The sequence below is a fragment of the Mycobacterium sp. E3251 genome, from assembly GCF_001666835.1.
GTDB lineage: Bacteria > Actinomycetota > Actinomycetes > Mycobacteriales > Mycobacteriaceae > Mycobacterium.
The window spans coordinates 1-44,211 of record NZ_LZJF01000204.1; the positions used below are offsets into that span (position 1 = coordinate 1).

The 44,211-nt window shown below is 69.9% G+C and carries 45 protein-coding genes and 2 pseudogenes; 37 read left to right on the top strand and 10 right to left on the bottom strand.

All coding sequences use genetic code 11. The annotated features are described in order from the left end of the window. Positions 1–68, bottom strand: a pseudogene (locus A5697_RS28845) (hypothetical protein); the annotation flags it as partial. Between the two features lie 164 nt (positions 69–232). Between A5697_RS28845 and A5697_RS26530 the strand changes: the two are divergent. Beyond that, positions 233–1,594, top strand: coding sequence for a replication-associated recombination protein A (locus A5697_RS26530; RefSeq protein WP_068012717.1), 1,362 nt, complete (start codon positions 233–235; stop codon positions 1,592–1,594). Next, on the top strand, positions 1,594–1,929 hold the full coding sequence (locus A5697_RS26535; protein WP_068012719.1) for a hypothetical protein: 336 nt from the start codon (positions 1,594–1,596) through the stop codon (positions 1,927–1,929). The genes A5697_RS26530 and A5697_RS26535 overlap by 1 nt, the downstream gene beginning before the upstream one ends. Before the next feature lie 78 nt (positions 1,930–2,007). On the opposite strand, the gene A5697_RS26540 is transcribed toward A5697_RS26535, so the two are convergent. Continuing rightward, positions 2,008–2,631 (bottom strand): hypothetical protein, encoded by a 624-nt coding sequence (locus A5697_RS26540; RefSeq protein ID WP_068012721.1) that lies wholly within the window; start codon positions 2,629–2,631, stop codon positions 2,008–2,010. A 169-nt stretch (positions 2,632–2,800) separates the two neighbouring features. On the opposite strand from A5697_RS26540, the gene A5697_RS26545 reads away from it, so the two are divergent. The 10 genes from A5697_RS26545 to aroQ all read left to right on the top strand — a co-directional run bounded on the left by A5697_RS26545 (position 2,801) and on the right by aroQ (position 12,252). Further along, a complete protein-coding gene (locus A5697_RS26545) occupies positions 2,801–3,190 on the top strand; it encodes a secondary thiamine-phosphate synthase enzyme YjbQ (RefSeq protein WP_197501127.1) in 390 nt (129 codons plus the stop codon). Between the two features lie 83 nt (positions 3,191–3,273). Further along, positions 3,274–5,967 carry an alanine--tRNA ligase gene (gene alaS / locus A5697_RS26550; protein ID WP_068012723.1) on the top strand — a complete coding sequence of 898 codons (2,694 nt, stop codon included), beginning with the start codon at positions 3,274–3,276 and terminating at the stop codon, positions 5,965–5,967. After that, positions 5,968–6,465: a Holliday junction resolvase RuvX gene (gene ruvX, locus A5697_RS26555; RefSeq protein WP_068012725.1), complete on the top strand. Its 498-nt coding sequence runs from the start codon at positions 5,968–5,970 to the stop codon at positions 6,463–6,465. After that, entirely contained in the window at positions 6,458–7,699 is a 1,242-nt protein-coding gene (gene mltG / locus A5697_RS26560) for an endolytic transglycosylase MltG (protein ID WP_068012727.1), read from the top strand. The genes ruvX and mltG overlap by 8 nt, the downstream gene beginning before the upstream one ends. Further along, on the top strand, positions 7,686–8,504 hold the full coding sequence (locus tag A5697_RS26565) for a shikimate dehydrogenase (RefSeq protein WP_197501128.1): 819 nt from the start codon (positions 7,686–7,688) through the stop codon (positions 8,502–8,504). The genes mltG and A5697_RS26565 overlap by 14 nt, the downstream gene beginning before the upstream one ends. 11 nt (positions 8,505–8,515) lie before the next feature. Continuing rightward, complete coding sequence (locus tag A5697_RS26570; protein ID WP_067944686.1) at positions 8,516–8,953, top strand: A24 family peptidase; 438 nt, start codon at positions 8,516–8,518, stop codon at positions 8,951–8,953. 32 nt (positions 8,954–8,985) lie between these two features. Beyond that, entirely contained in the window at positions 8,986–10,191 is a 1,206-nt protein-coding gene (gene aroC / locus A5697_RS26575) for a chorismate synthase (protein ID WP_068012730.1), read from the top strand. Then, the gene (locus A5697_RS26580; RefSeq protein ID WP_068012731.1) at positions 10,191–10,727 is read left to right on the top strand and encodes a shikimate kinase; all 537 of its coding nucleotides are present in this window, start codon (positions 10,191–10,193) and stop codon (positions 10,725–10,727) included. Before aroC ends, A5697_RS26580 begins: the two co-directional genes overlap by 1 nt. Next, positions 10,724–11,806, top strand: a complete 1,083-nt coding sequence (gene aroB, locus A5697_RS26585; protein WP_068012733.1) for a 3-dehydroquinate synthase — start codon at positions 10,724–10,726, stop codon at positions 11,804–11,806. The genes A5697_RS26580 and aroB overlap by 4 nt, the downstream gene beginning before the upstream one ends. Beyond that, positions 11,806–12,252: a type II 3-dehydroquinate dehydratase gene (gene aroQ / locus A5697_RS26590; protein WP_068012735.1), complete on the top strand. Its 447-nt coding sequence runs from the start codon at positions 11,806–11,808 to the stop codon at positions 12,250–12,252. The genes aroB and aroQ overlap by 1 nt, the downstream gene beginning before the upstream one ends. Here aroQ and A5697_RS26595 read toward each other — a convergent pair. Beyond that, positions 12,249–12,962: a B-4DMT family transporter gene (locus tag A5697_RS26595; RefSeq protein WP_197501126.1), complete on the bottom strand. Its 714-nt coding sequence runs from the start codon at positions 12,960–12,962 to the stop codon at positions 12,249–12,251. The two genes, aroQ and A5697_RS26595, sit on opposite strands and share 4 nt — an antisense overlap. 33 nt (positions 12,963–12,995) lie before the next feature. Between A5697_RS26595 and A5697_RS26600 the strand changes: the two genes are divergently transcribed. The 8 genes from A5697_RS26600 to A5697_RS26630 all read left to right on the top strand — a co-directional run bounded on the left by A5697_RS26600 (position 12,996) and on the right by A5697_RS26630 (position 20,632). Then, a complete protein-coding gene (locus A5697_RS26600; protein ID WP_067944680.1) occupies positions 12,996–14,114 on the top strand; it encodes a Xaa-Pro peptidase family protein in 1,119 nt (372 codons plus the stop codon). A 50-nt stretch (positions 14,115–14,164) separates the two neighbouring features. Beyond that, the gene (locus tag A5697_RS26605; RefSeq protein WP_067944679.1) at positions 14,165–14,386 is read left to right on the top strand and encodes a hypothetical protein; all 222 of its coding nucleotides are present in this window, start codon (positions 14,165–14,167) and stop codon (positions 14,384–14,386) included. Positions 14,387–14,502: 116 nt separating this feature from the next. Continuing rightward, on the top strand, positions 14,503–15,066 hold the full coding sequence (gene efp / locus A5697_RS26610; RefSeq protein ID WP_007171952.1) for an elongation factor P: 564 nt from the start codon (positions 14,503–14,505) through the stop codon (positions 15,064–15,066). Then, on the top strand, positions 15,063–15,560 hold the full coding sequence (nusB, locus tag A5697_RS26615; RefSeq protein WP_067944678.1) for a transcription antitermination factor NusB: 498 nt from the start codon (positions 15,063–15,065) through the stop codon (positions 15,558–15,560). Before efp ends, nusB begins: the two co-directional genes overlap by 4 nt. After that, positions 15,557–15,955, top strand: coding sequence for an antitermination protein NusB (locus tag A5697_RS26620; protein WP_067944677.1), 399 nt, complete (start codon positions 15,557–15,559; stop codon positions 15,953–15,955). Before nusB ends, A5697_RS26620 begins: the two co-directional genes overlap by 4 nt. 78 nt (positions 15,956–16,033) lie before the next feature. Next, complete coding sequence (locus A5697_RS26625; protein WP_068012739.1) at positions 16,034–18,880, top strand: aminotransferase class I/II-fold pyridoxal phosphate-dependent enzyme; 2,847 nt, start codon at positions 16,034–16,036, stop codon at positions 18,878–18,880. A gap of 75 nt (positions 18,881–18,955) precedes the next feature. Next, positions 18,956–19,093: a hypothetical protein gene (locus A5697_RS27920; RefSeq protein ID WP_156673464.1), complete on the top strand. Its 138-nt coding sequence runs from the start codon at positions 18,956–18,958 to the stop codon at positions 19,091–19,093. A 117-nt stretch (positions 19,094–19,210) separates the two neighbouring features. Then, positions 19,211–20,632, top strand: a complete 1,422-nt coding sequence (locus A5697_RS26630) for a HAMP domain-containing sensor histidine kinase (protein WP_067944675.1) — start codon at positions 19,211–19,213, stop codon at positions 20,630–20,632. Here the strand turns inward: A5697_RS26630 and A5697_RS26635 are convergent. Next, entirely contained in the window at positions 20,614–21,282 is a 669-nt protein-coding gene (locus A5697_RS26635; protein ID WP_067944674.1) for a response regulator transcription factor, read from the bottom strand. The genes A5697_RS26630 and A5697_RS26635 overlap by 19 nt on opposite strands. Positions 21,283–21,286: 4 nt before the next feature. Continuing rightward, positions 21,287–22,063: a hypothetical protein gene (locus tag A5697_RS26640; protein WP_067944673.1), complete on the bottom strand. Its 777-nt coding sequence runs from the start codon at positions 22,061–22,063 to the stop codon at positions 21,287–21,289. Between the two features lie 287 nt (positions 22,064–22,350). On the opposite strand from A5697_RS26640, the gene A5697_RS26645 reads away from it, so the two are divergent. The 7 genes from A5697_RS26645 (at position 22,351) to A5697_RS26675 (ending at position 30,371) form a co-directional block, all read left to right on the top strand. Further along, positions 22,351–23,610, top strand: coding sequence for an MFS transporter (locus tag A5697_RS26645; RefSeq protein WP_156673465.1), 1,260 nt, complete (start codon positions 22,351–22,353; stop codon positions 23,608–23,610). 123 nt (positions 23,611–23,733) lie between these two features. Further along, the gene (locus A5697_RS26650; protein ID WP_067944672.1) at positions 23,734–24,468 is read left to right on the top strand and encodes a GntR family transcriptional regulator; all 735 of its coding nucleotides are present in this window, start codon (positions 23,734–23,736) and stop codon (positions 24,466–24,468) included. Beyond that, positions 24,465–24,695, top strand: a complete 231-nt coding sequence (locus A5697_RS26655) for a ferredoxin family protein (protein WP_067265113.1) — start codon at positions 24,465–24,467, stop codon at positions 24,693–24,695. Before A5697_RS26650 ends, A5697_RS26655 begins: the two co-directional genes overlap by 4 nt. Positions 24,696–24,710: 15 nt before the next feature. Next, positions 24,711–26,099, top strand: a complete 1,389-nt coding sequence (locus A5697_RS26660; protein WP_067944671.1) for an ABC transporter substrate-binding protein — start codon at positions 24,711–24,713, stop codon at positions 26,097–26,099. Continuing rightward, positions 26,096–26,953, top strand: a complete 858-nt coding sequence (locus A5697_RS26665; RefSeq protein ID WP_068012741.1) for an ABC transporter permease — start codon at positions 26,096–26,098, stop codon at positions 26,951–26,953. Before A5697_RS26660 ends, A5697_RS26665 begins: the two co-directional genes overlap by 4 nt. Further along, positions 26,950–27,687, top strand: coding sequence for an ABC transporter ATP-binding protein (locus tag A5697_RS26670; protein WP_067944670.1), 738 nt, complete (start codon positions 26,950–26,952; stop codon positions 27,685–27,687). The genes A5697_RS26665 and A5697_RS26670 overlap by 4 nt, the downstream gene beginning before the upstream one ends. Further along, entirely contained in the window at positions 27,684–30,371 is a 2,688-nt protein-coding gene (locus A5697_RS26675; RefSeq protein WP_156673466.1) for a fumarate reductase/succinate dehydrogenase flavoprotein subunit, read from the top strand. Before A5697_RS26670 ends, A5697_RS26675 begins: the two co-directional genes overlap by 4 nt. Positions 30,372–30,455: 84 nt before the next feature. Here the strand turns inward: A5697_RS26675 and A5697_RS26680 are convergent, their stop codons facing one another. From A5697_RS26680 to A5697_RS26695, 4 genes are all read right to left on the bottom strand, one after another. Further along, on the bottom strand, positions 30,456–30,995 hold the full coding sequence (locus A5697_RS26680; RefSeq protein ID WP_068012745.1) for a GNAT family N-acetyltransferase: 540 nt from the start codon (positions 30,993–30,995) through the stop codon (positions 30,456–30,458). A 4-nt stretch (positions 30,996–30,999) separates the two neighbouring features. Further along, the gene (locus tag A5697_RS26685; RefSeq protein ID WP_068012748.1) at positions 31,000–32,205 is read right to left on the bottom strand and encodes a serine hydrolase; all 1,206 of its coding nucleotides are present in this window, start codon (positions 32,203–32,205) and stop codon (positions 31,000–31,002) included. 5 nt (positions 32,206–32,210) lie between these two features. Next, the gene (locus A5697_RS26690) at positions 32,211–32,579 is read right to left on the bottom strand and encodes an STAS domain-containing protein (RefSeq protein WP_231972190.1); all 369 of its coding nucleotides are present in this window, start codon (positions 32,577–32,579) and stop codon (positions 32,211–32,213) included. A gap of 68 nt (positions 32,580–32,647) precedes the next feature. Next, on the bottom strand, positions 32,648–33,280 hold the full coding sequence (locus tag A5697_RS26695; protein WP_156673470.1) for a class I SAM-dependent methyltransferase: 633 nt from the start codon (positions 33,278–33,280) through the stop codon (positions 32,648–32,650). 160 nt (positions 33,281–33,440) lie between these two features. Between A5697_RS26695 and A5697_RS26700 the strand changes: the two genes are divergently transcribed. The 8 genes from A5697_RS26700 (at position 33,441) to pyrF (ending at position 42,728) form a co-directional block, all read left to right on the top strand. Next, complete coding sequence (locus A5697_RS26700) at positions 33,441–33,869, top strand: cellulose-binding domain-containing protein (protein ID WP_067950173.1); 429 nt, start codon at positions 33,441–33,443, stop codon at positions 33,867–33,869. Between the two features lie 231 nt (positions 33,870–34,100). Then, positions 34,101–34,673 (top strand): bifunctional pyr operon transcriptional regulator/uracil phosphoribosyltransferase PyrR, encoded by a 573-nt coding sequence (gene pyrR / locus A5697_RS26705; protein ID WP_067950176.1) that lies wholly within the window; start codon positions 34,101–34,103, stop codon positions 34,671–34,673. Then, positions 34,670–35,626 carry an aspartate carbamoyltransferase catalytic subunit gene (locus tag A5697_RS26710; RefSeq protein WP_067950177.1) on the top strand — a complete coding sequence of 319 codons (957 nt, stop codon included), beginning with the start codon at positions 34,670–34,672 and terminating at the stop codon, positions 35,624–35,626. Before pyrR ends, A5697_RS26710 begins: the two co-directional genes overlap by 4 nt. After that, a complete protein-coding gene (locus A5697_RS26715; protein WP_068012750.1) occupies positions 35,623–36,915 on the top strand; it encodes a dihydroorotase in 1,293 nt (430 codons plus the stop codon). Before A5697_RS26710 ends, A5697_RS26715 begins: the two co-directional genes overlap by 4 nt. Then, entirely contained in the window at positions 36,912–37,412 is a 501-nt protein-coding gene (locus tag A5697_RS26720) for a transporter (protein ID WP_068012758.1), read from the top strand. The genes A5697_RS26715 and A5697_RS26720 overlap by 4 nt, the downstream gene beginning before the upstream one ends. Further along, on the top strand, positions 37,409–38,545 hold the full coding sequence (gene carA / locus A5697_RS26725; RefSeq protein WP_068012752.1) for a glutamine-hydrolyzing carbamoyl-phosphate synthase small subunit: 1,137 nt from the start codon (positions 37,409–37,411) through the stop codon (positions 38,543–38,545). Before A5697_RS26720 ends, carA begins: the two co-directional genes overlap by 4 nt. Continuing rightward, positions 38,545–41,904, top strand: coding sequence for a carbamoyl-phosphate synthase large subunit (carB, locus tag A5697_RS26730; protein ID WP_068012754.1), 3,360 nt, complete (start codon positions 38,545–38,547; stop codon positions 41,902–41,904). The genes carA and carB overlap by 1 nt, the downstream gene beginning before the upstream one ends. Further along, complete coding sequence (pyrF, locus tag A5697_RS26735; RefSeq protein ID WP_068012756.1) at positions 41,901–42,728, top strand: orotidine-5'-phosphate decarboxylase; 828 nt, start codon at positions 41,901–41,903, stop codon at positions 42,726–42,728. Before carB ends, pyrF begins: the two co-directional genes overlap by 4 nt. A 76-nt stretch (positions 42,729–42,804) precedes the next feature. On the opposite strand, the gene A5697_RS26740 is transcribed toward pyrF, so the two are convergent. Beyond that, positions 42,805–43,227: a molybdopterin-binding protein gene (locus A5697_RS26740; protein WP_066945151.1), complete on the bottom strand. Its 423-nt coding sequence runs from the start codon at positions 43,225–43,227 to the stop codon at positions 42,805–42,807. Between the two features lie 466 nt (positions 43,228–43,693). Between A5697_RS26740 and mihF the strand changes: the two genes are divergently transcribed. Together mihF and A5697_RS27505 are read left to right on the top strand one after the other, a co-directional pair. After that, entirely contained in the window at positions 43,694–44,008 is a 315-nt protein-coding gene (mihF, locus tag A5697_RS26745; protein WP_007171927.1) for an integration host factor, actinobacterial type, read from the top strand. A 49-nt stretch (positions 44,009–44,057) separates the two neighbouring features. After that, a pseudogene (locus A5697_RS27505) lies at positions 44,058–44,211 on the top strand (guanylate kinase); the annotation flags it as partial.

A 44,211-nucleotide genomic window follows, 5' to 3' on the forward strand; every position in this document is an offset into this window, starting at 1 on the left:
GTCTTGCCGCTGCCGGGCGGGCCGTACAGGATGGCCGACGCCACGCCCGAGCCCTCGACCAGGCGGCGGGTAGCCCGGAGGGTTGTGCTCGCTGCCGTGGGGATCGGCCGGGGTGCCTGGATACTCGGGAGGCTGGCTCATGTCCGTCCTAGCTGTTGACTCAACCTGTGGGCACGCGCACACGGGAACTTAGCAAAGATGAGTGCCCGGCGCCCGGATTCGTTTTCGTGGTATGCCTGAAGCCGTGTCCGACGGTCTTTTTGACCTGCCCGGCGCGCCGCCGACAAGCGATCACGCACTGGGCGTGTCGGCCGGTGCACCGCTGGCGGTGCGCATGCGGCCGGCCTCGCTGGACGAGGTGGTCGGCCAGGAGCACCTGCTGGCGCCCGGATCGCCGCTGCGCCGCCTGGTCGAGGGCTCGGGCGTGGCGTCGGCCATCCTGTACGGCCCGCCCGGCAGCGGCAAGACGACGCTGGCCGCACTGATCTCCCAGGCCACCGGCCGCCGGTTCGAGGCGCTGTCGGCGCTGTCGGCCGGCGTCAAGGACGTGCGCGCCGTCATAGACACGGCACGGCACGCGCTCCTGCGCGGGGAGCAGACGGTGCTGTTCATCGACGAGGTGCACCGCTTCTCCAAGACCCAGCAGGACGCCCTGCTGTCCGCCGTGGAGAACCGGGTGGTGCTGCTGGTGGCGGCGACCACCGAGAACCCGTCGTTCTCGGTCGTCGCGCCGTTGCTGTCCCGGTCGCTGATCCTGCAGTTGCGCCCGCTGGGCGCCGGCGACATCCGCACCGTGGTGCAGCGGGCGATCGACGACCCCCGCGGGCTCGACGGTCGGGTCGCGGTCTCGCCCGAGGCCGTCGACCTGCTGGTGCAGCTGGCCGCCGGCGACGCCCGCCGGGCGCTGACCGCGCTGGAGGTCGCGGCCGAATCGGCTCAGGCGGCAGGCGACTCCGTCAGCGTCGAGACCATCGAGCAGTCGCTGGACAAGGCCGCGGTGCGCTACGACCGCGACGGCGACCAGCACTACGACGTCATCAGCGCCTTCATCAAGTCGGTGCGCGGTTCCGACGTCGACGCGGCGCTGCACTACCTGGCCCGCATGCTCGTCGCGGGCGAGGACCCGCGGTTCCTCGCGCGCCGGCTGATGATCCTGGCCAGCGAGGACATCGGCATGGCCGATCCGAGCGCGCTGCAGATCGCGGTGGCGGCCGCCCAGACCGTGCAGCTGATCGGCATGCCCGAGGCGCAGCTGACGCTGGCGCACGCCACCATCCACCTGGCCACCGCGCCCAAGTCGAACTCCGTTACCACCGCGCTGGCGGCCGCGATGGACGACGTCAGGGCGGGCAAAGCCGGCCTGGTGCCGCCCCATCTGCGCGATGGGCACTATTCGGGCGCGGCAGCGCTGGGACACGCGCAGGGCTACCAGTACTCGCACAACGATCCCGACGGCGTCGTCGCCCAGCAGTATCCGCCGGACGAGCTGGTGGGCGTGGACTACTACCGGCCGACCGGCCGCGGCGGCGAGCGGGAGATGGCCGGGCGGCTGGAACGGTTGCGGGCGATCATCCGCAGGAAGCGGGGACGGTGATGAAAACCTTCACTGACGAGGAAATGGGCCGACTGCTGGCCACCACCAAGCCCTACAGCGTCGTCATCCTCAAGCAGGGGCCGCGCTTCGGCGAGGACACCACCCCGGGGACCGTCTGGGAGCACGGGCGCCGCAATTTCGGGCTGCGCGACGCCGGCGTCATGCCGATCGTGTTGCCGGTCACCGACGGCTCCGACGTGTGCGGTGTCGCGGTGTTCGCGGCCACGGTCGACGACGCCGCCGCCATCATGGCCGACGACCCGGGTGTGGCGAGCGGCGTCTTCACCTTCGAGGTGCACCCCTGCCGCGGCTTCCCGGGCGACGCCCTGCCGTAGCGCGTCGAGCGTGCGGCGAGCCGCACACTCAGCGCTCGCTGTGCGGCTGGCCGCACACTCGGCGAGCAAAACCCCGCGCTAGACCAGCTCGGGCACCCGCAGGTGGGCGATCGCCAGCTCGAATTCGGCGACGTCAACGACCTCGGCGCCCAGCTCCCGCACCCGCCTGCTGCGCAGTTCGGTGGCGCGGTCGCGGTTGCGGCCCATGGCGTCCATCGAGTCGAACGTCGAGCAGGACACCGCCCGCCGGCACGCGGGATGGTCGACCAGCAGGCTGGCGCTGCAGAAGCCGTCGAGATCCTCCATCTCCGGCAGCACCGAGGACCGGTAGAAGTCCAGCGATCGGCTGAGCTGATCCGGCACCACCTTGAGCCAGGTGGCCCGCACGCATGCCCCCGGACGGGACGGATGGTCGCGGTGCAGCAAAGCGATGTCCCACTCCTCGACCCGCGCGCTCCCGTCGAACATCAGCGCGGCCTGATCGCGAATCGGCGCGACCCGTTCGGCGCTGGCGCGCATGGCGTCGATGCTGTCCCACGAGCTGGTGGCGATGCAGGTTCCGGACTGCCGGTCGACCAACAGCGACAGTCCGACACACCCGTCGATCTCCGTGAGGGCCGGCATGACGATGTCGCGAATTTGCGCGATGCCGATGTCTACCGATAAGGGTTGCGCCTGGATGGTGGTGGAGCGTGCGTACACGGCCGACCTCCTCAGTTGGGCTGGTACCAAGGGGCCCGGTGGGCCACCGGCCCCACCAGTTACCTTCCTCCTGCCCGTTGCGCGCCGCAATGCCTTGATGTGGTCGCGATCACAAACGATTGGCTGGTCGCAACAGGTGCGCCGTAGGCTGGTTCGGATGCATACCGATGTGCTCGACGTGGACACGACACGGCGCCGCATCGTCGATCTGACCGAGGCGGTACGGGGCTTCTGCTGGTCGCGGGGCGACGGCTTGTGCAACGTGTTCGTCCCGCACGCGACGGCGGGCGTCGCCATCATCGAGACCGGGGCCGGCTCCGACGACGACCTCGTCGACACGCTGGAGCGGCTGCTGCCGCGCGACGACCGCTACCGGCACTCGCATGGCTCCCCGGGCCACGGCGCCGACCACGTGATGCCGGCGCTGGTCGCGCCGTCGGTGACGGTGCCGGTCTCCGCCGGCGAGCCGATGCTGGGCACGTGGCAAAGCATCGTGCTGGTCGACCTGAACCGGGACAACCCGCACCGCTCGGTGCGGTTGAGCTTTCTGGAGGGTTAGCGGCCCGGTAGCCAGCTATTCCGGCGAATACGCTGGAATAGACGTCCACGCAGAAAAAGCAAACAGGAAGAAGCGGACCAGAAGTGCAGACACACGAGATCAGGAAGCGATTTCTTGATCACTTCGTGAAGGCGGGTCACACCGAGGTGCCCAGCGCATCGGTGATCCTCGACGACCCCAACCTGCTCTTCGTCAACGCCGGCATGGTCCAGTTCGTGCCGTACTTCCTGGGCGCGCGCACACCGCCGTACTCGACGGCCACCAGCATCCAGAAGTGCATCCGCACGCCCGACATCGACGAAGTCGGCATCACCACCCGGCACAACACCTTCTTCCAGATGGCCGGCAACTTCTCGTTCGGCGACTACTTCAAGCGCCACGCCATCGAGCTGGCGTGGACCCTGCTGACCAATCCGGTGTCCAAGGGCGGCTACGGGCTGGATCCCGAAAGAATCTGGACGACGGTCTATTTCGACGACGACGAGGCCGTGCAGCTGTGGCAGGAGATCGCCGGGCTGCCGGCCGAGCGGATCCAGCGCCGCGGCATGGAAGACAACTACTGGTCCATGGGAATCCCCGGTCCGTGTGGCCCGTCGTCGGAGATCTACTACGACCGCGGCGAGGAGTTCGGCATCGGCGGCGGCCCGGTGGCCAACGAAGACCGTTACATCGAGATCTGGAATCTCGTGTTCATGCAGAACGAACGCGGCGAGGGCACCGGCAAAACCGACTTCGAAATCCTGGGGCCGTTGCCGCGCAAAAACATTGACACCGGCATGGGCGTCGAGCGGGTCGCCTTCATCCTGCAGGGCGTGCACAACGTCTACGAGACCGATCTGCTGAGGCCCGTCATCGATGCCGTGGCCGCCCGCGCCCCGCGCGGGTACGACGCCGGCAACCACGAAGACGACGTGCGTTACCGGGTCATCGCCGACCACAGCCGCACCGCGGCGATCCTGATCGGCGACGGCGTCACTCCCGGCAACGACGGGCGCGGGTACGTGCTGCGCCGGCTGCTGCGCCGGGTGATCCGATCGGCCAAGCTGCTCGACATCGAAGGCCCGATCGTCGGCGAGCTGATGGCCACCGTGCGCGACGCGATGGGGCCGTCGTATCCCGAACTGGTCGCCGACTTCGACCGGATCAGGCGCATCGCCGTCGCCGAGGAGGCCGCGTTCAACCGCACGCTGGCGGCCGGCTCGAAGCTGTTCGACGACGTGGCCGGCACCACGAAAGCGTCTGGTAAGAAAGCGATTTCCGGCTCAGACGCCTTTACGTTGCACGACACCTACGGGTTCCCGATCGAGCTGACCCTGGAGATGGCCTCCGAGGCCGGCCTGCAGGTGGACGAGATCGGCTTCCGGGAGCTGATGGCCGAACAGCGCCGCCGGGCCAAGGCGGACGCCGCCGCGCGCAAGCACGCGCACGCGGACCTGAGCGCCTACCGCGAGCTGGTCGACGCCGGCCCCACCGAATTCACCGGCTTCGACGAACTGGCTTCCGAGGCAAGGATTCTGGGTATCTTCGTCGACGGGAAGCGGGTACCGGTGGTCACCCACGGCACCGATGGCTCCCATCAGGTCGAACTCGTGCTGGACCGCACGCCGCTCTACGCCGAATCCGGCGGGCAGATCGCCGACGAGGGCACCATCAGCGGGACGGGAGCCTCAGAGTGCGCCCGGGCGGCGGTCACCGACGTGCAGAAGATCGCCAAAACCCTTTGGGTGCACCGGGTCAACGTCGAATCCGGCGAATTCGTGGAGGGCGACACCGTCGTCGCGGCGGTCGACCCGGAATGGCGCCGGGGCGCCACCCAGGGGCACTCGGGCACCCACATGGTGCACGCCGCGCTGCGACAGGTGCTGGGGCCCAACGCCGTTCAGGCGGGATCGCTGAACCGCCCCGGTTACCTGCGTTTCGACTTCAACTGGCAGGGTTCGCTGTCCGACGAGCAGCGCACCCAGATCGAAGAGGTCACCAACGAGGCCGTCCAGGCCGACTTCGAGGTGCACACCTTCACCGAGCAACTCGAGAAGGCCAAGGCCATGGGGGCGGTCGCGCTATTCGGCGAGAGCTACCCGGAACAGGTGCGGGTGGTGGAGATCGGCGGCCCGTTCTCGCTCGAGCTCTGCGGTGGGACCCACGTGCACAACTCGGCGCAGATCGGGCCGGTGACCATCCTCGGCGAATCGTCGGTCGGTTCCGGGGTCCGCCGGGTCGAGGCCTACGTCGGGCTGGACTCGTTCCGCCACCTGGCCAAGGAACGCGCCCTGATGGCGGGACTGGCGTCGTCGCTGAAGGTGCCCTCCGACGAGGTGCCCGCGCGGGTGGCCGGCCTGGTGGAGCGGCTCAAGGCCGCCGAGAAGGAGCTCGAACGCGCTCGGCTGGCCGGTGCGCGCGCCGCCGCGACCAACGCCGCGGCCGGCGCGGAGCGTATCGGTAACGTCCGTGTGGTGGCGCAACGGATGTCCGCGGGGATGACGGCAGGCGACCTGCGTTCCCTGGTGGGCGACATCCGCGGCAAGCTGGGCAGCGACCCCGCCGTGGTGGCGCTGATCGCGGAGGGCGAGGGCGGCACCGTGCCGTACGCGATCGCCGCCAACCCGGCCGCCCAAGAGCTCGGCATCCGCGCCAACGACCTGATCAAGCAGCTGGCCGCGACCGTCGACGGCCGCGGCGGGGGCAAGCCCGATCTGGCGCAGGGTTCCGGAAAGGACCCGACCCGCATCGACGCCGCGCTCGAGGCCGTCCGCTCTGAGATAGCGCGGGTCGGCTGAGTGGTTTCCACAGAGCATCGCTTGCCCGACCGGCCCGGCGACCCTGGCCGGGGACGGCGTCTCGGCATCGACGTCGGCAGCGTGCGCATCGGCGTCGCCTGCAGCGACCCCGACGGCATCCTGGCCACCCCGGTGGAAACCGTGCGCCGCGACCGCTCCGGCAAACACGTGCGGCGGCTGGCCGAGCTGGCCGCGGAGCTCGGGGTGGTCGAGGTGGTCGTCGGGCTGCCGCGGACACTGGCCGACCGCACCGGCCCGTCGGCGGTCGACGCGATGGAGCTGGCCGGCGAACTGGCCCAGCGCATCGCCCCCACACCGGTGCGGCTGGCCGACGAGCGCCTGACCACCGTCAGCGCGCAGCGATCGCTGCGCGCGGCCGGCGTCCGCGCCAGGGAGCAACGGGCAGTGATCGACCAGGCGGCCGCGGTGGCCATCCTGCAGAGCTGGCTCGACCAACGCCGAGCCACCCTGACCGCGGGGGAGTCCACCGATGGTTGACAGCGCACGGCGTGAACGGGCCGAACCCGAAGCGGTCGGCCCGTCGCGCAAAGGCGGCCGCGTGGCCCGCAATCGGGCCGAGCGGGGGCGCCGCCGGCGGCGGCTCGCCGGCACGATCGTGGTCGCGGTCGTCGCCGTCGTCGTGCTGGTCGGGGTCTTCGTCGGCGCCAGGCTGTGGCACACGATGTTCGGGGTCGACGACGACTACACCGGAAACGGCAAGCGCGACATCGTGATTCAGATCAAGGACGGCGACTCGACCACCATGGTCGGGGAGACGCTGCAGCACGAGCAGGTGACCAAGACGGTCCGGGCATTCGTCAACGCCGCGCACGGCAACACCAAGATCTCGTCGATCCAGCCCGGCTTCTACCGGATGCGCACCGAGATCCCGGCGGCCAACGCCGTCGAGCGGCTGGCCGACCCCAACAGCCGGGTGGGCCGGCTGGTCATCCCGGAGGGCCGCCAACTCGACGACACCACCGACATGAAGACCAACAAGGTGACACCGGGCATCCTGACGCTGATCTCCCGCGCCACCTGCGTCACCCTGGACGGCAACCAGCACTGCGTCGCGGTGGAGGAGCTGCGGGCGGCGGCGACCAATAGCACACCCGCCGCGCTGGCGGTGCCGCCGTGGGCGCTCGAGCCGTTCACCGAGCTCGGCAAGGACCATCGCCGGATCGAGGGGCTGATCGCGCCGGGAACCTTCAACGTCGACCCCTCCACGTCGGCCGAGACGATCCTGTCCGGCCTGATCAGCACCGGCGCCGTGGAGTACATGAAGTCGGGGTTGGTGGACACCGCCCAGGCCATGGGCCTGTCGCCCTACGACATCCTGGTGGTGGCGTCGCTGGTGGAGCAGGAATCCAAGTCGCAGGACTTCGCGAAGGTCGCGCAGGTCATCTACAACCGCCTGCACGCACACCACACGCTGGAATTCGACTCGACGGTCAACTATCCGCTGGACCGCCGGGAAGTGGCCACCACCGACGCCGACCGGGCCCAGAAGACGCCGTGGAACACCTACGTGTCGCAGGGGTTGCCGGCGACCGCGATCTGTTCGCCCGGGGTCGACGCCCTGCACGCCGCCGAGCATCCCGAGCCCGGTGACTGGTTGTACTTCGTCACCATCGATGCCCAGGGAACGACGCTGTTCACCAAGGATTATCAGCAGCATCTGGCCAACATCGAGCTGGCTAAGCGCAACGGTGTCCTCGATAGCGCGCGCTGACGGCGCACCCCGAAAAGCGGCGGTGCTCGGCAAGCCGATCGCCCACTCGAAATCCCCGCAACTGCACCTGGCCGCCTACCGGGCGCTGGGGCTGCACGACTGGACCTACGAGCGCATCGAGTGCGACGCCGGGCAGCTGCCCGCGGTGGTGGGCGGGTTCGGGCCCGAGTGGGTCGGGGTGTCGGTGACCATGCCGGGCAAATTCGCCGCGTTGCGGTTCGCCGACGAGCGCACCGAACGCGCCGAGCGGGTGGGGTCGGCCAACACGCTCGTCCGCACGCCGGCGGGCTGGCGGGCCGACAACACTGACATCGACGGCGTAGCGGGAGCGCTGGCGGCAGAAGTGGAAGCGGCCGGGCCTGCGCTGGTGTGCGGGTCGGGTGGGACCGCGCCGGCGGCCGTGCTGGGGCTGGCCCAGCTGGGTGTCACCGCCATTACCGTCGTCGCGCGCGATCCGGACAAGGCCGCCCGGCTGGTGGATCTCGGCACGGAAATCGGGGTGCCGACGCGGTTCCTGGGGCTGGACAGCGACGAGCTGCCCGCCGCGGTGGCCGGCGCGGGGGTGCTGGTCAGCACGATCCCCGCGGAGGTCGGGGCGCGGTATGCGGACACCTTCGCGGCCATCCCGGTGCTGCTGGACGCCGTCTACGACCCGTGGCCCACGCCGCTGGCCGCCGCCGTGGCCGCCGCCGGCGGCCGCGTGATCAGCGGCCTGCAGATGCTGCTGCATCAGGCCTTCACCCAGGTCGAGCTATTCACAGGCCTGCCGGCGCCGCGAGAGGCCATGGCCGCCGCCTTGGGCTAGCGTCCCGCGGCATGGGGGTGACGGCGGCGGTCGCCGTGCTGGTCTGGCTGGCGGTGTTGAGCGGTTACGACATCCGCGAGCGCCGGTTGCCCAACCTGCTGACGCTGCCCGGGGCGGCGATGATCCTGCTGGCGGCCGCCGTGGCCGGGCGCGGCTGGCCCGCCGTCGCGGGGGCGACGGCGTTGACCGCGGTCTATCTGCTGGTGCACTCCCTGGCCCCGGCGGGAATGGGAGCGGGAGACGTCAAGCTCGCGATCGGCCTGGGCGCGCTGGCCGGCTGCTTCGGCGCCGGGGTGTGGTTCTTGGCGGCGCTCGCGGCGCCGCTGCTGACCGTGTCGTGGGGCCTGCTCGGCCGGCTTCTCGGCCGCGCGTGCTCCGCGCGTGTGCCGCACGGCCCGTCGATGTGCGCGGCCACCGCCGCCGCAATCGGCCTGGCCCTCGGGATTTAAGCCCGCCCGGGCGCACATGGGAAGATGATCGGGTGTTGCGTTGGATCACCGCCGGGGAGTCGCATGGTCGTGCGTTGGTGGCCATGCTCGAGGGCATGGTCGCCGGCGTCGAGGTCAACTCGACCGATATCGGCGACCAGTTGGCCCGCCGGCGGCTCGGTTACGGCCGCGGCGCGCGGATGAAGTTCGAGCGCGACGCGGTGACCGTGCTGTCCGGGGTGCGCCACGGCATCACGCTGGGCGGCCCCATCGCCATCGAGATCGGCAACACCGAGTGGCCCAAGTGGGAGACCGTGATGGCCGCCGACCCGGTCGACCCGGCGGAACTGGCCAATGTCGCGCGCAACGAACCGCTCACCCGGCCGCGGCCCGGCCACGCCGATTACGCGGGCATGCTCAAGTACGGCTTCGACGACGCCCGGCCCGTGCTGGAGCGGGCCAGCGCCCGGGAAACCGCCGCCCGCGTCGCGGTCGGCACCGTCGCGCGGTCCTTCCTGCGCCAGGCGCTGGGTGTCGAGGTGCTTTCGCACGTGATCGCGATCGGTCCGTCGGCGCCCTACGACGGCCCGCCGCCGCGCCCGGAGGACCTGCCCGCGATCGACGACAGCCCGGTACGCGCCTTCGACAAGGGCGCCGAAGAAGCGATGATCGCCGAGATCGAGGCGGCCAAGAAGGACGGCGACACCCTTGGCGGCGTGGTCGAGGTGGTGGCCGTGGGCCTGCCGGTCGGGCTGGGTTCGTTCACCAGCGGCGACAACCGGCTCGACAGCCAGCTCGCCGCCGCGGTGATGGGCATCCAGGCCATCAAGGGCGTGGAGATCGGCGACGGCTTCGAAACGGCCCGCCGCCGCGGCAGCCGCGCCCACGACGAGATGTATCCCGGACCCGACGGCGTGGTCCGCTCGACCAACCGCGCGGGCGGGCTGGAGGGCGGCATGACCAACGGGCAGCCGCTGCGGGTGCGCGCCGCGATGAAGCCCATCTCCACCGTGCCGCGGGCGCTGGCCACCGTCGACATGGCGACCGGCGACGAGGCCGTCGCCATCCACCAGCGCTCGGACGTGTGCGCGGTCCCGGCCGCCGGCGTCGTCGTCGAGGCCATGGTGGCGCTCGTGCTGGCCCGGGCGGCGCTGGAGAAGTTCGGCGGCGATTCGCTCACCGAAACCTGCCGCAACATCGAGGCGTATCGGCGCGCGGTCGCCGACCGGGAAGCGCCGGCCGCCCGGGGTACCGCCTGATGGCGCCCAGGGCGGTACTCGTCGGGTTGCCGGGATCGGGCAAGTCCACGATCGGGCGGCGCCTGGCCAAGGCGCTGGGCGTCGGGTTCCTGGACACCGATGCGGCGATCGAGCAGCAGACCGGGCGCAGCATCGCCGACATCTTCGCCACGGACGGAGAGCAGGAGTTCCGCCGCATCGAGGAGGGCGCGGTGCGCGCCGCGTTGGCCGACCATGACGGCGTGTTGTCGCTCGGCGGTGGGGCCGTCACCAGCCCGGGGGTCTGTTCGGCGCTCGCCGGCCACACCGTCATCTACTTGGAGATCGGCGCCAACGAGGGCGTGCGGCGCACCGGCGGCAGCGCCGTGCGGCCGCTGCTCGCCGGCCCGGACCGCGCCGAGAAATACAAGGCGCTGATGGCCGAGCGGGTCCCGCTGTACCGGCGCGTTTCGACGATCCGCGTCGACACCAATCGCCGCAATCCCGGGGCGGTCGTGCGCTACATCGTGTCCCGGCTGCAGACCCCGGACAACGCCCACGCGGAGGCGGCGACATGACCCACACCGTGCAGGTGGCCGTCGACCCGCCGTACCCGGTGATCATCGGGACCGACCTGGGCGACCAGCTGGTCGAACTGCTCTGCGACCGGCACCGGGTGGCCGTCGTGCACCAACCGGCGCTCGCGCAAACCGCAGAAGCGATCCGAAGCCGCCTGGCGGACAAGGGCGTCGACGCGCACCGCATCGAAATCCCCGACGCCGAGGCCGGAAAGGACCTACCCGTCGTCGGATTCCTCTGGGAAGTCCTGGGCCGCATCGGGATTGACCGCAAAGACGCGTTGGTCAGCCTCGGCGGCGGCGCCGCCACCGACGTCGCCGGGTTCGCGGCGGCCACTTGGCTGCGCGGCGTCGACATCGTCCACATTCCCACCACGCTGCTCGGCATGGTCGACGCGGCCGTCGGCGGCAAGACGGGCATCAACACCGACGCGGGCAAGAACCTGGTGGGCGCGTTTCATCAGCCGCTGGCGGTGCTGGTCGACCTGGCGACCCTGGAAACGTTGCCGCACAACGAACTCGTCGCCGGGATGGCCGAGGTGGTCAAGGCCGGCTTCATCGCCGACCCGGTGATCCTCGATCTCATCGAGGCCGACCCGCAGGCCGCCGTCGACCCCACCGGCGACGTGCTTCCGGAGCTGATCCGGCGCTCGATCGCCGTCAAGGCGCAGGTCGTCGCCGCCGACGAGAAGGAGTCGGAGCTGCGCGAAATCCTGAACTATGGCCACACATTGGCGCATGCGATCGAGCGCCGGGAGCGCTACGAGTGGCGCCACGGCGCCGCGGTGTCGGTGGGCCTGGTGTTCGCCGCGGAGCTGGCCAGGCTGGCCGGCCGGCTCGACGACGCGACCGCGCAGCGCCACCGCACCGTCCTGTCGGCGCTCGGCCTGCCGGTCGGCTACGACCCCGACGCGTTGCCGCAACTGCTGGAATACATGGCCCAGGACAAGAAGTCGCGCGCCGGGGTGCTGAGGTTCGTGGTGCTCGACGGGCTGGCCAAGCCGGGGCGGCTGGCCGGCCCCGACCCGTCGCTGCTGGCGGCGGCTTACGCCGGGCTGTCCGACGAAGGGGACGCCTGATGGCCACCACCGTCACCGTGCAAGTCATCAACGGCCCGAACCTGGGCCGGCTGGGCCGCCGCGAGCCCGAGGTGTACGGGGACACCACGCACGATCAACTCGCCGCGCTGATCGAGCGGGAGGCCGCCGCGCTCGGCCTGAAAGCCGTTGTGCGCCAGAGCGACAACGAAGCGCAACTGCTGGACTGGATCCATTCGGCCGCCGACGCGGGCGAACCGGTGATCCTCAACGCCGGCGGCCTGACCCACACCTCGGTCGCGCTGCGCGACGCGTGCGCCGAGTTGCGCGGGCCCCTGATCGAGGTGCACATCTCCAACGTGCATGCCCGCGAAGACTTTCGGCGCCACTCGTACCTCAGCCCGGTCGCGACGGGGGTAATCGTCGGGCTGGGAATCCAGGGCTACCTGCTCGCCCTGCGCTACCTGGCGGAAGCCGCCACGGGTTAGCCCTTGCCGGGCTCGTTGCCCGGTGTGGTCGGCTCGTCGCCGGCCTTGCGGATCACCTCGGTTTTGGGCTCGGACTCGCTCTTGGCGATCGTCTCGGTCGGTGCCTCGCGTTCGGTGGTGCCCATCGTTTCGGTCGGGGCGTCCCGCTCGGCCGTGGCGACCGCCGCGGTCCGCTCCTCGTGCTGCGCTCCAGCCGTGGGGATCTCCCCGGTCGGCGCGTCGTCAGCGCGCACCGCGGAGAACACATCCGTGTCGGCCCGCTCCTCGTCCGTTCCCGGCCTGCGGGGCGGCGGATTGCGGTCGACGCGCCAGCGGCCGATGGTGACGCCGATGATCCCGGGCAGGAACACGCACAGGGCGGTGAACGCCGCGAACGTGGTCAACTCGTTGATCAGGCCGCCGGTGTAGAGGCCGTTGTACACCAGCGCGATGAGCCAGGACACGGCTCCGGACAGGACGCCGGCCACCAGGCCGGCCAGCAGCCAGGTCATCGCCAGGTCGCCCCGCCGGTCCGGGTCGGGGTTCGCTTTCGCGTCGGCCCGGCCGTCGAGCACCCCCCACACGGCTACGCCGATGATGAACAAAAGCAGCAGCACCACGCTAAAAAGCCCGGCCTGCGTCTGCCACGCGTTTATCAACGCGCCTTGGAACAAGCGAACGATTACCATCGCCGCGGCGTAGACCAATCCGCGCAGCATCCAGGACCTCATGGGCAATCAGCGTAGCGAGTACCGTCAAGGGTCGTGACACATTCTCAGCGCCGGGACAACCTGAAGGCGCAAATCCGGGCCGGTGGACTCGACGCGATGCTGGTCAGCGACCTGAACAACGTGCGCTACCTGTCCGGTTTCACCGGATCGAACGGCGCGTTGCTGGTTTTCGCCGACGACCGCGGCCCGGTACTGGCCACCGACGGCCGGTATCGCACCCAGGCCGCGGAGCAGGCGCCGGGGATCGAGATCGCCATCGAACGCGCCCTCGGGCGCCACCTGGTCGGCCGGGCCGCCGACGACGGCGTCGGGAAGCTGGGCTTCGAGAGCAACGTGGTCACCGTCGACGCCTTCGACGTCCTGACCAGCGAACTCGGCGAACGCAAGGCCGCCACCGAGCTGGTGCGGGCCGCCGGGACCGTCGAGGCGCTGCGCGAGGTCAAAGACGACGGCGAGGTGGCGCTGCTGCGGCTGGCCTGCGAGGCGGCCGACGCCGCCCTCGCCGAGCTGGTGGAGCGCGGCGGCCTGCGGCCCGGACGAACCGAACGCGAGGTGAGCCGCGAGCTCGAGGCGCTGATGCTCGACCACGGCGCCGACGCGATCTCGTTCGAGACCATCGTCGCCGCCGGGCCGAATTCGGCGATCCCGCATCACCGCCCCACCGACGCCGCGCTCGCGGCCGGGGATTTCGTCAAGATCGACTTCGGCGCGCTGGTGGCCGGCTATCACTCCGACATGACCCGCACCTTCGTGCTCGGCAAGGCCGCCGACTGGCAGCGGGAGATCTACCAGCTGGTCGCCGACGCCCAGCGGGCCGGGCGGGAGGCGTTGCGGGCGGGCGCCAACCTGCGCGACGTCGACGGCGCGGCGCGCCAGCTCATCGTCGACGCGGGCTACGGCGAGCAGTTCGGCCACGGGCTGGGGCACGGAGTGGGGTTGCAGATCCACGAGGCGCCGGGGATCGGGGCCACGTCGACCGGCACGCTGCTGGCCGGCTCGGTGGTGACCGTCGAGCCGGGCGTCTACCTGCCGGGTCGCGGCGGCGTGCGCATCGAGGACACCCTGGTCGTGCCCGGCGAGGCGGCGGCGACCCGCGGGCAGGCGCCGGAGTTGCTCACCCGGTTTCCCAAGGAGTTGGCGGTTCTCGCCTAGACGAACCGCGCGGTTCAGTCGGCCGGGCCGCCGGGGTAAAGTCGGGTGGCGTGAATGGGGTGGAGCCAATCGAACGTGGGCTGGCGCGCCTACGGGATTTTCGGTGGGAGCTGGACGCGCAACCCCTGCGGGAGCTGCGGCTGGAGATCGACATCGTGTATATCCCCATCCCGGTGCCGTTTTCCGGCGGGAAAAAGCTCAACGTCCCCTTCTTGACGATGATCAAGCCCCTGCGGCCCGCGCCGAGCGAGCCGGCCGAGACCGGCCCTTAACGCGGAGCTTCCCGCCACCCGACGCGCGGGCGTCGGCCGCGCCGCGCTTTAGACTGACCGACAAATTGCAGACAGGTCGCGACCGACTGTCCATCCTCTAGGAGATACACCGAACCGTGGCAAGCACCGCCGATTTCAAGAACGGACTGGTGCTGGTGATCGACGGCCAGCTCTGGCAGATCGTCGAGTTCCAGCACGTCAAACCGGGCAAGGGCCCGGCTTTCGTGCGCACCAAGCTGAAGAACGTGCTTTCCGGCAAGGTCGTCGACAAGACGTACAACGCCGGCGTGAAGGTGGAGACGGCCACCGTCGACCGGCGCGACACCACCTACCTGTACCGCGACGGCTCAGACTTCGTATTCATGGACAGCCAGGACTACGAGCAGCACCCGCTGCCGGAGTCGCTGGTCGGCGACGCCGCCCGGTTCCTGCTCGAGGGGCTGCCGGTGCAGGTCGCCTTCCACAACGGGGCCCCGCTGTACATCGAGCTGCCGGTGTCGGTCGAGATGGAGGTCACCCACACCGAACCGGGCCTGCAGGGCGACCGGTCCAGCGCCGGCACGAAGCCCGCCACCGTGGAGACGGGGGCGGAGATCCAGGTGCCGCTGTTCATCAACACCGGCGACAAGCTGAAGGTGGACACGCGCGACGGCAGCTATTTGGGGCGCGTCAACGCGTGAGCAGGCCCGTCAGGGGGCGCCATCAGGCCCGCAAGCGTGCCGTCGACCTGTTGTTCGAGGCGGAGGCCCGCGGGATGGGGCCGGCCGAGGTCGTCGACGGGCGCGCCACGCTGGCCGCGGCGAACTCGGAGGTGGCGCCGCTGCAGCCGTACACGGTCGCGGCCGCCCGCGGTGTCGGCGAGCACGCCGCCCACATCGACGACCTGATCAGCTCGCACCTGCAGGGCTGGACGCTGGACCGGCTGCCCGCCGTCGATCGCGCCATCCTGCGGGTCGCGGTGTGGGAGCTGCTCTACGCCGACGACGTCCCGGAGCCGGTAGCCGTGGACGAGGCCGTGCAGCTGGCCAAGGAGCTGTCCACCGACGACTCGCCGGCCTTCGTCAACGGCGTGCTGGGCCAGGTCATGCTGGTGACGCCGCAGATCCGGGCGGCCGCGGCGGCGGTTCGTTCGAGTGCGGCCGGCGCGCCGGAAACCGAGGAACGCCAGGCGTGACGCGGCTGGAGCTGCGCGCCGTCGTCGCGGGGTTGCTCGCCGCGACGGTGGTGCTCGGTGCGGTGGTCTGCGCCGCCTTCGGCTGGACAATCGTCGCGTCGGCGCTGTCGATCTACGCGCTCGCGGTGGGCGCCTGGTTGTATCACTGCGTCGAGCGGCTGATCGTGGCCCGCCGCATCAGCACGGTCCGCACCGCCGCGCGGCCGCTGCAGCCGCTGCTGCCCGTGATGGCCGCGATCATGGGACTCACGCAGTCCGTGGTGCGATCGCTGTCCGACGTCACCGAGTTGCCGGCCCGCCGCTGGGAACTTCCGGTCCTACGCTGGGTGGACAGCACGCGGGCGAACCGGCGCATCCTGGACGCCGAAGAGGGTGACGACGAGCTGAACAGCTGAGGAGAGCTCACGCGAAACGATCACGTGGGCAGCGCGGCGGGGTGAGAATACAAGTCGCTCAGAAGAACAGGTGAGGTCATGACTCGATACACCACCCAGCCGCGACGACTCCGCGTCTCCGCGCTGGCGGCGGTGGCCAACCCGTCCTACGCCCGCGTCGACACGTGGAATCTGCTCGACGACGCGTGCCGCCACCTCGCCGAGGTCGACCTGGCCGGGCTCGACAAGACCCACGACGTGGCCCGGGTGAAACGCCTGATGGACCGCATCGCCGCCTACGAGCGGTACTGGCTGTACCCCGGCGCGGCCAACCTGGCGACCTTCCGCGCGCACCTCGAGAGCCTGTCCACGGTGCGGCTCACCGAAGAGGTTTCCATGGCGGTCCGGCTGCTGAGCGAATACGGCGACCGCGCAGGGCTTTTCGACACCTCGGCGCCGCTTGCCGACCAGGAGCTGGTGGCCCAGGCCAAACAGCAGCAGTTCTACACCGTCCTGCTCGCCGACGACGCGCCCGCGACAGCCCCGGACTGCCTGGCCGAATGCCTGCGGGACCTGCGAAACCCGTCCGACGATGTGCAGTTCGAGATCCTGGTGGTGCCCAGCGTCGAAGACGCCATTACCGCGGTCGCCCTCAACGGCGAGATCCAGGCCGCGATCATCCGCGACGACCTGCCGCTGCGGTCCCGGGACCGGCTGCCGCTGATGAACACCCTGCTGGGGCCCAACGAGGACGCGGGTGACGTCATTCCCGACCGCGCCAACGACTGGGTGGAGTGCGGCGAGTGGATCCGCGAGTTGCGGCCCCACATCGACCTGTATCTGCTCACCGACGAGTCCATCGCGGCGGGCGATGACACCGAGCCCGACGTGTACGACCGGACGTTCTACCGGCTCAACGACGTCACCGACCTGCACAGCACCGTTCTCGCCGGGCTTCGAAACCGTTACGCCACACCGTTTTTCGATGCGCTGCGGGCGTACGCGGCGGCACCGGTCGGCCAATTCCACGCGCTGCCGGTCGCGCGCGGCGCCAGCATCTTCAACTCGAAGTCGTTGCAGGACATGGGCGAGTTCTACGGCCGCAACATCTTCATGGCCGAGACCTCGACCACCTCCGGTGGCCTGGACTCGCTGCTCGACCCGCACGGCAACATCAAGAAGGCGATGGACAAGGCCGCGCACACGTGGAATTCCGACCACACGTATTTCGTCACCAACGGGACGTCCACCGCCAACAAGATCGTCGTCCAGTCCCTGACCCGGCCGGGCGACATCGTGCTGATCGACCGCAACTGCCATAAGTCGCATCACTACGGGCTGGTGCTGGCCGGCGCGTACCCGCTGTACCTGGACGCTTATCCGTTGCCGCAGTTCGCGATTTACGGGGCGGTGTCGCTGCGCACGATCAAGCAGACGCTGCTGGATCTGGAGGCGGCCGGTCAGCTGGACCGGGTGCGCATGCTGCTGCTGACCAACTGCACCTTCGACGGCGTGGTCTACAACCCGCTGCAGGTCATGCTGGAGGTGCTGGCCATCAAGCCGGACATCTGCTTCCTGTGGGACGAGGCGTGGTACGCGTTCGCCACGGCCGTGCCCTGGGCCCGGCAGCGGACGGCGATGGTGTCGGCCGAGCGCGTCGAGCAGATGCTGGCATCGCCGGAATACGCTGCCGAATACCGGGATTGGGCGGCATCGATGGAAGGTGTCGATCGGTCGGAGTGGGTCGACCGCCCGCTGTTGCCCGACCCCGCCCGCGCGCGGGTCCGCGTGTACGCCACACATTCGACGCACAAGTCGCTGTCGGCGCTGCGGCAGGCGTCGATGATCCACGTCCGCGACCAGGATTTCAACGCGCTGGCCCGCGACGCCTTCGGTGAGGCGTTCCTGACGCACACCTCCACCTCACCGAACCAGCAACTCCTGGCCTCGCTGGACCTGGCGCGCCGGCAGGTCGACATCGAGGGCTTCCAGCTGGTCCGGCAGACCTACGACATGGCGTTGGTGTTTCGCCACCGGGTGCGCCGAGACCGGTTGATCAGCAAGTGGTTCCGCATCCTCGACGAGTCCGATCTGGTGCCCGAGGAGTTCCGGGCATCCTCGGTGAGTTCCTACCGCCAGGTCCGGCAGGGGGCGCTGGCCGAGTGGAACGAGGCGTGGCGGTCCGACCAGTTCGTGCTGGATGCGACGCGGGTGACCTTGTTCGTCGGCAAGACGGGGATGAACGGATATGACTTCCGCGAGAAGATCCTGATGGACCGATTCGGCATCCAGATCAACAAGACGTCGATCAACAGCGTGCTGTTGATCTTCACCATCGGTGTGACGTGGTCGAGCGTGCATTATCTGCTTGACGTATTGCGCAGGGTGGCAATCGATTTCGACCGCGCCGAGAACGCCGCCAGCGTCGCCGACCGGGCGTTACAGGAGCGCCACGTCGAGGAGATCACGCAGGACCTGCCGCACCTGCCCGACTTCAGCGAGTTCGACGTGGCCTTCCGGCCGGTGGACGCGTGCATCTTCGGCGACATGCGGTCGGCCTTCTACGCCGGCTACGAGGAGTCCGATCGCGAGCACGTGCTGATCGGCATGGCGGGCCGGCGGTTGGCGGAGGGCAAGACGCTGGTGTCCACCACGTTCGTGGTGCCCTACCCGCCGGGCTTCCCGGTGTTGGTCCCCGGTCAAGTGGTGTCCAAGGAGATCATCTACTTCCTGGCCCAGCTCGACGTGAAGGAGATCCACGGCTACAACCCCGACCTGGGGCTGTCGGTGTTCACCGAGGCGGCGCTGGCGCGGATGGAGGCCCAGCGGAACGCGGCGCTGGCGGCCGTCGGTACCGCGTATCCCTCGTTCGAGTTGCCGTCGGATGCCTCGGGCATGAACGGCAACGGCGACCGCGCCGCGCGAGCCGTCAGCGAAGGCGCCTGAGGCTAGGGACGCGGCGGGGCAGGCGTTTGTGGTGCAGGTGGCGGCCAGCCGAGTTCGCCTGCCCGGATCCCTCGGGTGATCTCGTCGCTCCGGACCGGGCTGCCGCCCGGCGCAGTCTCCGGACAGCTGCAGCTGAGGGTGCTGAACGGGCTCGAGCCGGCGCCCGCGGGCGCCGCTGCCACCAGCCCCGAGCCGACGGCGATGGCGGCGTAGACCAGCATTCGTGTCGTCGCGCGGTTCTTGTGACGCGCCGGGCGTGCGGTACCTCTCATGACGGTGTCAGCCTAGGAGCCGATCGCTGAGAAGCCGCTGAGAAGCGCGCTGAGCTCGGTGTTTCCCGGCGGTGTGCGGCCCTGCAGAATCGGGAGTGTGCAGTTGCGTCGTCTCCCGCACTGGGGCATCGCCGCCCGCTCGGCCGCCGTGTCGGCGATGGTGGTGCTCTGTGCGCTCCTTCTGGCCGGCGCAGCGCTGGACGCGTTCCTGTATCGGTCGCTACTGGTGGGCGTCGATTATGCCGCCGCCGAAAGGGTTCGCGACCTGGCGAAGGCGCTGCAGACCGAGCCGCCGGCCGGCCTCGACAACGCCCTCTTCAGCACCGACCAACGGGTGGTCGCCGTCCAGGTGGTTGCCGCGGACGGCACGGTGGTGAAGCGGTCGCGCTCCGCGCCGCGCACATCGCTGGTGCCCGTCACCACCTTCGGCGCCGCTCTGCGTCGGGGCCTGTCGGACGACGCGGTGGCGGGTGACGACATGCGCGTCAGCGGTCAGCGGGTCGCCACCGCGGCCGGGGATTACGCGGTGATCGTGGGAGGGGGAAGCCAGGCGGTCGAGGAGACCGCGCGGACCGTCGCCCTGCTGCTGGCGGCCGGCGCGCCCGTCGTCATCGCGGGGGCGGCGGTCGCGACGTTCCTGCTGGTTCGCCGGTCGCTGCGATCGGTGGACGCGATCCGCGCGCACGTGGCCGAGATCTCGACCTCCGATCTCGCCGAGCGGGTACCGGTGCCCAACGGCCGCGACGAGATCGCGGCCCTGGCGGTGACCATGAACCGGATGCTGTCCCGTATCGAGGCGGGCCACCGCGCGCAACAGCGTTTCATCGGCGACGCGTCGCACGAACTCCGTAGTCCACTGGCCACCATCATCTCCGGACTGGAAGTCGCCGAGGCCCACCCAGATCTGCTCGACGCCGAGTTGGCGGTCAACACCCTGCTTCCCGAAGCACAACGCATGCACGCGCTGATTGAAGACCTGCTGCTGCTGGCCCGCGCCGACGAGCAGAGCCTGGTGCGGCGCACGGAAGTACTCGCCCTCGATGAGATCGCCGACGTCGAGGTCGCCCGCGCGCGACGCGAGGCAAGCTGCGCGATCGACACCGACATCGGCCCGGTGCGGTGCATCGGCGACCCGATGGCCATCTCGCGGATGATCCGCAACCTGGTGGAAAACGCTGTCCGCCATGCCACTTCGCGTGTCGCCGTGGAAGTCGGCAGCGTTGACGGGACGGCGATCGTTACCGTCAGCGATGACGGCCCGGGGATCGGCCCGGGTGACCGGGCCCGGGTGTTCGAGCGCTTCGTGCGCCTGGATACCGACCGTGCCCGCAGCGGCGGGGGAGCGGGTCTGGGGCTCGCGATCGTCGCCGAGGTGGTCGGCGCTCACGGCGGCTCGGTCACCATCGAGGACCGGCCGGGCGGCGGAACCCGGATGGTGGTGTCCCTGCCGCTGGGCGACCCTCAGCACAGCAGCCGGTAGCCGACGCCCCGAATCGTTTCGATTGTGTTGGTGCCGAAGGGAATATCGATCTTGCGGCGCAGATACCCTACGTAAACCTCGACCACGTTGTCGGGACCGCGGTAGTGCGCATCCCACACGTTGTGCAGTATCTCGGCCTTGGTCACGACCATGTCCTTGTTGCGCATGAGGAATTCGAGCACCCCGAATTCCCTGGGGGTCAACGCGATCGGGGTTGAGTCACGGTGCACGGTGTGCCGCGCGGGGTCCAGGCGCAGCGACCCCGCGGTCAGCACCGCGGGCCGCTCCGGCACACCGCGGCGCATCAGCGCGCGCAGCCGCGCCACCAGCACCCGAAACGAGAACGGTTTGGTCAGGTAGTCGTCGGCTCCGAGGTCGAAGGCGTCGGTTTCGTCGTACTCGCCGTCCTTGGCGGTGAGCATCAGGACCGGCGTCCAGACGTTCTGCGCCCGCATTCGGCGCAGCACCTCGTATCCGCTGTGGCCGGGCAGCATGATGTCGAGGATCACCACGTCGAAGCCGGTGTCGACCGCCTCCCGTAGGCCGTCGACGCCGGTGCCCACGGCCACGACGACGAATCCCTCCGCCTTCAGCCCCCGAGCGAGGGTGGCCGACAGCCGCGCTTCGTCCTCGACGAGAAGGACTCTCATGCGATTACGCCTCTTCGTGGGCCGCGCCCGGGTGGTGTCCCGGACGCTGCGGCAGGACGACGATCAACGCCACGATGATCGCCGCGAGCACGGCCGAGGCCAGCGGGCGGCTCAGGTTGAGGCCGCCGTCGGCGACCGGCTTGTCGATGAAGTCGCCGATCGTCGCGCCCAGTGGACGGGTCAGGATGAACGCGACCCAGAACAAGGCGACACGGGATAAGGCGGTCCAATAGTAGAGCCCGATGACCACGGCAAGGCCGGCGGCGAACACCAACGCCCCGCGCTCGTAACCGAATCCGCGCGTGTCGGCGAGCCAGTCGCCCAGCGCGGTGCCCAGGGTCTGCGAGAACGTGATGGTTGCCCAATAGAAGGCCTCGACTTTCGGCGTCGAGACGGTGGTGACCGACACGGTGCCCTCCGACCAACGCCACAGGCCCAAGGTGGCCAGCAGGCAACCCAGGAGCAAGAGCGACCCGCCGGTGTAGCCGATGCCGAGCGATCGGTCGGCGAAGTCGGCCAGCGTCGTGCCGAATGTCGTCGAGGCCACGATCGTCGCCCAGTACAGGCTCGCATGGAAGCGCTTGGCGAAGATCTGAGCGGCGACCAGCACCACCAGCGCGACCCCGAAGAGGGCGACCCCGGCCGCGTAGCCCCAGTTCAGCGTCATCGTGACGGTGTCGCCGCCCGTCTCGCCCAACGTGGTCGCCAAGATCTTGATGATCCAGAAGCCCAGGGTGACCGCAGGCACTTTGGTCAACGCTTGCCGCGAAACGTCACTCATCCACAGTCATCTTCCGCTGTCGTCGTTGATGCATTCCTAGGGTAGTCGCGCTGAGAAATCGCTGAGCGCGCGGATAAGAAACCACTGTGTCCACACTATGAATCGCCGTCTCGGATGGCCGTCCCGTCGAGATGCCAAACATCAGGGTGCACAAAGCAGTTCGCAGTTGAGGCCACGGCGGCCAGCGCGTGAAAGCTGAGTCCTGGATGTCAATTGCCTTAGCGGGCAATAAGTTACAGCGCTCTCGGCGTCAAGCGCCGGATGAACGTCGTGTCACGATGGTCTACATGCTTTCCGGGGCCGGTAGCGCGAGTCAACTGGGCGCGGGTGCGCGCTGGTCGGTCATGGTCGTCTCCTTGGGCGTGACGGCAACGTCGTTCCTGTTCATCAATGGCGTTGCGTTCCTGATCCCGTCGCTGCAGGCGCGCCGCGGCATCCCGTTGACCGAAGCCGGCCTGGTGTCGTCGATGCCGAGCTGGGGGATGGTGATGACGCTAGTGCTCTGGGGCTGGGTGCTGGACCGCGTCGGCGAGCGGCTGGTGCTGACGGCGGGCTCGGCGCTCACGGCGGCCGCGGCCTACGCCGCGGCGTCGGCCCATTCGATGGTGGCCATCGGGGTCTTCCTCTTTCTCGGCGGGATGGCCGCGGCCAGCTGTAACACCGCCGGTGGGCGGCTGGTGTCCGCGTGGTTCCCGTCGCACCAACGGGGCCTGGCGATGGGAATCCGCCAGACTGCGCAGCCGTTGGGGATCGCGTTGGGCGCGTTGGTGATCCCGGAGCTGGCTGAGCGCGGCCCCCGTTCGGGGCTGATGTTCCTCGCGCTGATGTGCACGCTGGCGGCAGCGGCCAGTGCGCTGGGTATCGTCGACCCGCCGCGGAAATCCCGCCGGGCAGCCACCCACACGGAATTGGCGAGCCCGTATCGCGGGTCGTTCGTGCTGTGGCGGATTCATGCGGTGGGCGCCCTGCTGATGATGCCGCAAACGGTGACCGTGACGTTCATGCTCGTGTGGCTGATGAATCGCCATGGCTGGTCGGTCGCGGCGGCAGGCGGTCTGGTCACCATGTGTCAGCTGTTGGGCGCGGTGGGGCGAATCGCGGTCGGGCGGTGGTCGGATCGCGCCGGCTCGCGGATGCGGCCGGTCCGCAGCATCGCCATCGCCGCCGCGCTGGCGCTGTTCCTGCTCGCCCTCACCGACGGCGCCGGCTCGGGCTACGACGTGTTGCTCATGGTCGCCATCGCGGTGATCGCGATGCTCGACAATGGGCTCGAGGCCACCGCCATCACCGAGTTCGCCGGCCCATTCTGGAGCGGGCGCGCGCTGGGGGTGCAGAACACCACTCAGCGGCTGGTGGCCGCCGCGGGGCCGCCACTTTTCGGCGCGCTGATCGCCGCAGCCGAATACCCGCCCGCCTGGGCGCTTTGCGCGCTGTTCCCCTTGGCGGCCGTCCCCCTGGTGCCCACCCGGCCGGCCGGCCCGGACGCCGGAGGCGGTTCCGCTCACGGGGATTGGAAAGAGGAGGTCGTCGCCGGGGTGGCGCAATGACCCCGCGGGCCGCCATTTCTGCTGGTCGCCGTCGAACGACGCCCGGCGCAATGCGCCGAGGGGGCGTCGCGCACCCGCATCGCGCGCCCAAAAAACGCCCGTGAGCTGGGTTAGCGTGGCCGCGTGGCACAACCGATCAGCAGCGGACCCCGGGCCGATCGCGCCCGCCGGGTGGCCGACGTGTTGCGCCAGCAGATCCACGCCGACGCCTACCCCGACGGCTTGCCGGCCGAGCAACAGCTAGCGACCGAATTCCTGGTGTCGCGCAACACCATCCGCGAGGCGCTTGCCGTGCTCAAGCACGAGGGGCTGATCGACCGCGGACCCAAGGTCGGCACGCACGTCGCCCAGCGCAAATACGAGCACGGCCTGGACACGCTGCTCGGCCTGAAGGAAACGTTCAAGAACCTCGGCGAGGTGCGCAACGAGGTTCGCGCCGCGATGCCCGTCACCGCGCCGCCGTCGGTGGCCCGCCGGTTGCGGCTGCAACCGGGCGAGCAGGCGGTGTTCATCGAGCGATTGCGCTACCTCGGCGACCTGCCGCTCAGCCTGGACCTGACCTATCTGACACCGGATATCGGGGCCCGGGTGCTGGGCCATCCGCTCGAGACCAACGACTTGTTCGCGCTCATCGAAGAGGTCAGCGGTCAGCGGCTTGGTTCTGCGGCCCTGGCGCTGGAGGCCATCCCGGCCGACGCGCACTCCGCGGCCACCCTGCAGGTGCCCGACGGCGCGGCGCTGCTCATGTTGGAGCGGGTCACCAGTCTCGCCGACGGAACCCCCGTCGATTTGGAGTACATCCGGATGCGTGGCGATCGAATCACCATGCGAGGCAGCCTGATAAGGAGCGACACATGACGTTGATCCACAACACCCGGGCCGACGTGCCGGTGACGATCGACGAGTCGTTGTGTATCGATGGCTGCACCCTGTGCGTCGAGGTCTGCCCGCTGGACGCGCTGGCCATCAACCCCGACACCGGCAAGGCGTACATGCATGTCGACGAGTGCTGGTACTGCGGACCCTGCGCGGCTCGCTGTCCGACCGGCGCCGTCACGGTCAACATGCCCTATCTGCTCCGCTGAACCCGAAGAATCCCCATGAAAAAGCAAGCCGTCCGGCTGCTTTCGGTGGCGCTCACGATCGCCGTGTCCGCCACCGGATGCTCGCTGGAATCCTTCTCGCAATCCTCCGGTGTGGTCGACGTCGTGGTGGGATACCAATCCAAGACCATCAACACCGTCACCGCCGGCACGCTGCTACGCGCGCAGGGTTACCTCGAGCACCGGCTGAACGACATCACCACCCGAACGGGGACCAGATACGCGGTCCGCTGGCAGGATTACGACACCGGCGCCCCGATCACCGCCCAGATGCTCGCCGAGAAGATCGACATCGGCTCGATGGGCGATTATCCGATGCTGATCAACGGCTCCAAGACGCAGGCCAACCCCCTGGCCCGCACCGAGATGGTGTCGGTCACCGGCTACAACCCCAAGGGCGCACTGAACATGGTTGTGGTGCAGCCTGATTCGCCCGCGACGGGCCTGGCGGACCTGGCTGGCAGCAAGGTCTCGGCTAGCGTGGGATCCGCGGGCCACGGGACGTTGGTCCGCGCGCTGGGCAGGGCCGGCATCACCGGCGTCGAAGTGCTCAACCAGCAGCCGCAGGTCGGCGCATCCGCGCTGGAATCCGGTCAGGTGAAGGGGCTTTCGCAGTTCGTCGCGTGGCCCGGGCTGCTGGTCTACCAGGGCAAGGCGCGGCTGCTCTACGACGGGGCCGAGCTGAACCTGCCCACCCTGCACGGTGTGGTGGTGCGGCGCTCGTACGCGTCGGCGCACCCGGAGGTGCTGGCGGCGTTCCTGCAGGCGCAATTGGATGCCACCGATTTCCTCAACGGCAAGCCGCTGGAGGCCGCGCGCATCGTCGCGCAGGCCAGCGGGTTGCCGCAGGAGGTGGTGTACCTCTACAACGGCCCCGGCGGGACGTCGTTCGACCCCACGCTCAAGCCTGCGCTCGTCGAGGCCTTGAAAAGCGATGTGCCCTACCTGAAGTCGATCGGCGACTTCGCCGACCTCGACGTCACCAAGTTCGCGGTGGACGATCCGCTGCGCGCGGTGTTCGCCGCCCGCGGGCTGGACTACGCCGCGGCCCGGACCCGAACCGCCAACCCGTCCGTCCTGTCCGGCGACCCGGCGGTGGCCAGCGAGCTATGGCTGGACGGGGCCGACACGACGCAAACGGTCGCCAACCCCACCGGCTTGCTGCGCGCGGTCGCCGACGCCACCGCCCGCGGGGGCAAGGTCCGGGCGGCCTACGTTCCCGACGCCGAACTGGGCACCCGGTGGTTCGCGGACAAGGCGGTCTGGGTCAAGGACGGTCCGAACTACCTGCCGTTCGGCACCCAGACCGGGGCGCAGCGTTATCTGGCGGGGCACCCCGGCGGCACCGTCATGAATTACCAACAGGCATTGGGAGGTTCGGTATGACCGCAGAAGTGGTGGCGGACCAAGTCCTTGGCGTGATCTCGGCACCCACGCCCGCACGGCCGCGACGATCGTCCTCGCGGTGGCCATCGCGGCTGCTTCGGCTGGTGTCGGTCGCGGCCGCGATCGGATTGTGGCAGTTGCTCACCGCCGGCAAGGTGCGGCTGTTGCTGCGGTTCGACACGTTGCCGACGGTCACGCAGATCGTGCACGCGCTGCAGCGCCGGCTCGGGGCGGGCGAGTACTGGCTTGACCTGGCGCAGTCGCTGATCCGCATCCTCACCGGCTTCGGCCTGGCCGCCGCGGTCGGCCTCGCCACCGGTGTGCTGCTGGGCCGTTCGCGGTTGTTCGCCGACCTGTTCGGTCCGCTGGCCGAGCTCGCCCGGCCCATCCCGGCGATCGCGATGGTGCCGGTGGCGATCCTGCTGTTCCCCACCGACGAGGCGGGCATCGTGTTCATCACCTTCCTCGCCGCCTACTTCCCGATCATGGTCAGCACCCGGCACGCGGTGCGGGCGCTGCCCACGCTTTGGGAGGAATCGGTGCGCACGCTGGGCGGCGGCCGGTGGGAGGTGCTCACCCAGGTGGTGCTGCCGGGCATCCTGCCCGGCGTGTTCGGGGGTCTGTCGGTCGGCATGGGGGTGGCCTGGATCTGTGTCATCTCCGCCGAGATGATCTCGGGCCGTCTCGGCGTCGGCTACCGCACCTGGCAGGACTACACGGTGCTGGCCTACCCCCAGGTGTTCGTCGGCATCATCACCATCGGCGTGCTCGGGTTCGCCACGTCGGCGGCCGTCGAACTCGTGGGCCGGCGGGTGACCCGCTGGTTGCCCCGCGCACAGGAAGGGCAGCGATGAAAGCCATCGGTTTGGAACTGGACGCGGTTCGGTTGTCCTACACCGGAACCCCCGTGATCGACGGGCTGAGTCTGACGGTGCGGCCGGGGGAGATCCTGGTGCTGACCGGACCGTCGGGCTGCGGCAAGTCGACGCTGCTGCGTGCCCTGGCCGGGCTGCTGCGGCCCGACCAGGGCCGGGTGCTGGCCGACGGCGTCGAGGTCACCGCGACCTCCGGCGATCGCGGCATGGTGTTCCAGGACAATGCGCTGCTGCCGTGGCGGACGGTGCGGTCCAACATCGAGCTGGCACTGCGGCTGCGCGGTGAACCCCGCGCCACCCGGCGCGCGCAGGCCGAGCGCTGGATCGACGAGCTCGGGCTCGCGGGTTTCGGTCACTTCCTGCCCAAGAGCCTGTCCGGCGGGATGCGCCAACGGGTCCAGCTGGCCCGCGGACTGGCGGGCGCGCCGCGCGCGGTCATGATGGACGAGCCCTTCGGCGCCCTGGACACCCAGACCCGGGCCGCCATGCAGCGGTTGCTGGTCGACACCTGGCGCACCCATCCCACGACGATCGTCTTCGTCACCCACGACGTCGACGAGGCGCTGGCACTGGGCGACCGGATCGTCGTGCTGGGCCGCGCCGGCGAGCCGCTGCGCGCGTCGATCGACGTGCCCGATCCCCGGAGCGACCGGCCCAGGGCCGATCTGCGCGCGGAAGTCATTGCGGGCCTTGGTGATTTGGTGGCGGCATGATGGATATCCCGGACCCGGCCACACCCGTGCGCCTCGACTGTGACGTGCTGGTCATCGGCGGCGGCACCGCGGGCACCATGGCGGCGCTGTCGGCCGCCGAGCACGGCGCGCAGGTGCTGCTGCTGGAGAAGGCCCATGTGCGGCACTCCGGCGCGCTGGCGATGGGGATGGACGGCGTCAACAACGCCGTCATACCCGGCAAGGCCGAACCCGAGGACTACGTCGCCGAAATCACCCGCGCCAACGACGGAATCGTCAACCAGCGCACCATCTATCAGACCGCCAGCCGCGGTTTTGCGATGGTGCAGCGGCTGGAACGGTACGGGGTGAAGTTCGAGAAGGACGAACACGGCGAGTACGCCGTGCGCCGGGTGCACCGGTCGGGCTCCTACGTGCTGCCGATGCCGGAGGGCAAGGACGTCAAGAAGGCGCTGTACCGGGTGCTGCGGCAAAGGTCGATGCGGGAGCGGATCCGCATCGAGAACCGGCTGATGCCGGTGCGCGTGCTGACGTCCGGCGGCCGCGCCGTGGGCGCCGCCGCCTTGCACACCCGCACCGGCGAATTCGTCGCCGTCGGCGCCAAGGCGGTGATCCTGGCCACCGGGGCGTGCGGGCGGCTGGGCCTGCCGGCGTCCGGTTACCTCTACGGCACGTACGAAAACCCGACGAACGCCGGCGACGGGTATGCGATGGCCTACCACGCGGGCGCGGAACTGTCGGGAATCGAGTGCTTTCAAGTCAATCCGCTGATCAAGGACTACAACGGCCCGGCGTGCGCCTACGTGGCCAACCCGTTCGGGGGCTACCAGGTCAACGCGCACGGCGAACGGTTCGTGGACTCCGACTACTGGTCGGGCCAGATGATGTCCGAGGTGAAAAGCGAGATCGACTCGGCCCGCGGACCCATCTACCTCAAGGTCTCCCACCTGCCCGACGAGACGCTGACCGCGCTGGAGAACATCCTGCACACCACCGAGCGGCCGACCCGCGGCACCTTCCACACCAACCGCGGGCACGACTACCGCACCCACGACATCGAGATGCACATCTCCGAAATCGGCTTGTGCAGCGGCCATTCGGCGTCGGGCGTGTGGGTCGACGAACACGCCCGCACCACGGTGCCCGGGCTGTACGCGGCCGGGGACCTGGCCTGTGTACCGCACAACTACATGATCGGGGCGTTCGTCTTCGGCGATCTCGCCGGCACCGACGCCGCCTCCTCGAGCGCGGACATCGCCGCGCCGCAACAACTCCCGGAAGACCAGTTGCGCGCCGCCCACGAGCTGATCTACCGGCCGCTGCGGCATCCGGACGGGCCACCGCAACCGCAGGTCGAATACAAGCTGCGGCGGTTCGTCAACGACTATGTGGCGCCGCCGAAGACGGCGGCAAAGCTGTCCATCGCCGTGCGCACCTTCGACCGAATGCGCGCGGAGATCGCCGAGATGGGGGCGAGGAACCCGCACGAGCTGATGCGCGCCGTCGAGGTGTCCTTCATCCGGGACTGCGCCGAGATGGCCGCGCGCTCCTCGCTCACCCGCACCGAATCGCGTTGGGGCCTCTACCACGATCGCGCCGACCTGCCGGTCCGGGACGACAGCGAGTGGGGCTATCACCTCAACCTTCGCAAAGACGGCGACGGCGCGATGGTGTTCCTCAAGCGGCCGGTGGCCCCCTATTTCGTGCCGGTGCCGGAGCTGGACGGCCTGCCGCCCGCCGACCAGACGGTGCAGGAGGTGGAGCAGCCGCCGCTGGTCGGTGGCCAGGCCCCGGCCACCAACCGGTCCCGAATCGACGTCGCCCCAGCGGGTTTCGAGCCGCCCTCGCCGCGCATCGCGGAGGTCCTCGCCCTCGAGGAGCCGACGATCGCCACGCTGCGGCCGTACCTGGCCGACCGGGATCCGGCGGTGCGCCGCACGGCCGTGGTCACGCTCACCGAGCACACCCCCGACGGGTACGCGCCCGCGCTGATCGCGGCGCTGGACGACGCGGATGCCGCAGTGCGGCGCACCGGCGCCGGCGGGATCCGCGAACTGGTCGAGGTGTTGCCCGAGCCGGGCGAGGTCCGGCCGGGGTTGAACTCCGGCGACATGGTGGTGCGAGCGGCCGCCCTCTACGTGCTGGCCGCGCGGCGGGTCGGCGACGCCGAGCACTACCGCCGCGCGGTGAGCGATCCCGACCACCGGGTGCGCATCGAGGCGGTGCGGGCGCTGGTGTCCGTCGACGACGTGGCCGGGGTGGTCGCCGCGACCCGCGACGAGAGCCGGGAGGTCCGGATCGCGGCGGCCGCCGGTCTGGCGACCCTGCGCGGCGGTGGCGAGGCGGTCAGCGCGCTGATCGCCGACCCGGACCCGTTGGTGCGCGCGGCCGCGCTGGCCGCACTGGGCGAAATAGGCTGCGGCGCCGACGATTTCCCCGCCGTGGCGACGGCCTTAAGCGCACCGGCCTGGCAGGTGCGGGAGGGCGCCGCGCGCGCCCTGGCGGGCGCGCCGGCCGACGTTGCGGTCCCGGCGCTGGCCGAGGCGCTCGCCGACGCCCACCTGGACGTGCGCAAGGCGGCCGTGCTGAGCCTGACCCGCTGGGCGGGCGAACCGGCCGCGCGGGACGCGCTCGGGGTCGCGCTCAAGGACAGCGACGCCGACGTGCGGGCCTACGCGCGCCGGGCGCTGGACGAAGCCGGGTAGCCGATCGAGTGTGCGCTCACGGCTTTGAGTGTGCGTTCGGGGCGGCGACACGCCGGTGACTCCCGCCCTGGACGCACAGTCTGCTCAGCGCAGAATCCTGGCGTAGAGCAGGCTGTCCTGCGGCTCGGGCCCCAGGTTGGGGTAGACGGCGTGGCGGGCCAGTCGCCCCTCCAACACGAAACCGGCGCGCTCGAGCAGCCGCGCCGAACGCTCGTTCTCGACATTGCAGGTGGCCCACACCCGATACACCGCCCGGTCGCTGTCGAGCGCGGTCAACAGCATGTCGATCACCTCGGCCATCACGCCCTTGCCCCACCACCGTCGGCCCAGGCAATACCCGATCTCGACCGAGTGCGGCACCGGGCGCCGGCAGCTGGCCAGCCCGACGACCTCACCGCTGTGCCGCAACTCGATCGCCCAGGTACGGTCGTCGGCCGTTGCGTTGAGCTTCTCGGTGATCACCCGCCGCGTCGCCGCCACGTCGGGATGCGGGGCCCACATCAGGTACTTGGTGACCTCGGGATCGCGGGCCACCCGCTGGAACAGTGCCCCGGCGTCGTCGAGCACGGGCCGGCGCAGCACCAGCCGGGGCCCGGTGATGCGATCGGGTGGGTAATCGGCCACGGGGCTAGAGGCCGAGCGCTTGATAGGTGCGGCGGACGAATTTCGGCTGCACTGATTGCAGCTTCGCCAGCGAGGTGTTACCGGCTACCGCCGCCGCCACGTCCGCGGACATGTCGGGCAAATTCTGGACGAGATAGATCAGGACCAGATCGGCGCTCGGATCGGCCTGCCACCACGTCCCGTACGCGCCCGGCCAGCTGAATGTCCCGAGCCCGCCGGGGCCGAACAGCGGCGCGCTCTTGGTGGGGTCGGTCACCACCGACAGATTCAGGCCGAAGCCACGGCCCACCCAGTACGGCGCCCCGAGAAAGTTGTGCCGCTTCTGCTCGTCGGTCAGCCGGTCGGTGCGCATCAGCCGGGCGGACTCCGGCGACAACACCCGCACGCCGTCGATCGTTCCCTCGCCGAGCAGCATCCGCACGAACCGCAGGTAGTCGTCGGCGGTCGACCACAGGCCGCCACCCGCGTTGGGGAACGACGGCGGCGTGATGTGCGGCGGACCCATCACGTCGTGGTGCAGCTGGCCCTGCCCGTCGAGCCGGTACATGGTCGCGGCGCGGCGGCGCGCCTCGGGGGACACGAAGAACCCGGTGTCGGGCATGCCCACCGGGCCCAGCACCCGTTCGTCGAGGACCTGGTGGAACGGCTTGCCCTCGATGCGTGCCGCGATGACGCCCAGCAGGTCGATGGAGTGGCTGTAGGTAAGTCGGTCGCCCGGCTGATGCACGAGCGGCAGCTTGGCCAGCTCGGCCAGCCAGGCGTCCGGGCCGTTGTTGAACGGCAGCCGCACGTAGGCCTTGGCGATCGGCCCGGACACCGAGAATCCGTACGCCATGCCGCTGGTGTGGGTGAGCAGATCCTCGATGAGGATGGCGCGCTGCGCCGGATGCGTCCGGTCCAGGGGGCCGTGCGGGTCGTCGAGGACCCGCACGTCGGCGAGCTCGGGCGCCCAGCGCACGATCGGGTCTTTCAGTGTCAGCTTGCCCTCGTCGACCAGGCTCATCACCGCCGCGACGGTGACCGGCTTGGTCATCGACGCGATCCGGAACAGCGTGTCGCGCTGCATCGGTAGGTCCGCGTCCACATCGCGGTAGCCGATTTCGTTGACCTGCAGCACTTCTCCGCGCTGCCACACCAGCGTCAGCGCACCGGCGAGCATGCCCGCGTCGCACACTTCGCGGACGGAGGCCGCATTGGCGTCGAGATTCACCCGAATCAGGTTAGCGTCGGGCCCGGGGGAGCCGCGGCCAAGGCTTCATCCACGGTGGGGTAGAGGTCGATGAACTCGTCGAGGCCCACGATGCGCAGCGGCCGGCTGGTTGCCGAGCCGTCGGCCGCCACCCGCAGTGACGTCGGGCTGTTCTCGGTCAGGCGATGCACCTCGACCAGCACGGTGATGCCGGCGGAGGACAGGAAATCGACCTCGGTGAGGTCGATGACGAGCACCGCGGGGGTGTCGGTGAGGGCAATGTCGATGTGCGTGGCGAGCGAGGGCGCGGTGATGATGTCCACCACACCACTGACCTGCAGCACCACCGCGTCACCTGCATCGCGGCGGCTGACCCAGAACTCCTCGCTCCTCACCATCCGAACGTACTGTCTTCTCCGCAACGGCCGATCACCCGGGCCGACTCTTGGCCGGGCGGGTTCGGTCAGCGCCGCTGCGCGCGGACGTACCAGAACGCCATTTCGACCTGCGCGCCCTCGACCTCGCGGCGCATCGTGGCGGGTTCCAGCGACGCGATGTCCCAGCCCGCGCCGCCGAGGACGTCGCGCAGGGTGGACTCCGAGACCGCGGGCCGGGGCCACCGCTCGTCGGGGGCGTTGGCGTCGGAGAAGCAGCTGATCAGCAGCGTGGCGCCCGGCCTGGTCGCCCGGTGCGCCGCGGCCGCATAGTGGCGCTTGCCGTCGTCGTCGAGGCAGTGGAACATCCCGCTGTCGACAACGGTGTCGAACGCCTCGGTGTAGCCCTCCAGCTTGGTGGAGTCAGCCACCGCGAACGTCACGTCGACCCCGGCGTCATGGGCCCGGCGCTGGGCGGTCACCAGCGCGGTGGGCGAGATGTCCAGCCCGGTGACCCGGAACCCGTTCTGCGCCAGGTAGATGGCGTTGTCGCCGAGCCCGCAGCCGATGTCCAGGACGTCACCGTGAACCCAGCCGCCGCCGTGCCAGGCGATGACGTTGTCCTTGGGCGCCTTGGTATCCCACGGGGGTGTGGCCATCGGCGGGATGCCCTCGCCGGGGCTCTCGCCGCGGTAGAGCGCGTCGAAGTCCATTTGCTGCAGTCTGGAGAAGCCCGAGCCGGTCATTTTCGCCAGGGTAGCGCGGCATCGTGTCCCCAGTGTGGCGGCCAAAATTTCATCCCGGTTTCGGTTGGGCAAAGGTACTGCAGCGTGCCCGCGATGCGCGGGCCGATATCGCCTGCTTGGTTTTAGTGTTGGCCGCATGGCCGAACTGAAGTATCGCGTGAAGCGCTGGCGCACAGCGCTTCACGCATCCGTGTCGGCAGTGCTGGTTGCCGCCCTCGGGCTCGCCATCTCCCCGGCGGCTCACGCGGCTGCGGCCTCGGCGACGTTGTCGGTGGAACATGCGTGGCAGACCGGTTTCATCGCCAACTTCACCGTCACCAACTTGAGCACGGCGCCGCTCACCGACTGGCGGCTTGACTTCGACATGCCGGCGGGACAGTCCGTCGTGCACACGTGGAACAGCAACGTCACCCAGTCGGGCACCCACTTCGTCCTGACCCCCGCGAACTGGAATCGCAGCATCGCACCGGGTGGCTCAGCCACCGGTGGGCTGCGAGGCGTGGTGATCGGTTCCTTCACGCCGCCGTCGAACTGTCTGCTCAACGGGCAAGTTCCCTGCACCTAGCGGCGGCTGCGCACCGAGACTCGCGGTAGGGCGCGCGTCGAAGCCCTCCGCCGCGGTGGGCGAAGCCCGAGCCCAGCGGGACACCTGGGACCGGTGGGGCTGGGCGGGCCTTCCTCGACGGCGCCACCCGTGCCTCACACCGGCGCGCTCGCGAAGAAGTGCTACGCTGCCGGGCAGTCGACATCCTTTAACGATCCGTCCGGCGAGGCGGAGAAGGAGGTCAAGTCTCGTATGGGTGCTTTGGGTGAGAGCGGCGTGGGCCGCGAATCCCGGGAATTGATGTCGGCGGCCGACGTGGGTCGCACCATTTCCCGTATCGCACACCAGATCATCGAAAAGACCGCTCTGGATGGTCCCGACGCGCCGCGGGTGGTGCTGTTGGGAATTCCGACCCGCGGCGTGATCCTGGCCAAGCGCCTGGCCGCCAACATCGCCGAGTACAGCGGTGTGCAGGTAGGTAACGGCGGCCTCGACATCACCCTCTACCGCGACGATCTGATGCAGAAGCCGCCGCGGCCGCTCGAGGCCACCTCGATCCCGGCCGGCGGCATCGACGACGCCCTGGTGATCCTCATCGACGACGTGCTGTACTCCGGGCGCTCGGTGCGCTCAGCGCTGGACGCGCTGCGTGACGTCGGCCGGCCGCGGGTGGTGCAACTCGCGGTGCTGGTCGACCGCGGCCATCGCGAGCTGCCGCTGCGCGCGGACTACGTCGGCAAGAACGTCCCCACCTCGCGCAGCGAGAGCGTGCACGTGCTGCTGGCCGAGCAGGACGGTCGCGACGGGGTGGTGATCTCGCGATGACGCGTCACCTGCTGGCGGCCGGCGACCTGAGCCGCGACGAGGCCACCGCCATCCTCGACGACGCGGACCGGTTCGCCGAGGCGCTGGTGGGCCGCGAGATCAAGAAGCTGCCGACGCTGCGCGGGCGCACCGTGATCACGATGTTCTACGAGAACTCCACCCGCACCCGGGTGTCGTTCGAGGTGGCCGGCAAGTGGATGAGCGCCGACGTGATCAACGTCAGCGCTGCCGGATCGTCGGTGGGCAAGGGGGAGTCGCTGCGCGACACCGCATTGACGCTGCGGGCGGCCGGCGCCGACGCGCTGATCATCCGCCACCCGGCGTCCGGCGCGGCACACCTGCTGGCCGAGTGGACGGGCAGCGCGAACGAAGGCCCCTCGGTGATCAACGCCGGGGACGGCACCCACGAGCACCCGACGCAGGCGCTGCTCGACGCGCTCACCATCCGCCAGCGCCTCGGCGGCATCGAGGGCCGGCGCATCGTGATCGTCGGCGACATCCTGCACAGCCGGGTCGCCCGCTCCAACGTCATGCTGCTGAACACCCTGGGCGCCGAGGTGGTGCTGGTGGCGCCGCCGACGCTGTTGCCGGTAGGGGTCGACGGCTGGCCGGTCACCGTGGCAGGCGACTTCGACGCCGAATTGCCCGCCGCCGACGCCGTGCTGATGCTGCGGGTGCAGGCCGAGCGGATGAACGGCGGCTTCTTCCCGTCCGTGCGCGAATACTCCTCCCGCTACGGGCTTTCCGACCGCCGCCAGGCCATGCTGCCCGGCCACGCCGTGGTGCTGCATCCGGGGCCGATGCTGCGGGGCATGGAGATCGCGTCGTCGGTGGCCGACTCGTCGCAATCGGCCGTCCTGCAGCAGGTTTCCAATGGCGTGCACGTGCGGATGGCGGTGCTGTTCCATGTGCTGGTGGGCGCGGAATCCGCCGGAGAAGAGGGCGTGGCATGAGCGTGCTGATTCGCGGGGTCCGGTTGTACGGCGAGGGCGAGCGGGTCGACGTGCTCGTCGATGACGGCCAGATCGCCGAAATCGGTACGGGCCTGGAGATTCCCGACACCGCGGACGTCATCGACGCCACCGGTCACGTGCTGTTGCCGGGACTGGTCGACCTGCACACCCATCTGCGCGAACCCGGCCGCGAGTACGCCGAGGACATCGAAACCGGTTCGGCCGCAGCGGCGTTGGGCGGCTACACCGCGGTATTCGCGATGGCCAACACCAACCCGGTCGCCGACAGCCCGGTGGTCACCGACCACGTGTGGCACCGCGGCCAACAGGTCGGCCTGGTCGACGTGCACCCCGTCGGCGCCGTCACCGTCGGACTGGCCGGCGCGGAACTGACCGAGATGGGCATGATGGCGGCCGGGGCCGGCCAGGTCCGGATGTTCTCCGACGACGGCATCTGCGTGCACGACCCGCTGGTGATGCGCCGCGCCCTCGAGTACGCCACCGGCCTGGGGGTGCTCATCGCCCAGCACGCCGAGGAACCCAGGCTGACCGTCGGCGCCGTCGCCCACGAGGGACCGACCGCCGCCCGGTTGGGGCTCTCGGGATGGCCGCGGGCCGCCGAGGAGTCGATCGTGGCCCGCGACGCGCTGCTGGCGCGTGACGCCGGCGCCCGCGTCCACATCTGCCACGCGTCCACCGCGGGCACCGTCGAGATCGTGAGATGGGCCAAGGAGCAAGGGATTTCGATCACCGCCGAGGTCACCCCACATCACCTGATGCTCGACGACGGCAGGCTGGCCAGCTACGACGGGCGCAATCGCGTCAACCCGCCGCTGCGCGAGGCCGCCGACGCGGTGGCGCTGCGCCAGGCCCTGGCCGACGGTGTCATCGACTGTGTGGCCACCGACCATGCCCCGCACGCCGAGCACGAGAAGTGCGTGGAATTCGCCGCGGCCCGTCCCGGCATGCTGGGTCTGCAGACCGCGCTGTCGGTCGTGGTGCAGACGATGGTGACGCCGGGGCTGTTGACCTGGCGTGACGTCGCGCGGGTGATGAGTGAAAACCCCGCGCGCATCGTCGGGCTGCCCGATCACGGCCGTCCGCTGGAGGTGGGGGAGCCGGCCAACCTGACCGTGGTGGATCCCGACACCACCTGGACGGTCGCCGGGTCGGATCTGGCCAGCCGGTCGGCCAACACGCCATTCGAGTCGATGGCGCTGCCCGCCACCGTCACGGCGACCCTGTTGCGCGGCAAAGTCACCGCTCGAGACGGGAAGTGCCCGGCATGAACTCCGCCACGCTGGTGGGTTCGCTGATCTTTGCGGCCGTGCTGGTGGTGGTCATCGCGGTGGTGATCCAGCTGATGATGCGCGGCTGGCGGCGCCGTTCGCAGCGGCAGGCGGAGCTGATCGGCGAACTGCCCGAGGTGCCCGACCAGGTGGGCGCGGCGATTGCCACCACCCGCGGCCACTACTGCGGTTCCATGATGGCGCCCGATTGGAACGAGCGGATCGCGGCCGGCGATCTGGGTTACCGGAGCAAAGGAGTGCTGACCCGCTACTCCGGCGGAATCATGGTGGAACGGCTACGGGCCCAACCAATTTGGATCCCAAACGACTCGATCAGCGCTATCCGCATGGAGCGCAGCATGGGGGGCAGGGCGCCGGCCCGGATCGGGATATTGGCGATTCGGTGGCGCCTGCCATCGGGGGTCGAGATCGACACCGGCTTTCGCGCAAACCACCGCGACGACTACGCCGAGTGGCTGAAAGAGGAAGCAGCGTGACAGACAAGGCCCTACTGGTACTCGAGGACGGGCGGGTCTTCACCGGCACGCCGTTCGGCAAGGTCGGCGAAACACTGGGCGAGGCCGTGTTTTCCACCGGCATGTCCGGCTACCAGGAGACGCTGACCGATCCCAGCTATCACCGGCAGATCGTGGTGGCCACCGCGCCCCAGATCGGCAACACCGGCTGGAACGGTGAGGACGGTGAGAGCCGCGGCGACAAGATCTGGGTCGCCGGTTACGCGGTGCGCGACCCGTCGCCGCGCGCGTCCAACTGGCGCGCCACCGGCACCCTGGAGGACGAGCTGGTGCGCCAGCACGTCGTCGGCATCGCCGGCATCGACACCCGTGCGGTGGTGCGCCACCTGCGCACCCGCGGATCGATGAAGGCGGGGGTGTTCTCCGGAGAGGCGCTCGCCGACCCTGACGAACTGGTGCGGCGGGTGCGCGGGCAGCAGTCGATGCTGGGCGCCGACCTGGCCGGCGAGGTCAGCACCCCGGAGCGCTACGTCGTGGAATCCGAAGGGCCGCAACGCTTCACGGTGGTAGCGCTGGACCTGGGCATCAAGACCAACACCCCGCGCAATTTCGCGCGCCGCGGCGTCCGCAGCCACGTGTTGCCGTCGTCGACGAGCTTCGAGCAGATCGCCGACATCGCACCCGACGGCGTGTTCTTGTCCAACGGCCCCGGCGACCCCGCGACCGCCGACCACGTCGTCGCGCTCACCCGCGAGGTGCTGGGCGCCGGGATTCCCTTGTTCGGCATCTGCTTCGGCAACCAGATACTGGGCCGGGCGCTGGGCCTGTCCACCTACAAGATGGTCTTCGGCCATCGCGGCATCAACATCCCGGTGATGGACCACGCGACCGGGCGGGTGGCGGTGACCGCACAAAACCACGGCTTCGCGCTGGAAGGCGAGGCCGGCCAGTCCTTCGACACCCCGTTCGGGCAGGCCGTTGTCAGCCACACCTGCGCCAACGACGGGGTGGTCGAGGGCGTCAAACTCGCTGACGGGCGGGCGTTCTCGGTGCAGTACCACCCCGAGGCCGCCGCCGGTCCCCACGACGCGGAATACCTGTTCGACCAATTCATCGACCTGATGGCCGCCCAACAGAGCGAAAGGGGGCGCTAGTGCCGCGTCGCACCGACTTGCGTCACGTGCTGGTGATCGGCTCGGGGCCGATCGTCATCGGTCAGGCGGCCGAATTCGACTACTCCGGCACCCAGGCCTGCCGGGTGCTGCGGGCGGAGGGGCTGCAGGTCAGCCTGATCAACTCCAACCCGGCCACCATCATGACCGATCCGGAGTACGCCGACCACACCTACGTCGAGCCCATCACCCCGGCGTTCGTGGAGCGGGTGATCGCCCAGCAGGCCGAGCGCGGCAACAAGATCGACGCGCTGCTGGCCACGCTGGGCGGGCAGACCGCGCTCAACACCGCCGTCGCGCTGCACGAGAACGGGGCGCTGGAGCGCCACGGTGTCGAGCTCATCGGGGCCGACATCGACGCGATCCAGCGCGGCGAGGACCGGCAGATGTTCAAGGACATCGTCGCCAAGGTCGGCGGTGAATCCGCCCGCAGCCGGGTGTGTTTCACGATGGAAGAGGTTCGCGAGACGGTCGAGGAGCTCGGCCTGCCGGTCGTGGTGCGCCCCAGCTTCACCATGGGCGGCCTGGGCTCGGGCATGGCGCGATCCGTCGAAGAGGTCGACCGGATGGCCGGCGCCGGCCTGGCCGAAAGTCCCAGCGCCAACGTGCTGATCGAGGAATCGATCTACGGCTGGAAGGAATTCGAGCTCGAGCTGATGCGCGACGGCAACGACAACGTCGTCGTGGTCTGTTCGATCGAGAACTTCGACCCGATGGGCGTGCACACCGGCGACTCGGTCACCGTCGCGCCGGCCATGACGCTCACCGACCGGGAATACCAGCGGATGCGGGACCTGGGCATCGCGATCCTGCGCGAGGTCGGCGTGGACACCGGCGGCTGCAACATCCAGTTCGCGATCAACCCGGCCGACGGCCGGCTGATCGTCATCGAGATGAACCCCCGGGTGTCGAGGTCCAGCGCCCTGGCCTCCAAGGCCACCGGCTTCCCGATCGCCAAGATCGCCGCCAAGCTGGCCATCGGGTACAGCCTCGACGAGATCGTCAACGACATCACCAAGGAAACGCCGGCCTGCTTCGAACCCACCCTCGATTACGTCGTCGTCAAGGCGCCGCGGTTCGCGTTCGAGAAGTTCCCCGGGGCGGATCCGACCCTGACCACCACGATGAAGTCCGTTGGCGAGGCGATGTCGTTGGGCCGCAACTTCATCGAGGCACTCGGCAAGGTGATGCGGTCACTGGAGACCACCCGCGCGGGTTTCTGGACCAAGCCGGACCCGGACGGGGAGGTCGGTGAGGTGCTCGACCGGCTGCGCACCCCGACCGAGGGGCGGCTTTACGACATCGAACTGGCGCTGCGGCTGGGCGCCTCGGTCGAGCAGGTCGCCGAGGCCAGCGGTGTCGACCCGTGGTTCGTCGCCCAGATCGGCGAGCTGGGCAAGCTGCGCACCGAGTTGCTCGACGCCCCGGTGCTCGACACCGACCTGCTGCGGCGGGCCAAACACAGCGGGCTCTCGGACCGCCAGATCGCCTCCCTGCGGCCGGAATTGGCGGGGGAGAACGGCGTGCGCTCGCTGCGCGAGCGGCTCGGTATCCACCCGGTATATAAGACGGTCGACACCTGCGCGGCGGAGTTCGAGGCCAAGACGCCCTACCACTACAGCAGCTACGAACTCGACCCGGCGGCCGAGACGGAGGTGGCCCCGCAGACCGAGCGGCCCAAGGTGCTGATTCTCGGGTCGGGCCCCAACCGCATCGGCCAGGGCATCGAATTCGACTACAGCTGCGTGCACGCGGCAACCACGTTGAGCCAGGCCGGTTTCGAGACCGTGATGGTCAACTGCAACCCCGAGACGGTGTCCACCGACTACGACACCGCCGACCGGCTGTACTTCGAGCCGCTGACTTTCGAGGACGTCCTCGAGGTGTACCGCGCCGAACAGCAGTCGGCCGGCGCGGGTCCCGGGGTGGTCGGCGTCATCGTGCAACTGGGCGGCCAGACCCCGCTCGGGTTGGCGCAGCGCCTGGCCGACGCCGGGGTCCCCATCGTGGGCACCCCGCCGGAGGCGATCGATTTGGCCGAGGACCGCGGCGCGTTCGGCGACGTGCTGACGGGCGCCGGGTTGCCGGCGCCGAAGTACGGCATGGCAACGACTTTCGCGCAGGCCCGCCGAATCGCCGACGAGATCGGTTATCCGGTGCTGGTGCGGCCCTCGTACGTGCTGGGCGGCCGCGGGATGGAGATCGTCTACGACGACGAGACGCTGGAGGGCTACATCACCCGCGCCACCGAGCTCTCGCCCGAGCACCCGGTGCTGGTCGACCGCTTCCTCGAGGACGCGGTCGAGATCGACGTCGACGCGCTGTGCGACGGCGCGGAGGTTTACATCGGCGGCATCATGGAGCACATCGAGGAGGCCGGCATCCACTCCGGCGACTCGGCGTGCGCGCTGCCGCCGGTCACGTTGGGCCGCAGCGACATCGAGAAGGTGCGCCATGCGACGGAGGCCATCGCGCACGGCATCGGGGTGATCGGCCTGCTCAACGTGCAATACGCGCTGAAGGACGACGTGCTCTACGTCCTGGAGGCCAACCCGAGGGCGAGCCGGACCGTGCCGTTCGTCTCGAAGGCCACCGCCGTCCCGCTCGCCAAAGCGTGCGCCCGGATCATGTTGGGCGCCACCATCGCCCAGCTGCGCGACGAAGGCATGCTGGCGCCGTCCGGTGACGGCGCCCACGCGGCCTGGAACGCCCCGATCGCGGTCAAGGAGGCGGTCCTGCCGTTCCACCGCTTCCGCCGCGCCGACGGGGCCGCCATCGACTCACTGCTGGGCCCCGAGATGAAGTCGACCGGCGAGGTGATGGGCATCGACCGCGACTTCGGCAGCGCCTTCGCCAAGAGCCAGACCGCCGCGTACGGGTCGCTGCCGGCCGAGGGCACCATCTTCGTCTCGGTCGCCAACCGGGACAAGCGGTCGCTGGTCTTCCCCGTCAAGCGCCTTGCCGACCTGGGCTTCCGCGTGCTGGCCACCGAGGGCACCGCGGAGATGTTGCGCCGCAACGGGATTCCGTGCGACGAGGTTCGCAAGCACTTCGAGCCCGCGCAGCCGGGCCGCCCGGCGGTATCGGCCGTCGACGCGATCAAGGCCGGCGAGGTCGACATGGTGATCAACACGCCCTACGGCAATTCCGGCCCACGCATCGACGGCTACGAGATCCGTTCGGCCGCGGTGTCGGTCAACATCCCCTGCGTCACAACGGTGCAGGGCGCGTCGGCCGCCATCCAGGGCATCGAGGCCGGCATCCGCGGCGACATCGGCGTGCGGTCCCTACAGGAACTGCACAGCCTCATGGGCCAGGGCACCGGCGAAGGCGCCCGGTGACGGGCTTCGGCGTCCGGCTGGCCGACGCCAAGGCGCAACGCGGCCCGCTGTGCGTGGGCATCGACCCGCACCCCGAGCTGCTACGCGCATGGGATTTGCCTACGACCGCCGACGGGCTGGCCGCGTTCTGCGACATCTGCGTCGAGGCGTTCGCCGGTTTCGCCGTCGTCAAGCCCCAGGTGGCGTTCTTCGAGCCCTACGGCGCCGCCGGGTTCGCCGTGCTGGAACGCACCATCGCGGCCCTGCGGTCGGCCGGCGTGCTGGTGCTGGCCGACGCGAAGCGCGGCGACATCGGCAGCACGATGGCGGCGTACGCCGCCGCCTGGGCGGGGGACTCGCCGCTGGCCGCCGACGCCGTGACGGCCTCGCCGTACCTGGGGTTCGGCTCGCTGCGGCCGCTGCTGGAAGCCGCCGCGGCGCACGATCGCGGCGTGTTCGTGTTGGCGGCCACCTCCAACCCGGAGGGGGCGACCGTCCAGCGCGCCGCGTTCGACGGCCGCACGGTCGCCCAGCTGGTCGTCGACCAGGCCGCGGTGGTGAACAAGTCCGCCACGCCGTCCGGACCCGGCTACGTCGGCGTGGTGGTGGGCGCGACGGTCCTGCAGGCCCCCGACCTCACCGCGCTGGGCGGGCCGGTCCTGGTGCCGGGGCTGGGCGTGCAGGGTGGCCGGCCGGAGGCGCTTGCCGGGCTCGGCGGGGCGCATCCCGGCCAGCTGCTGCCCGCGGTGGCCCGCGAGGTGCTGCGCGCCGGGCCGGGAGTCCCCGAGCTGCGGGCGGCCGGCGAGCGGATGCTGGACGCGGTGGCCTATCTGGGAGCCCCCTAGACGCCCCGCTGGGCGCCGAGCGCGGCCCCTGCGCACTCCGAAACGCCACGGCCGCGCCCGAGGCCTCAGGCGCGTGTCAGTCCGACGCGATCGACGTGCTGGGCCGGGCGGTCTCCACGATCACCGTGGTGGCCTTGACGACCGCCACGGCGACACTGCCGGGCCGCAGCTGCAGTTCCTCGGCGGCCTCGGTACTCATCAGCGAGACGACGGTGAACGGGCCGCACTGCATCTCCACCTGGGCCATCACCTTGTCGCTGGTGACCTTGGTGACCAGGCCGACGAAGCGGTTGCGGGCGGAGCTGCCGATGCTCAGCGGGTCCGGCGGCGGGGCGGGCGCGTTGGTCCGGGAAAACCGGGCCAGGTCCTCGCTGGCGATGACCTTGCGGCCGGCCGCGTCATGACTGACCGACAACGAACCTTGGTTGATCCATCGCCGGACGGTGTCGTCGCTGACTCCGAGCAGCTCAGCGGCCTGACGGATCCGCAGGTTCGACACCGCTAGATGGTAACCCGGCCGGTGTTAGCTGGAGCCGGTACCAGCAATCGTCACCTGGTCGAACCGCGCAGGACAGCATCAACGCGACACGCGCGACACGCGACGAAAAATGCGTGATCCCCGGCACGAGGGGTTTCCGGTCGCCGAGGCCGGCCTTCGCCGCCGCCCCCGCGACGCCGACCGCGCCGCCCCGACGCGCTAAAACCGCTGCTCAGGGCGCTGATTGCGGCGCTCGACAGGGCGATGCGGGCGCGCGGAAGGCAACGGTCGCCACCGCCGTCGCCGATGCCCGGCGAACCGGATTTTCGGGCCGCGCGCGGGGCTCATGCTGGGAGTTTGCCCCCCAAACCAGGGGGTCGGGTTAGATTTCGTCAGGAGGCCTGAGTACGGTCGTCTCCGCTGGCTGAAGTGCCGGCAGAGACAAAAAGCGATCGATTGAGATTGATTGATCAGATACGGAGGAATCGTGGCCCTTCCCCAGTTGACCGACGAGCAGCGCGCGGCCGCGTTGGAGAAGGCGGCTGCCGCACGTCGAGCGAGAGCAGAGCTCAAGGACCGGCTGAAGCGCGGCGGCACCAACCTCACGCAGGTGCTCAAGGACGCCGAGACCGACGAAGTCCTGGGCAAGATGAAGGTTTCCGCGCTGCTTGAGGCGTTGCCCAAGGTGGGCAAGGTCAAAGCGCAGGAAATCATGACCGAGCTGGAGATCGCCCCCACCCGCCGCCTGCGTGGCCTGGGCGATCGGCAGCGCAAGGCCCTGCTGGAAAAGTTCGGCTCCTAACCCGGCCTCGGCCAACCCGCCCTGTGGGCGCACCGGCCCGGGAGCGCCAGTGAGCGCCGGCGGGGGACCGGACGTCGAGCACGGGACGCGTCCCACACCACCTGGCAAGGGACGCGTGGTCGTGCTGTCCGGTCCCTCCGCGGTCGGCAAGTCGACAGTGGTCCGGTGCCTGCGCGAGCGGATACCGGACCTGCATTTCAGCG

Bases quoted from the DNA above. Each gene is read 5' to 3' on its own strand.
- A5697_RS26530 (WP_068012717.1), top strand. From the start codon at position 233: ATGCCTGAAGCCGTGTCCGACGGTCTTTTTGACCTGCCCGGCGCGCCG.
- A5697_RS26535 (WP_068012719.1), top strand. From the start codon at position 1,594: ATGAAAACCTTCACTGACGAGGAAATGGGCCGACTGCTGGCCACCACC.
- mltG (WP_068012727.1), top strand. From the start codon at position 6,458: ATGGTTGACAGCGCACGGCGTGAACGGGCCGAACCCGAAGCGGTCGGC.
- A5697_RS26570 (WP_067944686.1), top strand. From the start codon at position 8,516: ATGGGGGTGACGGCGGCGGTCGCCGTGCTGGTCTGGCTGGCGGTGTTG.
- A5697_RS26580 (WP_068012731.1), top strand. From the start codon at position 10,191: ATGGCGCCCAGGGCGGTACTCGTCGGGTTGCCGGGATCGGGCAAGTCC.
- aroB (WP_068012733.1), top strand. From the start codon at position 10,724: ATGACCCACACCGTGCAGGTGGCCGTCGACCCGCCGTACCCGGTGATC.
- aroQ (WP_068012735.1), top strand. From the start codon at position 11,806: ATGGCCACCACCGTCACCGTGCAAGTCATCAACGGCCCGAACCTGGGC.
- A5697_RS26595 (WP_197501126.1), bottom strand. From the start codon at position 12,962: ATGAGGTCCTGGATGCTGCGCGGATTGGTCTACGCCGCGGCGATGGTA.
- A5697_RS26625 (WP_068012739.1), top strand. From the start codon at position 16,034: ATGACTCGATACACCACCCAGCCGCGACGACTCCGCGTCTCCGCGCTG.
- A5697_RS26635 (WP_067944674.1), bottom strand. From the start codon at position 21,282: ATGAGAGTCCTTCTCGTCGAGGACGAAGCGCGGCTGTCGGCCACCCTC.
- A5697_RS26640 (WP_067944673.1), bottom strand. From the start codon at position 22,063: ATGAGTGACGTTTCGCGGCAAGCGTTGACCAAAGTGCCTGCGGTCACC.
- A5697_RS26645 (WP_156673465.1), top strand. From the start codon at position 22,351: ATGCTTTCCGGGGCCGGTAGCGCGAGTCAACTGGGCGCGGGTGCGCGC.
- A5697_RS26655 (WP_067265113.1), top strand. From the start codon at position 24,465: ATGACGTTGATCCACAACACCCGGGCCGACGTGCCGGTGACGATCGAC.
- A5697_RS26660 (WP_067944671.1), top strand. From the start codon at position 24,711: ATGAAAAAGCAAGCCGTCCGGCTGCTTTCGGTGGCGCTCACGATCGCC.
- A5697_RS26665 (WP_068012741.1), top strand. From the start codon at position 26,096: ATGACCGCAGAAGTGGTGGCGGACCAAGTCCTTGGCGTGATCTCGGCA.
- A5697_RS26670 (WP_067944670.1), top strand. From the start codon at position 26,950: ATGAAAGCCATCGGTTTGGAACTGGACGCGGTTCGGTTGTCCTACACC.
- A5697_RS26675 (WP_156673466.1), top strand. From the start codon at position 27,684: ATGATGGATATCCCGGACCCGGCCACACCCGTGCGCCTCGACTGTGAC.
- A5697_RS26700 (WP_067950173.1), top strand. From the start codon at position 33,441: ATGGCCGAACTGAAGTATCGCGTGAAGCGCTGGCGCACAGCGCTTCAC.
- pyrR (WP_067950176.1), top strand. From the start codon at position 34,101: ATGGGTGCTTTGGGTGAGAGCGGCGTGGGCCGCGAATCCCGGGAATTG.
- A5697_RS26710 (WP_067950177.1), top strand. From the start codon at position 34,670: ATGACGCGTCACCTGCTGGCGGCCGGCGACCTGAGCCGCGACGAGGCC.
- A5697_RS26715 (WP_068012750.1), top strand. From the start codon at position 35,623: ATGAGCGTGCTGATTCGCGGGGTCCGGTTGTACGGCGAGGGCGAGCGG.
- A5697_RS26720 (WP_068012758.1), top strand. From the start codon at position 36,912: ATGAACTCCGCCACGCTGGTGGGTTCGCTGATCTTTGCGGCCGTGCTG.